68 protein-coding genes and 1 other annotated feature are annotated in these 55,744 nt (G+C 54.3%); of the genes, 67 read left to right on the top strand and 1 reads right to left on the bottom strand.

All coding sequences use genetic code 11. The features are described 5' to 3' along the window. Nucleotides 1-456 precede the first annotated feature (456 nt). The 10 genes from RBI05_RS16155 to RBI05_RS16200 all read left to right on the top strand — a co-directional run bounded on the left by RBI05_RS16155 (nucleotide 457) and on the right by RBI05_RS16200 (nucleotide 12,318). Nucleotides 457-1,629, top strand: a complete 1,173-nt coding sequence (locus RBI05_RS16155; RefSeq protein WP_310551868.1) for a GNAT family N-acetyltransferase — start codon at nucleotides 457-459, stop codon at nucleotides 1,627-1,629. Nucleotides 1,630-1,881: 252 nt separating this feature from the next. Further along, entirely contained in the window at nucleotides 1,882-2,343 is a 462-nt protein-coding gene (locus RBI05_RS16160; protein WP_310551869.1) for a CtsR family transcriptional regulator, read from the top strand. Between the two features lie 30 nt (nucleotides 2,344-2,373). Further along, a complete protein-coding gene (locus tag RBI05_RS16165; RefSeq protein ID WP_150459871.1) occupies nucleotides 2,374-2,895 on the top strand; it encodes a UvrB/UvrC motif-containing protein in 522 nt (173 codons plus the stop codon). 30 nt (nucleotides 2,896-2,925) lie between these two features. Then, complete coding sequence (locus RBI05_RS16170; protein ID WP_310551844.1) at nucleotides 2,926-3,993, top strand: protein arginine kinase; 1,068 nt, start codon at nucleotides 2,926-2,928, stop codon at nucleotides 3,991-3,993. Nucleotides 3,994-4,046: 53 nt separating this feature from the next. Continuing rightward, a complete protein-coding gene (gene clpC, locus RBI05_RS16175) occupies nucleotides 4,047-6,503 on the top strand; it encodes an ATP-dependent protease ATP-binding subunit ClpC (protein WP_310551845.1) in 2,457 nt (818 codons plus the stop codon). A gap of 209 nt (nucleotides 6,504-6,712) precedes the next feature. After that, nucleotides 6,713-8,080: a DNA repair protein RadA gene (gene radA, locus RBI05_RS16180; protein ID WP_150459868.1), complete on the top strand. Its 1,368-nt coding sequence runs from the start codon at nucleotides 6,713-6,715 to the stop codon at nucleotides 8,078-8,080. A 12-nt stretch (nucleotides 8,081-8,092) separates the two neighbouring features. After that, entirely contained in the window at nucleotides 8,093-9,163 is a 1,071-nt protein-coding gene (gene disA / locus RBI05_RS16185) for a DNA integrity scanning diadenylate cyclase DisA (RefSeq protein WP_310551846.1), read from the top strand. Nucleotides 9,164-9,226: 63 nt separating this feature from the next. Continuing rightward, a complete protein-coding gene (gene pssA, locus RBI05_RS16190; RefSeq protein WP_310551847.1) occupies nucleotides 9,227-9,970 on the top strand; it encodes a CDP-diacylglycerol--serine O-phosphatidyltransferase in 744 nt (247 codons plus the stop codon). A 298-nt stretch (nucleotides 9,971-10,268) separates the two neighbouring features. Further along, nucleotides 10,269-10,895 carry a hypothetical protein gene (locus RBI05_RS16195; RefSeq protein ID WP_310551848.1) on the top strand — a complete coding sequence of 209 codons (627 nt, stop codon included), beginning with the start codon at nucleotides 10,269-10,271 and terminating at the stop codon, nucleotides 10,893-10,895. 16 nt (nucleotides 10,896-10,911) lie between these two features. Continuing rightward, on the top strand, nucleotides 10,912-12,318 hold the full coding sequence (locus RBI05_RS16200; protein WP_310551849.1) for a zinc-ribbon domain-containing protein: 1,407 nt from the start codon (nucleotides 10,912-10,914) through the stop codon (nucleotides 12,316-12,318). A 94-nt stretch (nucleotides 12,319-12,412) separates the two neighbouring features. Here the strand turns inward: RBI05_RS16200 and RBI05_RS16205 are convergent, their stop codons facing one another. Continuing rightward, nucleotides 12,413-12,808, bottom strand: a complete 396-nt coding sequence (locus RBI05_RS16205) for a nucleoside triphosphate pyrophosphohydrolase family protein (protein WP_310551850.1) — start codon at nucleotides 12,806-12,808, stop codon at nucleotides 12,413-12,415. Nucleotides 12,809-12,977: 169 nt separating this feature from the next. On the opposite strand from RBI05_RS16205, the gene RBI05_RS16210 reads away from it, so the two are divergent. The 57 genes from RBI05_RS16210 (at nucleotide 12,978) to truA (ending at nucleotide 55,647) form a co-directional block, all read left to right on the top strand. Next, entirely contained in the window at nucleotides 12,978-14,066 is a 1,089-nt protein-coding gene (locus RBI05_RS16210) for a PIN/TRAM domain-containing protein (protein WP_150459862.1), read from the top strand. Between the two features lie 109 nt (nucleotides 14,067-14,175). Then, a complete protein-coding gene (gene ispD, locus RBI05_RS16215) occupies nucleotides 14,176-14,871 on the top strand; it encodes a 2-C-methyl-D-erythritol 4-phosphate cytidylyltransferase (RefSeq protein WP_150459861.1) in 696 nt (231 codons plus the stop codon). Beyond that, entirely contained in the window at nucleotides 14,868-15,356 is a 489-nt protein-coding gene (gene ispF, locus RBI05_RS16220) for a 2-C-methyl-D-erythritol 2,4-cyclodiphosphate synthase (RefSeq protein WP_310551851.1), read from the top strand. The genes ispD and ispF overlap by 4 nt, the downstream gene beginning before the upstream one ends. A gap of 33 nt (nucleotides 15,357-15,389) precedes the next feature. Continuing rightward, nucleotides 15,390-16,853, top strand: a complete 1,464-nt coding sequence (gene gltX / locus RBI05_RS16225; RefSeq protein WP_310551852.1) for a glutamate--tRNA ligase — start codon at nucleotides 15,390-15,392, stop codon at nucleotides 16,851-16,853. A gap of 428 nt (nucleotides 16,854-17,281) precedes the next feature. Next, on the top strand, nucleotides 17,282-17,983 hold the full coding sequence (gene cysE, locus RBI05_RS16230; protein ID WP_310551853.1) for a serine O-acetyltransferase: 702 nt from the start codon (nucleotides 17,282-17,284) through the stop codon (nucleotides 17,981-17,983). A 15-nt stretch (nucleotides 17,984-17,998) separates the two neighbouring features. Next, nucleotides 17,999-19,417 (top strand): cysteine--tRNA ligase, encoded by a 1,419-nt coding sequence (gene cysS / locus RBI05_RS16235; RefSeq protein WP_310551854.1) that lies wholly within the window; start codon nucleotides 17,999-18,001, stop codon nucleotides 19,415-19,417. Next, complete coding sequence (locus tag RBI05_RS16240) at nucleotides 19,414-19,842, top strand: Mini-ribonuclease 3 (RefSeq protein ID WP_150459856.1); 429 nt, start codon at nucleotides 19,414-19,416, stop codon at nucleotides 19,840-19,842. Before cysS ends, RBI05_RS16240 begins: the two co-directional genes overlap by 4 nt. A 4-nt stretch (nucleotides 19,843-19,846) precedes the next feature. Further along, nucleotides 19,847-20,605, top strand: a complete 759-nt coding sequence (gene rlmB / locus RBI05_RS16245) for a 23S rRNA (guanosine(2251)-2'-O)-methyltransferase RlmB (protein ID WP_310551855.1) — start codon at nucleotides 19,847-19,849, stop codon at nucleotides 20,603-20,605. A gap of 4 nt (nucleotides 20,606-20,609) precedes the next feature. After that, entirely contained in the window at nucleotides 20,610-21,131 is a 522-nt protein-coding gene (locus RBI05_RS16250; RefSeq protein WP_150459854.1) for an NYN domain-containing protein, read from the top strand. 155 nt (nucleotides 21,132-21,286) lie between these two features. Continuing rightward, nucleotides 21,287-21,931: an RNA polymerase sporulation sigma factor SigH gene (gene sigH, locus RBI05_RS16255; protein WP_150459853.1), complete on the top strand. Its 645-nt coding sequence runs from the start codon at nucleotides 21,287-21,289 to the stop codon at nucleotides 21,929-21,931. Between the two features lie 379 nt (nucleotides 21,932-22,310). Next, nucleotides 22,311-22,460: a 50S ribosomal protein L33 gene (gene rpmG / locus RBI05_RS16260; protein WP_081755001.1), complete on the top strand. Its 150-nt coding sequence runs from the start codon at nucleotides 22,311-22,313 to the stop codon at nucleotides 22,458-22,460. A 21-nt stretch (nucleotides 22,461-22,481) separates the two neighbouring features. Further along, nucleotides 22,482-22,673: a preprotein translocase subunit SecE gene (gene secE / locus RBI05_RS16265; protein WP_150459852.1), complete on the top strand. Its 192-nt coding sequence runs from the start codon at nucleotides 22,482-22,484 to the stop codon at nucleotides 22,671-22,673. Between the two features lie 21 nt (nucleotides 22,674-22,694). Continuing rightward, entirely contained in the window at nucleotides 22,695-23,228 is a 534-nt protein-coding gene (gene nusG / locus RBI05_RS16270; protein WP_150459851.1) for a transcription termination/antitermination protein NusG, read from the top strand. Between the two features lie 74 nt (nucleotides 23,229-23,302). Further along, nucleotides 23,303-23,728 (top strand): 50S ribosomal protein L11, encoded by a 426-nt coding sequence (gene rplK / locus RBI05_RS16275; RefSeq protein ID WP_025691673.1) that lies wholly within the window; start codon nucleotides 23,303-23,305, stop codon nucleotides 23,726-23,728. 79 nt (nucleotides 23,729-23,807) lie between these two features. After that, the gene (rplA, locus tag RBI05_RS16280; protein WP_150459850.1) at nucleotides 23,808-24,500 is read left to right on the top strand and encodes a 50S ribosomal protein L1; all 693 of its coding nucleotides are present in this window, start codon (nucleotides 23,808-23,810) and stop codon (nucleotides 24,498-24,500) included. 66 nt (nucleotides 24,501-24,566) lie between these two features. Beyond that, nucleotides 24,567-24,719 (top strand) — a sequence feature (ribosomal protein L10 leader region). Between the two features lie 66 nt (nucleotides 24,720-24,785). Continuing rightward, complete coding sequence (rplJ, locus tag RBI05_RS16285) at nucleotides 24,786-25,289, top strand: 50S ribosomal protein L10 (RefSeq protein WP_150459849.1); 504 nt, start codon at nucleotides 24,786-24,788, stop codon at nucleotides 25,287-25,289. Nucleotides 25,290-25,356: 67 nt separating this feature from the next. Beyond that, the gene (gene rplL, locus RBI05_RS16290) at nucleotides 25,357-25,719 is read left to right on the top strand and encodes a 50S ribosomal protein L7/L12 (RefSeq protein ID WP_150459848.1); all 363 of its coding nucleotides are present in this window, start codon (nucleotides 25,357-25,359) and stop codon (nucleotides 25,717-25,719) included. Between the two features lie 93 nt (nucleotides 25,720-25,812). Then, nucleotides 25,813-26,418, top strand: coding sequence for a class I SAM-dependent methyltransferase (locus RBI05_RS16295; protein WP_310551856.1), 606 nt, complete (start codon nucleotides 25,813-25,815; stop codon nucleotides 26,416-26,418). 410 nt (nucleotides 26,419-26,828) lie between these two features. Next, nucleotides 26,829-30,374 carry a DNA-directed RNA polymerase subunit beta gene (rpoB, locus tag RBI05_RS16300; RefSeq protein ID WP_310551857.1) on the top strand — a complete coding sequence of 1,182 codons (3,546 nt, stop codon included), beginning with the start codon at nucleotides 26,829-26,831 and terminating at the stop codon, nucleotides 30,372-30,374. 112 nt (nucleotides 30,375-30,486) lie between these two features. Further along, a complete protein-coding gene (gene rpoC, locus RBI05_RS16305) occupies nucleotides 30,487-34,101 on the top strand; it encodes a DNA-directed RNA polymerase subunit beta' (RefSeq protein WP_150459845.1) in 3,615 nt (1,204 codons plus the stop codon). Between the two features lie 173 nt (nucleotides 34,102-34,274). Then, entirely contained in the window at nucleotides 34,275-34,526 is a 252-nt protein-coding gene (locus tag RBI05_RS16310; protein ID WP_150459873.1) for a ribosomal L7Ae/L30e/S12e/Gadd45 family protein, read from the top strand. Nucleotides 34,527-34,666: 140 nt separating this feature from the next. Beyond that, nucleotides 34,667-35,086, top strand: coding sequence for a 30S ribosomal protein S12 (gene rpsL, locus RBI05_RS16315; protein ID WP_150459844.1), 420 nt, complete (start codon nucleotides 34,667-34,669; stop codon nucleotides 35,084-35,086). A 39-nt stretch (nucleotides 35,087-35,125) separates the two neighbouring features. Then, entirely contained in the window at nucleotides 35,126-35,596 is a 471-nt protein-coding gene (rpsG, locus tag RBI05_RS16320; protein WP_150459843.1) for a 30S ribosomal protein S7, read from the top strand. A 47-nt stretch (nucleotides 35,597-35,643) separates the two neighbouring features. Beyond that, entirely contained in the window at nucleotides 35,644-37,722 is a 2,079-nt protein-coding gene (gene fusA, locus RBI05_RS16325; protein WP_150459842.1) for an elongation factor G, read from the top strand. 104 nt (nucleotides 37,723-37,826) lie between these two features. Then, nucleotides 37,827-39,017, top strand: a complete 1,191-nt coding sequence (gene tuf / locus RBI05_RS16330) for an elongation factor Tu (RefSeq protein WP_310551858.1) — start codon at nucleotides 37,827-37,829, stop codon at nucleotides 39,015-39,017. A 274-nt stretch (nucleotides 39,018-39,291) separates the two neighbouring features. Then, entirely contained in the window at nucleotides 39,292-39,600 is a 309-nt protein-coding gene (gene rpsJ, locus RBI05_RS16335) for a 30S ribosomal protein S10 (RefSeq protein WP_006676490.1), read from the top strand. A gap of 39 nt (nucleotides 39,601-39,639) precedes the next feature. Further along, nucleotides 39,640-40,263: a 50S ribosomal protein L3 gene (gene rplC, locus RBI05_RS16340; RefSeq protein ID WP_150459840.1), complete on the top strand. Its 624-nt coding sequence runs from the start codon at nucleotides 39,640-39,642 to the stop codon at nucleotides 40,261-40,263. Nucleotides 40,264-40,288: 25 nt separating this feature from the next. Continuing rightward, nucleotides 40,289-40,912 carry a 50S ribosomal protein L4 gene (gene rplD / locus RBI05_RS16345; protein ID WP_150459839.1) on the top strand — a complete coding sequence of 208 codons (624 nt, stop codon included), beginning with the start codon at nucleotides 40,289-40,291 and terminating at the stop codon, nucleotides 40,910-40,912. Then, nucleotides 40,912-41,205 carry a 50S ribosomal protein L23 gene (gene rplW, locus RBI05_RS16350; protein ID WP_150459838.1) on the top strand — a complete coding sequence of 98 codons (294 nt, stop codon included), beginning with the start codon at nucleotides 40,912-40,914 and terminating at the stop codon, nucleotides 41,203-41,205. The genes rplD and rplW overlap by 1 nt, the downstream gene beginning before the upstream one ends. Before the next feature lie 29 nt (nucleotides 41,206-41,234). Then, complete coding sequence (rplB, locus tag RBI05_RS16355) at nucleotides 41,235-42,065, top strand: 50S ribosomal protein L2 (RefSeq protein ID WP_150459837.1); 831 nt, start codon at nucleotides 41,235-41,237, stop codon at nucleotides 42,063-42,065. Between the two features lie 74 nt (nucleotides 42,066-42,139). Next, nucleotides 42,140-42,418 (top strand): 30S ribosomal protein S19, encoded by a 279-nt coding sequence (gene rpsS / locus RBI05_RS16360; protein WP_150459836.1) that lies wholly within the window; start codon nucleotides 42,140-42,142, stop codon nucleotides 42,416-42,418. A gap of 33 nt (nucleotides 42,419-42,451) precedes the next feature. Then, complete coding sequence (gene rplV / locus RBI05_RS16365) at nucleotides 42,452-42,784, top strand: 50S ribosomal protein L22 (RefSeq protein WP_150459835.1); 333 nt, start codon at nucleotides 42,452-42,454, stop codon at nucleotides 42,782-42,784. Nucleotides 42,785-42,797: 13 nt separating this feature from the next. Next, a complete protein-coding gene (rpsC, locus tag RBI05_RS16370; RefSeq protein ID WP_150459834.1) occupies nucleotides 42,798-43,469 on the top strand; it encodes a 30S ribosomal protein S3 in 672 nt (223 codons plus the stop codon). A gap of 2 nt (nucleotides 43,470-43,471) precedes the next feature. Beyond that, a complete protein-coding gene (gene rplP / locus RBI05_RS16375) occupies nucleotides 43,472-43,906 on the top strand; it encodes a 50S ribosomal protein L16 (protein ID WP_150459833.1) in 435 nt (144 codons plus the stop codon). Further along, complete coding sequence (rpmC, locus tag RBI05_RS16380; protein WP_025693031.1) at nucleotides 43,896-44,093, top strand: 50S ribosomal protein L29; 198 nt, start codon at nucleotides 43,896-43,898, stop codon at nucleotides 44,091-44,093. Before rplP ends, rpmC begins: the two co-directional genes overlap by 11 nt. A gap of 40 nt (nucleotides 44,094-44,133) precedes the next feature. Further along, nucleotides 44,134-44,400, top strand: coding sequence for a 30S ribosomal protein S17 (gene rpsQ / locus RBI05_RS16385; RefSeq protein WP_025336666.1), 267 nt, complete (start codon nucleotides 44,134-44,136; stop codon nucleotides 44,398-44,400). Between the two features lie 38 nt (nucleotides 44,401-44,438). Beyond that, complete coding sequence (gene rplN, locus RBI05_RS16390) at nucleotides 44,439-44,807, top strand: 50S ribosomal protein L14 (protein WP_038698997.1); 369 nt, start codon at nucleotides 44,439-44,441, stop codon at nucleotides 44,805-44,807. A gap of 38 nt (nucleotides 44,808-44,845) precedes the next feature. After that, the gene (rplX, locus tag RBI05_RS16395) at nucleotides 44,846-45,199 is read left to right on the top strand and encodes a 50S ribosomal protein L24 (RefSeq protein WP_310551859.1); all 354 of its coding nucleotides are present in this window, start codon (nucleotides 44,846-44,848) and stop codon (nucleotides 45,197-45,199) included. A 33-nt stretch (nucleotides 45,200-45,232) separates the two neighbouring features. Further along, nucleotides 45,233-45,775 (top strand): 50S ribosomal protein L5, encoded by a 543-nt coding sequence (gene rplE / locus RBI05_RS16400; protein WP_150459832.1) that lies wholly within the window; start codon nucleotides 45,233-45,235, stop codon nucleotides 45,773-45,775. A 51-nt stretch (nucleotides 45,776-45,826) separates the two neighbouring features. Then, nucleotides 45,827-46,012 carry a type Z 30S ribosomal protein S14 gene (locus RBI05_RS16405; RefSeq protein WP_010348808.1) on the top strand — a complete coding sequence of 62 codons (186 nt, stop codon included), beginning with the start codon at nucleotides 45,827-45,829 and terminating at the stop codon, nucleotides 46,010-46,012. A gap of 32 nt (nucleotides 46,013-46,044) precedes the next feature. Further along, nucleotides 46,045-46,443 (top strand): 30S ribosomal protein S8, encoded by a 399-nt coding sequence (gene rpsH, locus RBI05_RS16410; protein WP_150459831.1) that lies wholly within the window; start codon nucleotides 46,045-46,047, stop codon nucleotides 46,441-46,443. Nucleotides 46,444-46,475: 32 nt separating this feature from the next. Then, entirely contained in the window at nucleotides 46,476-47,018 is a 543-nt protein-coding gene (rplF, locus tag RBI05_RS16415; RefSeq protein ID WP_150459830.1) for a 50S ribosomal protein L6, read from the top strand. Nucleotides 47,019-47,102: 84 nt separating this feature from the next. Then, nucleotides 47,103-47,471 carry a 50S ribosomal protein L18 gene (gene rplR / locus RBI05_RS16420; protein WP_150459829.1) on the top strand — a complete coding sequence of 123 codons (369 nt, stop codon included), beginning with the start codon at nucleotides 47,103-47,105 and terminating at the stop codon, nucleotides 47,469-47,471. Between the two features lie 27 nt (nucleotides 47,472-47,498). Further along, nucleotides 47,499-47,996: a 30S ribosomal protein S5 gene (rpsE, locus tag RBI05_RS16425; protein WP_150459828.1), complete on the top strand. Its 498-nt coding sequence runs from the start codon at nucleotides 47,499-47,501 to the stop codon at nucleotides 47,994-47,996. A gap of 14 nt (nucleotides 47,997-48,010) precedes the next feature. Further along, on the top strand, nucleotides 48,011-48,196 hold the full coding sequence (gene rpmD, locus RBI05_RS16430) for a 50S ribosomal protein L30 (protein ID WP_150459827.1): 186 nt from the start codon (nucleotides 48,011-48,013) through the stop codon (nucleotides 48,194-48,196). Between the two features lie 41 nt (nucleotides 48,197-48,237). Then, on the top strand, nucleotides 48,238-48,678 hold the full coding sequence (rplO, locus tag RBI05_RS16435) for a 50S ribosomal protein L15 (RefSeq protein WP_150459826.1): 441 nt from the start codon (nucleotides 48,238-48,240) through the stop codon (nucleotides 48,676-48,678). Beyond that, nucleotides 48,678-49,979 (top strand): preprotein translocase subunit SecY, encoded by a 1,302-nt coding sequence (gene secY, locus RBI05_RS16440; RefSeq protein ID WP_150459825.1) that lies wholly within the window; start codon nucleotides 48,678-48,680, stop codon nucleotides 49,977-49,979. Before rplO ends, secY begins: the two co-directional genes overlap by 1 nt. Before the next feature lie 101 nt (nucleotides 49,980-50,080). Further along, nucleotides 50,081-50,725, top strand: a complete 645-nt coding sequence (locus RBI05_RS16445) for an adenylate kinase (protein WP_150459824.1) — start codon at nucleotides 50,081-50,083, stop codon at nucleotides 50,723-50,725. A 4-nt stretch (nucleotides 50,726-50,729) separates the two neighbouring features. Beyond that, nucleotides 50,730-51,482, top strand: a complete 753-nt coding sequence (map, locus tag RBI05_RS16450; protein WP_150459823.1) for a type I methionyl aminopeptidase — start codon at nucleotides 50,730-50,732, stop codon at nucleotides 51,480-51,482. A gap of 10 nt (nucleotides 51,483-51,492) precedes the next feature. Next, nucleotides 51,493-51,801, top strand: a complete 309-nt coding sequence (locus RBI05_RS16455) for a KOW domain-containing RNA-binding protein (RefSeq protein ID WP_310551860.1) — start codon at nucleotides 51,493-51,495, stop codon at nucleotides 51,799-51,801. Nucleotides 51,802-51,803: 2 nt separating this feature from the next. After that, a complete protein-coding gene (gene infA / locus RBI05_RS16460; protein ID WP_018753971.1) occupies nucleotides 51,804-52,019 on the top strand; it encodes a translation initiation factor IF-1 in 216 nt (71 codons plus the stop codon). A gap of 104 nt (nucleotides 52,020-52,123) precedes the next feature. Then, entirely contained in the window at nucleotides 52,124-52,237 is a 114-nt protein-coding gene (rpmJ, locus tag RBI05_RS16465) for a 50S ribosomal protein L36 (protein WP_003322638.1), read from the top strand. Nucleotides 52,238-52,256: 19 nt separating this feature from the next. Then, nucleotides 52,257-52,625, top strand: a complete 369-nt coding sequence (gene rpsM, locus RBI05_RS16470) for a 30S ribosomal protein S13 (RefSeq protein ID WP_025693041.1) — start codon at nucleotides 52,257-52,259, stop codon at nucleotides 52,623-52,625. 19 nt (nucleotides 52,626-52,644) lie between these two features. Next, the gene (gene rpsK, locus RBI05_RS16475) at nucleotides 52,645-53,040 is read left to right on the top strand and encodes a 30S ribosomal protein S11 (RefSeq protein ID WP_150459821.1); all 396 of its coding nucleotides are present in this window, start codon (nucleotides 52,645-52,647) and stop codon (nucleotides 53,038-53,040) included. 129 nt (nucleotides 53,041-53,169) lie between these two features. After that, the gene (locus RBI05_RS16480; protein WP_150459820.1) at nucleotides 53,170-54,114 is read left to right on the top strand and encodes a DNA-directed RNA polymerase subunit alpha; all 945 of its coding nucleotides are present in this window, start codon (nucleotides 53,170-53,172) and stop codon (nucleotides 54,112-54,114) included. Nucleotides 54,115-54,150: 36 nt separating this feature from the next. Continuing rightward, nucleotides 54,151-54,516, top strand: coding sequence for a 50S ribosomal protein L17 (gene rplQ, locus RBI05_RS16485; RefSeq protein WP_150459819.1), 366 nt, complete (start codon nucleotides 54,151-54,153; stop codon nucleotides 54,514-54,516). A 303-nt stretch (nucleotides 54,517-54,819) separates the two neighbouring features. Further along, the gene (truA, locus tag RBI05_RS16490) at nucleotides 54,820-55,647 is read left to right on the top strand and encodes a tRNA pseudouridine(38-40) synthase TruA (RefSeq protein ID WP_150459818.1); all 828 of its coding nucleotides are present in this window, start codon (nucleotides 54,820-54,822) and stop codon (nucleotides 55,645-55,647) included. The last annotated feature ends 97 nt before the right edge of the window (nucleotides 55,648-55,744 follow it).

Below are 55,744 nucleotides of genomic sequence, written 5' to 3' on the forward strand. Positions count from 1 at the left end.
CCAGCGCCGATGGTACTTGGACCGAAGGGTCCTGGGAGAGTAGGACGCCGCCAAGCACAGATAACCACTGCCGATCTACCGGCGGTGGTTTTTTGTTGCGTTCATCCCTGCGTTCGAGTTGCGCAGGGATCTATTTTTAGTGTGGAAAGAATCCTTCGATTCGCCAGAGGGGCTGGGGATAATGGAGCAGCTGCGTCCTCGCTTGACGGACAAGCTGTGGAAGAACCCTTTTTAAAAAGAAGATAACCCCAGAATGTGAATAACAAGAAGCGAGTTGGGGACAAAACAAGCTATTTTGTGAATAATTATGAACAACCTGTGGATAGGAAAGACTATTCTGTGGGCAATTCAGAATTTCATCCACAGGCTGTATAGTTTGACATTCTATTAGGACTTTGAGAGACTCGGATGAGATGGAGAATTATTCTATGCGCAGGAGGCCCCTGATTAATGAACATGAAGATTAGACAGCTTACTCATGAAGAGTTCGAAGCGAGCACCAGCCTGGACGAATATGCCTTTCAGTTCACCTTTCCGCAGGAAGAGCGGGTCAAAGCCAAGGAGCGCTTCCGCCCCGAGCAGGTATGGGGTGCTTTTGACGATTCCGGCGCCTTGTTGGCTCATTACACCCGGCTCCCATTCCAGGTCTTTCTCCAAGGAAAGGCTGTACCGATGGGAGGAATTGCAGGAGTGGCAACCTGGCCGGAGAATCGCCGCCAGGGACTTGTTGAGCATTTGCTGAAGCAGGCGCTGGAAGGAATGAGAAAGGAAGGGCAAGTTTTGTCCTTCTTGCATCCTTTTAAAGTTCCGTTCTACCGGCGATTTGGGTGGGAAGTATTCTGCGAGTGCAAAAAATATCGGATTCCGGCAGCTCAATTCCCGTCCTGGCCTGCAGTTAGCGGTGAGGTGAAACGGGGAAAGCCGGAGTTGAAACAGCTTAATGCCCTTTATCATCGGTTCGCTTCCGCCTATAATGGAGCGCTTATACGGAACGAGGAATGGTGGGAACGAACCGTACTGGGCCACGGCAATCAATGCGCCGTCTATTACACGGATAAAGGAGAGGCCGAAGGGTACTTGCTGTACCGGATTGCCGACAGAACGCTGCTTATCGGAGAATTTGTCTATTCGGGGGAAGAAGCACGGCGCGGCTTATGGAGCTTCATATCCAATCATGACTCTATGGTTACTCACGCGGAGATGAACAGGGTTCCTTCCGATGATTATCTGCCTTATCTGTTAGATGATCCTCGTATTTCCCAGGAGATTCATCCCTATTTCATGGCCCGGATTGTAGATATGGAAGCCTTCATGGCGAAGTACCGTTTCGCCCCGGCGGCCGCATGTTCTTTTCATCTATCGCTGACAGATCAGCAGGCTCCCTGGAATCAAGGATTATGGAAGATCACTGTAAATGAGGATGGAACACCTAAGACGGAACGGATTGGCGATGGGCAGAAACGGGCGGATGTGCATACCGATATTGGGACGCTTACGGCCGTATTACTGGGCTATCGCACGGTAGAAGAAATGTCTGCTTGCGGGAAGATGTCGGGGAATCCGGAGATACGAAGATTTTTGGGAGCAGCCGTACCGGGAGCGCAGACCATGCTGTTCGATTTTTTCTGATTGCGAGTTGAGAGACCTTGGCAAATCCAAAAAATATGCTATAATAAAGTCAAAGAAAGTCAAAGTCAACGAGAAGGACGGCCGTTATTCGTGCATGATTCCATTCCCGAGATGGTCACACTAGAGATTAGAAGTACGTCTTCTCGGAATCCCTCTCCGGGATTCTTATCGAAGCCTCCATATTTCGATATTGCGCCGCATTCTGGGCGATTCGGGCCAAGGATGAATGGTTAAGCAGAGGAGGATAAGATGATGCGCAATATTTCGGATGTCATTGAACAATATTTAAAGAGCATGCTGCTGGAGAGTCCCGAAGGGGCGGTCGAGATTCAGCGCAATGATCTGGCGGACCAGTTCTCCTGTGTTCCCTCCCAGATTAATTACGTCATCAGCACCCGCTTCACCCTGGAGAAGGGCTATCTCGTACAGAGCAAACGCGGCGGCGGTGGCTATATCCGGATTCAGCGGATCGAGCTCCCCCAGCATTTAGCGCTGCATGCCCACCTGAACGGCACCATCGGCGACAAAATCGATCAGAACACCGCCGAAGGGCTGATCTATCAATTGGAAGAAGCGCGTTTCTTAAGCAAGCGCGAAGCCTGTCTGATGCGCGCCGCCGTATCGCGGGAGAGTCTGGCGGTTAAGCTGCCTTACCGCGATGAAATCCGGGCCAAGCTGATGAAAGCCATGCTGATTTCCCTGATGAGCAAGTAAGCTGTTCGGTCTCGAAGGAGGAATGCTTCAATGATCTGTCAGGAATGCGGCGTTAAGCCGGCAACTCTTCATTTCACCAAAATTGTCAATGGACAGAAGACGGAGTTCCATATCTGCGAAAGCTGCGCCCGGGAGAAAGGCGAGATGATTCCGGGGACGCCGAGCGGGTTCTCTATCCACAGTCTTCTGTCGGGGCTTCTGGATCTCGGTAGCGCGGGTAAGGATAAGGCCGCTGCTGCGGCGGGCAGCCAGGAGGCCAAATGCGAGGAATGCGGAATGACATACAGCCAGTTCAGCAAGCTTGGGCGTTTTGGCTGCAGCTCTTGTTATAAATATTTTGACCCGAGTCTGGACCCGCTCTTCAAAAGAGTGCACGGCAGTACAAACCATGTCGGCAAAGTGCCCAGACGGGCCGGCGCCCGCATTACGTTCCGCCGCCAAATCGACGAGCTTAAGGGCCAGCTGAAAGTCAGCATTGAACAGGAAGAGTTCGAGCGGGCAGCCGAGCTTCGCGACCAGATCCGCCGACTTGAAAAAGAAATGGCGCAATAGTAAAGTCATAAGAACAAAGGGGGATGCGCGATGCCAGATCTTCGGTTCACCGAACATGCGCTAAGCGACTGGATGCGCAGCGGAGGCGACCACTCCGAAATTGTGGTCAGCAGCCGTGTGCGCATCGCCCGCAATATTCAGCATCATCCTTTTCCGCTGATTGCTTCGGCCGAGCAGGCTGAATCGGTTAGGGAAATTCTGACCCCGGTCCTGGGCGGCACACCGAACGACTACGGTGTTTTTCAGGCGCTGAGACTTGACGAACTGGAAGATCTCGACAAGCGGGTGCTGGTCGAGAAGCATTTGATCAGTCCGAATCTGGCCAAGGAATCCCGCGGCGGGGCGGTTCTGATCAATGAAGACGAATCCGTCAGCATTATGATTAACGAAGAGGATCACCTGCGGATTCAGTGCCTGTTCCCGGGCTTCCAAGTCCGGGATGCCTGGAAACGCGCGACGGCCATCGACGATTTGTTCGAGGCGTCCGTGGACTACGCTTTTGACGACCGGAGGGGATTTCTGACCAGCTGTCCGACGAATGTCGGCACCGGGCTCAGAGCTTCGGTCATGATGCATCTGCCCGCGCTCGTTATGACGCAGCAGATCAACCGCATCCTGCTCGCCGTTAACCAGGTAGGGCTCACAGTTAGAGGAATTTACGGGGAAGGCAGCGAATCTGTAGGGAATCTCTTTCAGATTTCCAACCAGATTACGCTCGGACAGAGCGAAGAAGAGATCATCGACAATCTGCATGAGGTGGCGCTGCAAATCATCGAGCATGAGCGCAATGCCCGTCAGCGGCTGATTCAGGATTCGTCTTCGGCGCTGCGGATTACGGACCGGATTATGCGCTCCTTCGGCATTCTCTCGTACGCCGCCGTCATGGATTTGAAAGAATCCTCGCAGCGCTTGTCGGATGTAAGGCTCGGCGTAGACCTCGGCATTCTGAAGAGTCCTTCCATCGCCGTGCTTAACGAGCTTAACGTCAAGACGCAGCCGGGCTTTCTGCAGAAGACGTTCGGGGATGAGATGCATCCGACCGAGCTGGATATGTACCGGGCGAAGCTGCTCCGGGAAACGTTGGGTACCACACATTGATTATAGATTGGATTCACGGTTCGATTTAATTAATTCATGGAGGTGCAGGAGATATGATGTTTGGGAGATTTACGGAACGAGCGCAAAAAGTGCTTGCGCTGGCACAGGAAGAAGCTGTGCGGCTTGGACACAATAATATTGGAACTGAACATATTCTGCTCGGCCTGATCCGGGAAGGCGACGGCATTGCCGCCAAAGCGCTGATCGGTCTCGGGCTTGGATTGGAGAAGATCCAGGATGAAGTGGAGACGCTGATTGGCCGCGGCCAGGAGCAGCCGACCAATATCGCCTATACGCCGCGTGCGAAGAAGGTGATTGAACTCTCGATGGATGAGGCCCGGAAGCTGGGTCACACCTACGTCGGAACCGAGCACATTCTGCTGGGACTGATCCGTGAGGGCGAAGGCGTAGCCGCCCGCGTTCTCAATAACCTCGGCATCAGCTTGAACAAGGCTCGCCAGCAGGTGCTGCAGCTTCTTGGAAGCAACGAAGCGACTTCGAGCCACAGCGGCTCAACGGCAAATGTCAGCACGCCTACGCTGGACGGATTGGCCCGCGATCTGACGGCCTACGCCAAGGACGGAAATCTGGACCCGGTAATCGGCCGCAGCAAGGAGATTGAGCGCGTCATTCAGGTGCTGAGCCGCCGGACGAAGAACAATCCGGTGCTGATCGGGGAACCCGGCGTCGGCAAGACGGCAATCGCCGAAGGCCTGGCCCAGAAGATCATCAACAACGAAATTCCGGAGACGCTGCGCGACAAGCGGGTCATGACGCTCGACATGGGCTCGGTCGTGGCCGGCACCAAATACCGCGGGGAGTTTGAGGACCGTCTCAAGAAGATCATGGATGAGATCCGCCAGGCGGGCAACATCATCCTGTTCATCGACGAGCTGCATACACTGATTGGCGCAGGCGGGGCGGAAGGCGCAATCGACGCTTCCAACATCCTGAAGCCGGCGCTGGCCCGGGGCGAACTGCAATGCATCGGGGCAACCACGTTGGATGAATACCGCAAGTACATTGAGAAGGACGCCGCGCTGGAACGCCGGTTCCAGCCGATTACCGTAGACCAGCCTTCGCCGGAGGAAGCCATTCAAATTCTGTACGGACTTCGCGACCGTTATGAAGCGCACCACCGCGTGAAGATTACCGACGAAGCGATTGAAGCTGCCGTTAAGCTGTCGGACCGTTACATTACGGACCGCTTCCTGCCGGACAAGGCCATCGACCTGATCGACGAAGCGGGTTCCAAGGTAAGGCTGAACTCGTACACGATTCCGCCGAATCTGAAAGAGCTGGAGACGCGTCTGGATGATATCCGCAAGGAGAAGGACGCCGCCGTCCAGAGCCAGGAATTCGAGAAAGCGGCCGCTCTTCGCGATACGGAGCAGAAAATCCGGGAAGAGCTGGACATTACCAAGAACCAGTGGAAGGAAAAGCAGGGCCGTGCCGATTCCGAGGTCACGCCGGAGGATATCGCCCAGGTGGTGGCCAGCTGGACCGGTGTTCCGGTCAGCAAGCTGAAGGAAGAGGAGACCGAGCGTCTGCTCAATATGGAAGCTCTCCTGCATGACCGGGTTATCGGCCAGGATGAAGCCGTCAAGGCGGTCAGCCGGGCGATCCGCCGGGCCAGAGCCGGTCTGAAGGATCCGAAGCGTCCGATGGGCTCGTTCATCTTCCTCGGCCCGACAGGCGTCGGCAAGACGGAACTCGCCCGCGCCCTGGCGGAAGCCATGTTCGGCGACGAGAATGCCGTTATCCGGATCGACATGTCGGAATACATGGAGAAGCACTCCACATCCCGTCTCGTCGGGGCGCCTCCGGGATATGTCGGCTATGAAGAAGGCGGCCAGCTGACCGAGAAGGTCCGCCGCAAGCCGTACTCTGTAGTGCTGCTGGACGAAATTGAGAAGGCTCACCCGGAAGTATTCAACATTCTTCTTCAGGTGCTGGAAGACGGACGTCTGACCGACTCCAAGGGCCGCGTGGTTGACTTCCGCAACACGCTGATCATTCTGACCTCCAACGTAGGAGCCGAGGCGATCAAGCGCAATTCGACGCTGGGCTTCACGGCGGTTCAGGATGCCGGCGCGGACTATACCAACATGAAGGGCAAGGTTATGGATGAGCTCAAGAAGAGCTTCCGCCCCGAGTTCCTGAACCGGATCGACGAAATCATCGTCTTCCACTCGCTGGAAGAGAAGCATATTGCGGAGATCGTCACGCTGATGTCCGAAGAGCTGCGGAAGCGTCTGCGCGAATACGACGTCGACTTCCATCTGACCGACGAGGCTAAAGCCTTCCTCGCCAAAGAAGGCTATGATCCGCAGTTCGGCGCCCGTCCGCTGCGCCGGGCAATTCAGAAGCACATCGAGGACCGTCTGTCGGAAGAATTGCTGAAGGGCAATATCTCCAAGGGAGATTCGCTGAACATCGACATCGAGAACGGCGAGTTGACTGTCAAGAAGACGGAACCGGCGCTGTCCGGCGAAGGCGATCAGGAATAAGCCGGGTACGCTAAGCACAGATAGTTAACCGTATAGAGAGTATAGAGCAAAGTCCGCTCCCGGCAACGGGATGCGGACTTTGCTCCGTTTCAGAAGCTTTGCGGGTCCGCACGTTCAGGGAATCCGGGATTCGCTCGGTCCTCCCCTTTCGTTTGACAGGCGGAGATGGTAAACTTTTAAATAGGCTGAGCAATTAGAAGGAGAGTATCATGGCCAAACCAAAAACCAAATTCTATTGTACCGAATGCGGAACCGAATCTCCGAAGTGGCTCGGCAAATGCCCGGGCTGCCAAGCGTGGAACACGATGGTGGAAGAAACCGAAAGCGTCGTCAAAACGCAGGGGATGAACACGCCTCTTTTTCATAGTAAAGAAAAGCCGCAGTCGATCATAAGTATAGAGAGCGATCAGGAACCGCGCATTCTGACCGGAATCGGGGAATTAAACCGGGTTCTCGGCGGCGGCATCGTGCCCGGTTCGCTTGTGCTGGTCGGGGGCGACCCCGGTATCGGGAAGTCGACGCTCCTGCTCCAGACTTCTCATGCGCTGACAGCCCAAGGCCTTCGGGTCCTGTATATCTCCGGTGAAGAATCCGTGCGTCAGACCCGGCTTCGCGCCGATCGGCTCGGGGCGTTGTCCGCCGAACTGTTCGTTCTGTGCGAGACCAACATGGAGAGCATCGAGGAAGCGATAGAGGCGATTCAGCCGCAGTTCTTGGTCATTGACTCGATCCAGACGGTCTATCTGCCGGAAGTAACGAGCGCTCCCGGAAGCGTCTCCCAGGTCAGAGAATGTACGACCCGGTTCATGCGGATTGCCAAAGTCCGGGGGATTGCGACTGTGCTGGTCGGACATGTTACCAAGGAAGGCGCTATCGCCGGTCCCCGGATGCTGGAGCATATGGTGGACTGCGTGCTGTATTTTGAAGGCGAACGCCATCACACGTACCGTCTGCTGCGCGCCGTGAAGAACCGGTTCGGCTCTACCAACGAGATTGGCATCTTCGAGATGGGCGAGGACGGACTGCGCGAGGTGGAGAATCCGTCGGAGCTCTTCCTCTCCGAGCGGCCGCTTGGCGTCGCCGGATCAACGGTGGTGGCCAGCATGGAAGGAACGCGGCCGGTGCTGGTAGAGCTGCAGGCGCTTGTGGCGGCTACCCATTTTCCGTCTCCGCGGCGGATGTGCACCGGCATGGACCACCAGCGGATGGCGCTGATTATCGCCGTGCTGGAGAAACGGATGGGCATGTTCCTGCAGACCCAGGACGCTTATCTGAATGTGGCCGGCGGCGTGAAGCTGGATGAACCGGCCATTGATCTGGCGGTCGCCGTCAGCATCGCCTCCAGCTTCCGCGACATTCCGACCAAGGCCTACGACGTGTTCTTCGGCGAAGTCGGACTGACGGGCGAAGTCAGAGGCGTCTCGCGGGCCGAGACGCGGGTGAAGGAGGCGGCGAAGCTCGGATTTCGGCGGGTCATTATGCCGGAGAAGAGCATGAAAGGCTGGAAGCATCCGAAGGATATCCAAATTATCGGAGTCAATACCGTGGCGGAAGCGTTAGCGGTCGCACTGGATTAGGGGGCGGGAGACATGAAGGAACAACTGGACAATATGAACGACCTGCTCAGGCTGGCCGCGCCGGGAACGCCTTTTCGCGAAGGGTTGGAGAACGTACTGCGGGCCAAGACGGGCGCGCTGATTGTGGTCGGCTACAGCCCGGAGGTCATGGAGGTCGTGGACGGGGGATTCTCGATCAATTGCGATTTTTCCCCGAATTATCTGTATGAATTGGCCAAAATGGACGGCGCCATCATTCTGAGCGAGGACCTGAAACGAATATTGTACGCCAATACCCAGCTGATCCCCGATTCCTCGATCTCTTCGATCGAGACCGGCATCCGGCACCGGACAGCCGAGCGGGTAGCGAAGCAGACGGGCAAGCTGGTGGTTTCCATCTCGCAGAGACGGAACATCATCACGCTCTACCAAGGCTCGATCCGCTATGCGCTGAAGGAAATCGGGGTGATTCTCACCAAGGCGAACCAGGCCATTCAGACGCTGGAGAAATACAAGGCGGTGCTGACGCAGTCGCTGACCAATCTGTCGGCTTCTGAGTATGAAGGAATTGTCACGGTGCCCGAGGTGGTTGGCGTGATACAGCGCGTGGAGATGGTGCTTCGGATCAAGACCGAGATCAAGCGCTACATCAACGAGCTCGGGAACGAAGGCCGGCTCATCAGCATGCAGATGGAAGAATTGGTCGGCAATACGGAAGAAGAAGCCTGGCTGCTCTACCGGGACTACGCCCGTGAAGAGGAAGAGGAGAAGATCCGCGAGATTATCAACGGGCTGAAACGGGCAAGCGACGATGAGCTGATGGACGACATCCATATCGCGCGGCTGCTGGGTTATCCGTCCACGTCGATCGCTGCCGAGGAACCGGTCACGCCGCGCGGCTACCGGCTGCTGAACAAGATTCCCCGACTGCCCAATGTCATTATTCATAATCTGGTGGAGCGGTTCGAGATGCTGCCGAACCTGATGACGGCAAGCATTGCGGAGCTGGACGAAGTGGACGGGATCGGTGAGGCGCGGGCACGGGGCATTCAGGAAGGTTTAAAACGTCTGCAAAAACAGGTTCTTATTGACAGACAAATGTAAATCACATACAATCACCTAATGTTGGATATTTCCCTAGGCCCAATGAATACAAGAGGTGAAGAAATGATACAGAAATCGATTCCGAGTATATTTACGCTGATGAATCTGATGCTCGGAATGTTTGGTATTATGCTGGCACTCGACGGGAGAATCGGCCTGGCTTCCATCATGGTCATTATCGCGATGCTGGCCGACGGACTGGATGGACGGGTTGCCCGCGCACTCCATGCGGAGAGCGAGTTCGGCAAAGAGCTGGATTCCCTGTCCGACGTCGTCTCATTCGGCGTGGCCCCCGCACTTATTATGTATGTAACCAGCCTGCAGGACTTGCACTCTGCCCTGGCCTGGTCTGTAACGGCCATGTTCCCGGTGTTCGGCGCTCTGCGTCTGGCCCGGTTCAATGTCCGCCCGGGGGTTCCCGGCTATTTCATCGGTCTGCCGATTCCGGCGGCCGGAGGCGTGCTGGCTACGCTGTCCCTGTTCCATAAGGACGTATCGCCGCCGTTCATGATTGTCTCTTCTCTGCTGCTCTGCTACTTGATGGTGAGCACCGTGAAATATCCGAATTTCAAGAAAATCGGTCTGCCGAAGAAAGCTCTGGCCGGCGCTCCGATCGTGATCATTATCGCCGTTGCGGTTGCGGTGATGTTCCCGGAACAGATCTCGAAGATGATCTTTGTGCTGCTTGCGCTCTATGCGCTCTATGGCATGAAGCAGAATGTGGACCGGGTGGCAGCTTCCGCCCGCCGGCGGCGGCGCCGCAGAGGCCGTTCCGAGGATGAAGTCTATCATTCCAAGAATGGCTAAAGACCTTTACCTAAAGAGAACTCTTCTCCCTTACCAGGGCGGGAAGAGTTCTTTTTTTGTCTCCTTACGCTCCTCCGGGCCTATATGGTTATTTCTTACTTCTTTTGGCCTAAATTATGGGTTATGATGAAATGGGCACGTAGACTCATAAGAATACTGCACCGATTACACAGGGGGGAAAAGAATGGCGTTTTGTACGAAGTGTGGACAGAAGTTGACAGAGGGAGAACCGCATGTCTGTGAGGAGGTCGCGGCGGGGTGGTCAGGAAACGAGGGAGCGTGGAACGGCGGAGCCGCTATGCAGCCTCAGGTGAGACCGCAGCAGGTGAATTTCAATACGATGCTGTACCTGATGAAGAATCCGGAGCGTGCAGCGACCCTGCAGCCGGAGAAAGATTTTGTTAACGGCCTGCTGGGTCTGGTGGCATCGCTGCTTGGCTTCATGATCTGGGCCTGGGCGCTGAACAAGAAGATCTTTGATATCATAGGCAGCGTGTTCGGCGGATTCGGCGGCTATGACGACTATTATGATCTGTTCGAGCCGAGCAGTGCTGTCAGTTCGGCCGTAATGGGAAGAGTGTTTGTACTCGGGCTGGTCTCCATCCTGGTCCTGACGGCTTCCGTCTGGCTGATCGGTCAATGGCGGGGAAGCCGGAAACTGACGGCCAAAGAAGTCGTTACATACATAGGCGGCATGCAGTATACGTTCGGCGCCGGGTTTGTGGTGGCGGCGCTCTGCACCCTGATCAATCTGCGTCTGGCGACGCTGGTGCTGCTGGTGAATCTGATTGCAGCCCTGACCACGACCGTTATATCTTCGTCGGATATCTTCCGGGTATCCCGGGAACGGCGCTTCTCTTTCATCACGCTGAGCATTGCGGTCTATTTCCTGCTGTTTATGCTGGTAACCGCTATTGTCATTTAATCGGGGGTCATTCATTGTGTTTTGTGGAAATTGTGGTGCCAAAATCGAGGAGAATGCCCGGTTCTGCGGAGAATGCGGACAGCCTGTCTCCCAAGCGCCGGTGCAGCAGACCGGCTTCCGGCCGGCTCCGCCCGCCAAAGCCGCACGCCGGCCTTGGAGCCGGAAGACTAAGGTGATTACCGCTGTATCCGTCGGCATCGTAGGGGCGGCGGCAGTAACCTACAGCCTCTTTCATTTTACATATGGACCCTCTTCGCCGGCCAAGCTGGAGGAGAAGCTGCAGGCGGCGGTTACAGCCCGGGACGTGGACCAATTGCTGACCTATCTGGATGACTCCAATACCGCGATGAGAGCGGAGGACCGCGTGGAGGCGTTCCGTAAGGCGTTTAATGACGAAACGGCTTACGGATATGAGTCCTACCTCAAGGATGCGCTCTATGCCGCCGAGCAGGAGGCGGAGGAGGACTCCGATTACGGGACGGACGGAGATGGCGACGGAGCTCCTGTCTATTTTGTCAAAGAAAGCAGCTGGCGGGGGACCCGCTGGGTCTTTAATGTGACTCCGGCCGAGGTAACTATGGAGCAGGGAGAAGACTGGACGGCAGGCGGATCGCTGGAGACGCTGGAGAGCGCGCAGGGGACCTTCAACTCGCTGTGGCCCGCCGTCTATTCCTATCAGGCGAAGGTAACCAATCCTTACGGCGGCAGTGAAACGCTGGAAGGAACCGTGGACCTGCTGAATACATCGTCAGAGGAGATCTACCTGTATGACCGGCTGGAGAGCGGTCTGCGGGTCGAGATTCCAACTTTTGCCGACATCACCTATACGCTGAACGGCAAGGAGCTGCCTCAGGCCGAAGACGGCGACGACCATACCCTCTCCATTGTGCCCAAGCCCGCCGAACTTAAGGTGGAAGCCAAAGGCACTTATCTGGGGATGCCGGTCGAGCAGAGCCGGACCTGGGAAGCGTCGGAGACGGACGACATTGAGCTGGAGACCCTGCTGAAGGATTCGGTAGCGGCGCAGGCGGCGAAGCTGCTGCTGGAAGCCAACGTCTCCTGGACCAAGGCTTACAATGCCGCCGATTCCTCGCTGCTTACGGGACTGGACCCCGACGGAGATGCTTACCAGACCTTCAGCGAGGTGCCGGAGACTCCCGGCCGTCAAGTTCGCCTCGTGCGGGTAGCGGTAGCGCCGGATAACATTGAATTCTATGAGGATGGAGTCCGGATCACGGCAGAGGAAGAGTATGCGTATCCCGGAACCGAGGAGTCCAACAGCACATCGAGCAATACGTACGTCATTACTCCCAAGCCCGGCCAGGAGCAGCAGTGGTGGATCCGCTCTTCCAGCCGGAATTACTGGGTTGATGATTTGTTCGGGAACAGCGAGAGTCTGATTCTGGACAATCCGGAGAATTAATAGAGCAAGATAGAAGAGGAAGAGCCGGTCATGCTGTCAGGGCATGGCCGGCTCTTTCTGGCATTTAGTATAAGGACCCGGACAGAGGGGATGGCTACGACATATTGAACAGTCCAAGCGTGGCGCATTTCTGCGACTCCTTGGCAACCACTTCGTCCATACGAATACCAAGCAGATTGCACAGGGCGGACATATAGAACAGCTCGCGACCCAGCTCGGAGCCAATGACTTCGCGGCAGTTCTCGCATAATTCGCCTTCGACATGTGTACCGGCATGCTCCTTGGCCTGCTCCAGGCTGTCTCCGGGCTCGAACACCTGCTTCGTGGCATGAAGCTGAATGCACCCGCACTCCGTAATGGCCTTGACGACGGCCCGGTTCACCGAAGCGCTGCTCTGCCCGTTCTTGGACAGCACGTCCAAAAGACTGCGATGGCGAAGCAGCAGCTCGGCTACCTGATCCTGAAAATCCTGCAAAGTTGGCGAGCTCATTCCAATTCCTCCCCGGTATTATGTAATTGCATTCATTATATGCCAGTGCCTGCGGCCCTTTCAAGCGGCGGAAGTCCGTAAAAATATAGAGAACCGGAACGATTACCGCAGGATAAATTGGAACATACTGGGGATAGGAAGGTATTTTACAGGAGGTGCGCCTTAAGCAATGTGGAAAAGATGGACAGCAGGCGGAGCCGCGCTGCTGGGAGGCTGGGCCGGTTATTCGCTGTATGCGGCCGCGGCGGAAGACTTCCCGGCTGGCATGCGCGGGTTGAAGGAACATCTGCCGGTCGGCGGCGGATGGTTGTTTACGGTAGTGGGAGCTCTTATTTTTCTGTTGGCGGGAACCGTCTCCGTTCGTTGGGGCGGAGGCAGACTGAAGGAATGGGTGCAGTGGTGCAGCCGGATACCGATGGATGAGCTGGCCGCGGGAGCGGCAGGGCTGACGGGAGGCTTGCTTCTGTCTCTGCTTGCCGTGCCGGGCTTGTCCTGGCTCGGACGGACGGGAGATGTGCTGCAGGCCGTTTCGGCAGTCGCACTCGGGTATACGGGCCTGCGCGTCGGGCTTGCCAAGAAGCAGGAGCTGGCGGCGCTGTGGGCAACCGGGAACTGGGGACGCGCGGAGCAGCCGGAAGGCCGGGGGCCGGAAGAGCACAAGATTCTCGATACCAGTGTAATTATCGACGGGCGGATTGCCGATATCTGCAAGACCGGTTTTATTGAAGGAACAATTGTTATCCCCGAATTTGTGCTGGAGGAGCTGCAGCATATCGCCGATTCTTCGGACCTGCTCAAGCGCAACCGGGGACGCCGCGGACTCGACATTTTGAATAAAATCCAGAAGGAACTCGATGTCAAAGTGTTGATCTACGAAGGAGACTTCGATGAAATTTCCGAGGTAGACAGCAAGCTGGTCAAGCTTGCGAAGGTGCTGCGCGGCAAGGTGGTTACGAATGACTTCAATCTGAACAAGGTGTGCGAGCTGCAGGGAGTCTCCGTGCTGAACATCAATGATCTGGCCAATGCCGTCAAGCCGGTGGTGCTGCCGGGCGAAGAGATTGTCGTGCAGGTTATCAAGGACGGGAAGGAGCACGGTCAGGGCGTCGCCTATCTTGATGACGGGACGATGATTGTGGTGGAAGGCGGCCGGGATTTCATCGGCAGCACGATGGAAGTACTGGTGACAAGTGTGCTGCAGACTTCGGCCGGACGGATGATCTTTGCCAAGCCGAAGCTGCTGGAGAAGGCGCAGTAAAGATACGGAGCGCCGGGAGGGCCGCTGCCTGTCAGCTGCGCCGGGCTTGGAAACGGCAGCCAAACGCGTTATGATGGAGCATATACGTGAAGAACAGGAGCCATCAGGGATGTCAAACGCAGTAGGCGCCGTCATTGTAGCGGCGGGAAGAGGCACGCGCATGGGCACGGCGGAGAGCAAGCAGTATTTGCTGCTTCGGGGGAAGCCGATCGTGGTTCATACGCTGGAGGCCTTTCAGCGGCATGAACGGATCTCCGAGATCATCCTCGTAACCGGAGAAGGAGAGGTCGAACGCTGCAAGGAATGGGTACAGGCCTATGGGCTGACCAAGGTAGCGGCTGTCCTTCCGGGAGGCTCGGAACGCCAGCATTCCGTACACCGGGGCCTGAAGGCGCTTGGCACGGAATGGGTCATGGTGCACGACGGGGTCCGGCCGTTCGTGGAGGCGGCGCAGATCGACGCCTGCTTCCTCGAAGCGCAGCGGACCGGAGCCTCCGTGCTGGCCGTTCCGGTCAAGGACACGATTAAGCAGGTAGACGGCGGGGTTGTCGTATCGACGCCCGACCGGAGCAGTCTGTGGGCGATTCAGACCCCGCAGACTTTTCGTCTGTCCGAGCTGCTGGCGGCGTATGAATCGGCGGAGCGGGAAGGCTTCGTCGGTACGGACGACTCCAGCGTCGCCGAACGGTCCGGCATCCGGGTCGCCGTCGTGGAAGGCAGCTACGCCAATATCAAGATTACCACGCCCGAAGATCTGGATTTCGCAGAATTTACAAGTAAACCGTCAGGGGAGAGAACATCATGATCGCTGTAGGACAAGGATTTGACGTACACCAGCTGGTGGAAGGCCGCCCATGCATCATCGGAGGGGTAACGATTCCCTATGAGAAGGGGCTGCTCGGCCACTCCGACGCCGACGTGCTGCTGCATGCCATCAGCGACGCCATTCTGGGCGCGCTGGGACTCGGGGATATCGGCCGGCACTTCCCGGATACCGACCCCGCCTTCAAGGATGCGGACAGCGTGAAGCTGCTGGAGAGGGTCTGGAGCATGGCCCGGGAGAAGGGTTACCGGCTCGGCAATATCGACTCCACTATTATCGCCCAGCGTCCGAAGATGGCCCCGTACATTCCGGCTATGGCGGAGATGATCGCCAAGACGCTGGAGGCGGACGTCTCCCGGGTGAACGTCAAGGCAACGACGACCGAACAGCTTGGCTTTACCGGACGCGGCGAGGGAATCGCCGCCCAGTCTATTGTCTGCCTGGTTCAGGATATGCTATCATCTTAAGTTAGAGTTCATAAGGGAAGGCGGAGATAATTTATGGGAAGCGAAGTCCGGGTGCGTTATGCGCCGAGCCCGACGGGACATTTACATATTGGCAATGCCAGAACGGCCTTGTTCAATTATCTGTATGCCAGATCGCAGGGCGGCAAGTTCATTATCCGCATTGAAGATACGGATCTGAAGCGCAATATTGCCGGCGGCGAAGAGAGCCAGCTGAAATATTTGAAATGGCTGGGCATGGATTGGGACGAGAGCGTGGATATCGGCGGGGAATACGGTCCGTACCGGCAGACGGAACGGCTCGATATTTACCGTACCTATACCCAGCAGCTGCTGGACCAAGGTCTGGCTTACCGCTGCTACTGTACGGAAGAGGAGCTGGAAGCGGAACGGGAAGAGCAGCTGGCCCGGGGCGAGACGCCCCGCTATTCCGGCAAGCACCGCAATCTGACGGAGGAGCAGCGTGCGGCTTACGAGGCCGAAGGACGCACGGCGAGCATCCGCTTCCGGGTACCGGAGAACCGGACCTATACGTTCAACGATATGGTAAAAGGCACGATTACGTTCCAGACGGACGAAATGGGCGATTTTGTCATCGTCAAGCGCGACGGCATTCCTACGTATAACTATGCGGTAGTAGTCGACGACTACCTGATGAAGATCTCGCATGTGCTTCGGGGCGAGGACCATATCTCCAATACGCCGCGGCAGCTCATGATCTATGAAGCCCTGGGCTGGGAAGCGCCGGTCTTCGGCCATATGACGCTGATTGTCGGCGAAGACCACAAGAAGCTCAGCAAGCGGAATGAATCGATTATCCAGTTCATCGAGCAGTATGACGAGCTCGGCTATCTGCCGGAAGCGCTGTTCAACTACATCGCGCTGCTGGGCTGGTCGCCGGAAGGCGAAGAGGAGATCTTCAGCCGAGAGCAGCTGATCTCGATCTTCAATGCCGACCGCCTGTCCAAGAGTCCGGCGGTGTTCGATACGAATAAGCTGGCTCATCTGAACAACCATTATATCAAGAATGCCGATCCGAAGCGGATTGCGGCACTGGCGATTCCTCATCTCCAGAAAGCCTCGCGCCTTCCGGCCGAGCTGTCTTCCGAGCAGCAGGCGTGGGCGGAGAGCCTGGTAGCGCTCTATCAGGAGCAGATGGTGGCCGCCTCCGATATTGTAGAGCTGTCGGCGCTGTTCTTCCGCCGGCATCTGGAGCTGGACACGGAAGCCGCGCAGATCCTGGCGGAACCGCAGGTTCCGGAAGTGCTGTCCGCCTTCCTGGCGAAGATCGAGGCGGGAAGCGAGTTCACGCCGCAGGGGATTGCCGCCTGGATCAAAGAAGTCCAGAAGGAGACCGGTCACAAGGGCAAAGCGCTGTTCATGCCGATCCGCGTTGCTCTGACCGGCCAGATGCATGGCCGGGATTTGAACGCAACGATTGCGCTGCTCGGCAGAGACGTTACAGTCGACCGCTTGAAGGCGCAGATCAAGGGAGCTTAAGATTTTTGGGCGGCCCGCTCCCCTTGTCAGTGCGGGAGCTTTTGGATAAGATGAAGACATATGAACGGCTGTGATCGGGAGAAGTATGCCGGACGGGGCAGCAACCAGAGAGAGTAACCGCGGGCCCGGAGGGTCCAGGCTGAGAGTTATTCGTCTGCCCGCCGCAGAAATGCACCCGTGAGCCGTCCGGCTGACCGCGCTCCCCGGCCTTCGGGTGAGAACGCTAGGCCGGACCGGAATCCGCCCCCGTTACCGGGCGGCCCAAGAGGGAGACCTCCCGACGCCGCAGGCGATCCGGGTCTCCAAGCAGAGTGGAACCGCGTACCGACGTCTCTGCAGCCGAGGCTGCAGGGGCGTTTTTTGTTAACCAATGGGCCCGGCGGCCGTACCGCCAGATAACCTGAATAGTCATGAAGAGGGGATTCGTGATGTTGAAGGAGATGAAGAGCGATATCCGGGCGGTGCTGGACAATGATCCGGCGGCGCGCAGCCGGTTCGAGGTGATCTTCACCTATGCCGGCCTCCATGCGATCTGGTGTCACCGGATTGCACATGTTCTGTACCGGAAACGGCGCTACACGCTGGCCCGGATGGTCTCCCAGTTCAGCCGGTTCATGACCGGCATCGAGATACATCCCGGCGCCGTCATCGGAAAGCGCCTGTTCATCGACCACGGAATGGGGATTGTCATCGGCGAGACCTGCGAGATTGGCGACGATGTCGTGATCTACCAAGGCGTCACGCTGGGAGGCACGGGCAAGGAGAAGGGCAAGCGCCATCCTACCGTCGGCAATAATGTCGTCATCGGATCGGGCGCGAAGGTGCTCGGTTCGTTCCGGATCGGCGACAACAGCAATGTCGGGTCCAATGCCGTCGTGCTGCGCGAGGTTCCTCCGAACAGCACTGTAGTCGGCAACCCGGGACGGATTGTCAAGCGCAACGGCGAGCGGGTGAGCGACCGGCTGGACCACACGAAGCTGCCCGATCCGTTCATCGACTCGCTGCGTTTTCTGCAGAGAGAGATCGAGGAGCTGCGGGAACAGCTCGGAACGGATGAACGGCAGCGGGAGCAACGGCGGCTGGAGAGCGAGCAGGTTTTTGGCGATCATCAGGGGGATTACGAGATTTAGAAAGGATTGAATAGAATGGTCATGCTAATCTACAACACGATGTCGAGGCACAAGGAACCCTTCATTCCGCAGACGGAAGGCAAGGTCAAAATGTATGTGTGCGGCCCGACGGTATACGGCTATATTCATATCGGCAACGCCAGACCCATGATTGTGTTCGATGTAGTGCGAAGCTATCTGGAACAGATCGGCTATGAAGTGGTGTACATTACGAACTTCACGGATGTGGACGACAAGCTGATTCGCAAGGCCGAGGAGATGGAGCTGACGGTGCCGGAAGTGGCCGAACGGTTCATCCAGGCTTACCTGGAGGATGCGGAGGGTCTCGGCGTTCGCCCGGCGACGCAGAATCCGCGGGTGACCCAGAGTATGCCGCTGATCATTGATTTCATCCGGGAGCTGGAAGAGCGGGGATATGCCTACGAAAAAGGCGGCGATGTCTTCTACCGCACCGCCAAGTTTGCCGATTACGGCAAGCTGTCCGGCCAGCAGCTCGACAAGCTGCAATTCGGCATCCGGATCGAAGTGGACGCGCGCAAGGAGAATCCGGAGGACTTCGTGCTCTGGAAGGCTGCGAAGCCCGGCGAGATTGCCTGGGACAGCCCTTGGGGCAAGGGCCGGCCCGGCTGGCACATCGAATGCTCCGCCATGGCGCGGGAGTTCCTGGGAGACACGATTGATATTCACGGAGGCGGAGTCGATCTCCAGTTCCCGCATCATGAGTGCGAGTGCGCGCAGAGCGAGGCGCTGACCGGCAAGCCTTTGTCGAATTACTGGATGCACAACGCTTTTCTGAACATCGGCGATGAGAAAATGTCGAAGTCGCTCGGCAACGGGCTGCTCGTCAAGGACATCCGGGAGCGGTACAAGGCGGGCGCGATCCGCTACTTCATGCTCTCCTCGCACTACCGCAATCCGCTGAACTTCACCGAAGAGGCGCTGAGCTCGGCCGAGAAGAGCGCCGAACGCATCGCTACGGCTGCCGGCAACCTCCGCCACCGTCTGGAACTGGCCGGAGGACCGGAGGCCGCAGCCGCCGGAACGGCCAGCGATGAGCTGACGGCTTCGCTCACGGCTATTGTCGGCCGATACCATGAGAAGATGCAGGATGACTTCAATACGCCGGACGCCGTTACCGCGATGTTCGATTGGGTAGCGCTCGTCAACCGCATTCTGGCGGAGACGGAAGTGAGCGCCGCCGATCTGAAAGCGCTGGCGGATGCCTTTGATACGATGAACCGCGTACTGCGCATCGTGGCGGAGCCGGCCGCCGAGGAAGGCGCGGACGAGGAGATCGAGCGGTTGATCGAGGAGCGGACGGAAGCCCGGAAGACGAAGAACTGGGCGCGCTCCGATGAGATCCGCGACCAGCTTGCGGCGATGGGCATCGTTCTGGAAGACACGCCGCAGGGCGTGCGGTGGAAGCGCAAATGAGCGGTCCGGGCTGGTTCCCCTATCCTCCATCCAAGCCGGTGAACCTGATCCCGCCTATCGTGCTGGCTTATGTCGGAGATGCGGTGTACGAGGTGGCGATTCGGCAGTATATGGTCTCGCAGCCGAACCTGAAGCCGCATCATCTGCACCGCAGTTCGACCGGATACGTATCCGCCAAGGCGCAGTCCCGAATGCTGACTCTCCTGGAGCCGGAGCTTACTGAGGAAGAGCGCGACAAAGTGCGGCAGGGACGCAATGCCAAATCAGGCACCATTCCGAAGAATGCGGATGTGCTGGAATACCGGCATGCCACGGCTTTTGAGACATTGATTGGCTACTTGTATTACATGGGAAGACAGGAGCGGCTGGAAGAATTAATTCATAGAGGCATTGCGTATATGGAACAACAGAACCGGAGGGAATAACAAGATGACAGAAGAATTCAAGAGCGAAGAGGAGATTCTGGCCGGCAAGCACTCCGTGCTGGAAGCGCTGCGCGCAGGCCGGACCCTCAACAAAATCTGGATCGCGGAGACGGCCCAGAAGCACCTGACCGCGCCGATTCTGGCGGAAGCCCGCCAAGCCGGAGTCATCGTTCAGCATGTCGACAAGCGGAAGCTGGATCAGCTTGCGCCCGGGCTGCAGCATCAGGGCGTAGTCGCGCAGGCGGCTCCGTTCGCCTACTCGACAGTCGAGGATATGCTCGCCGCCGCTGAGGCCAAGGGCGAGCCGCCGTTTCTGCTGCTGCTGGACGAGATCGAAGACCCGCACAACCTGGGTTCGATTCTGCGGACAGCCGACTGCACGGGCGTTCACGGGGTTATCGTACCCAAGCGCCGTTCGGCCCAGATTACGGCGACGGTCTCCCGTACTTCGGCGGGCGCGGTGGAATATGTGCCGGTGGCCCGGGTTACCAACTTGGGACAGACCATTGACCGACTGAAGGAGCTGGGCGTGTGGATTGTCGGCACTGATGTGGATACTGATCAGGACTTGTTCGGTTCGGATATCTTCACCGGACCCGTGGCAGTCGTCATTGGCAATGAGCAGAAGGGAATGGGCCGGCTGATCCGCGAGAAGTGCGACGTTCTGCTGAAACTCCCGATGAGCGGCCGGATCAACTCGCTGAACGCTTCCGTGGCCGCAGGCGTCGTCATGTACGAAGTGCTTCGTCGCCGGCGCGGCTAGCGCGATGGCGGACTGGCGCGATGTGCTGCTGGTGGACGGCTACAATATGATCGGCGGCTGGCCGGAGCTGACGGCCCTGGCCCAGGAAGGCATGCAGGAAGCGCGCGACCGGCTGCTGGATCTGCTGGCCGATTACCAGGCTTACTCCGGCCGGCGGGTGATTGCCGTATTTGACGCTTACCGGGTCCCCGGCCTGGGGCGCTCTTTTGTCCAAGGCAAGGTAGAAGTGTATTTCACCAAGGAGAAGGAGACGGCCGACGAGTGCATTGAGCGGCTGGTGGGGGAACTCAGCCACCGGCGCCGCCAGATCTATGTGGCGACCAGCGATCTTACCGAACAGCATGTAGTCTTCGCCCAAGGGGCGCTGCGCCTGTCGGCGCGCGAGCTTAAAGTGGAGGTCGAGGAGAACCAGCGCGAAATTCAGCAGGCGATCGACCCCGACCGGACAAATTTCTCCCGGCACTCTCTGGAACAAAAGCTGCCGGCCGACATCCGCCGCAAGCTGGAGAAGTGGAGACGGCAGTAGATAAAATTCACCAAAAAGCAACAATTGTCATATTATGCTATTGATGATTGTTTTTGGGCAAAGTCTTGTTGACGGTGTAAGGTAACATAATATATACTGTTCGTATATTTCGCGAAGTGACGATGTGTCTTGCGTTGCAGCCGGGGGGATTCTTGGTGAGTGTCGACCTCAAGGAATTAATGCTGTCCGAGTATGATTTCATAAGCGATGAGGACCTTGTCGATGCCGTCCGGGACGGCGACGGCGGCGCATTGGAACACTTGATCAACAAGTACCGTAATTTCGTGCGTGCCAAAGCCCGTTCTTATTTCCTGATTGGCGCGGACCGCGAAGACATTGTACAGGAAGGCATGATCGGTCTTTATAAGGCCATTCGCGATTTCAAGGGAGACAAGCTTTCTTCCTTCAAGGCTTTTGCGGAGCTGTGCATTACCCGCCAGATTATCACGGCCATCAAGACCGCGACCCGACAGAAGCATATTCCGCTGAACTCCTATGTATCGCTCGACAAACCGATCTATGACGAGGATTCAGACCGGACGCTCATGGACGTGATCTGCGGCTCGCAGGTGCTGGACCCCGAGGAGCTGATTATCAATCAGGAAGAGTTCATCGGGCTCGAAGACAAGATGGCGGAGATTCTCAGCGATCTGGAACGCAAGGTGCTTATGCTGTATCTCGACGGGCGCTCCTATCAGGAAATCGCCGAGGATCTGAAGCGGCATGTGAAGTCGATTGACAACGCGCTTCAGCGGGTGAAGCGGAAATTGGAACGCTATCTGGAAGTTCGGGACAATTAATGATATAATGAACGGGAAGAAGACTCGGTTTACGGGTCTTTTTTTGATGGATTCGGTCCATACTATCACTCGTACACAGCGGATCGAAGAAGGAAGAGACGAAGACTTGGGCGGCGCCGGAGAAAGGTGCGGAATCTCCAGGAAACAGGCAACTCTTGCGTTGACATGGAGCTTCGCACTGTGATAAAGTGTTTTGGGTAGGCCTAAATTTTCGGATGCCATCCACGAAAGACGGCAGAGGCCTTTTTCAGCATTGTACAGAAAGCCGTCTATGACAGCCTTCTAGCGGTGCTGGAGAGAAGCCGAACCGCAGTTTGCAGGCAAGGATCAATATTTGCGTTCTTCGGCATGCCGGAGGAACGAATCGGGAGGTGTAATCATGCGGGTAATTATCACTCTGGCTTGCACAAGCTGCAAGCAAAGAAACTACGCGACGACCAAGAACAAGCGTAATCATCCCGACCGCATGGAGTTGAAGAAGTTTTGCAAGTTTTGCAACGCGCAAACTCCTCATCGTGAAACCAGATAGTCTGTTGGAGGTGTAGTCGGCGTGAAACGCAGTTTTAAGTCTTTGTTTTCCTTTTTCACTGAGAGCTGGACTGAACTTAAGAAGGTTCGATGGCCCAACCGTAAAGAGCTGACCAACTATTCGCTGATCGTACTGGGTACTATCACGGTGGTCGCCATTTACTTCTGGGTTCTGGACATCGGTATTTCCGCTGTGATCGAATGGATTATTTAGAGAGGTCCCAGGTGGCTTGATATGGAAAAAAGATGGTACGTCGTTCATACCTATTCCGGGTATGAGAACAAAGTCAAAGCCAATTTGGAAAAACGCGTTGAGTCCATGGGCATGGAAGACAAAATCTTCCGGGTTCTTGTTCCGATGGAAGAAGAACTGGTGAACAAGGATGGCAAGAAAAAGACGGTCATGCGCAAGGTTTACCCCGGATATGTCCTGGTGGAGATGATCCAGACGGATGATTCCTGGTATGTAGTGCGCAACACGCCGGGCGTTACGGGCTTTGTGGGTTCAACGGGCTCCGGTTCGAAACCGACCGCGCTGCTTCCGGAAGAGGTTGATCAGATCCTGAAGCATATGGGTATGTCGGAACCGAAACCGAAGATCGACTTTGAGATCAAGGAATCCGTACGCATCATGGTTGGTCCTTTCGCGAATTTCGTGGGCTCCGTGGAAGAAATTTTGGCTGACAAGAGCAAGATCAAGGTTCATGTGAATATGTTTGGTCGGGAAACCCCGCTGGAGTTGGATTTCACTCAAGTGGAGAAAATATAGCCCACGCAAGGGTTTCTTGTGGGAGGATGCGTTAAGCGTCCGAATACCACTACTTACGCAAGGAGGTGTCACTCATGGCTAAGAAAGTTATTAAAATGGTGAAACTGCAGATTCCTGCAGGGAAAGCGAATCCTGCGCCTCCAGTAGGTCCGGCGCTTGGACAAGCAGGTGTCAACATCATGGCATTCTGTAAGGAATTCAACGCCCGTACCGCTGACCAGGCTGGCCTGATCATCCCGGTTGAAATTACGGTATTTGAAGACCGTTCGTTCACGTTCATCACCAAAACTCCTCCGGCTGCCGTTCTGCTCCGCATCGCTGCGAAGGTAGAAAAGGGCTCCGGCGAACCGAACAAGAAGAAAGTTGCCAAGCTGAACCGCGCCGCAGTGCGTGAAATCGCTGAGCAAAAAATGCCTGACCTGAACGCTGCTTCCGTTGAAGCTGCTATGCGTATGGTCGAAGGTACTGCCCGCAGCATGGGCATCACGATCGAGGACTAATCCGTCCTTGTTCAACCGGCCATCCGGCCGCAATATGTGGGAGGACATTCCGCTAATACCACAAAGGAGGAACATTATAATGGCTAAACACGGCAAGAAGTACGTTGAAGCCGCCAAGCTGATTGACAGCGAAGCGACTTACGAGCCTTCAGAAGCTGTAGAGCTTGTGAAGAAAGCCGCAACTGCCAAGTTCGACGAGACCGTTGAAGTTGCAGTTCGTCTTGGTGTAGACCCTCGTAAACAAGACCAGGCCGTTCGCGGCGTCGTTGTCCTGCCTCACGGCACAGGCAAAACGCAGCGCGTGCTGGTATTTGCAAAAGGTGATAAGGCGAAGGAAGCGGAAGCTGCCGGCGCTGACTATGTGGGCGATCAGGACATGATCACGAAGATCCAGCAGGGCTGGTTCGAGTTCGATGTCTGCGTAGCGACACCTGATATGATGAGCGAAGTCGGTAAACTGGGCCGTCTGCTCGGCGGTAAAGGCCTCATGCCTAACCCTAAAGCCGGCACGGTTACATTTGATGTTGCCAAGGCCGTTCAAGAAATCAAGGCCGGTAAGATCGAATACCGTCTGGACAAAGCAGGCCAAATTCACGCGCCAATCGGCAAAGTGTCTTTTGAAGCTGCTCAACTGAACGAGAATCTGAAGGCGCTGATTGACGCTCTGAACCGGGCGAAGCCGGCTGCTGCCAAGGGTGTATACCTGAAGGGCATCGCTGTCTCCTCGACTATGGGACCAAGCGCCCGCGTGAACACAGCTTCTTACAGATAATCAGGGGTTGACTCTTCGGAGGAACTCTGCTAATCTATAACAGTTGTGCGAACTACGGATTTTCTTAAAATTCGAATATGCTTACCGTAGACAGTAGGTGCTGCGAAGCTTAATTTCCTACCGAGGTGTTGTGATAGAAATGAGAGGCGCTGCCGCCGTACGGCAGCCTTCGATTTTATCAAGCCTTCGTGATTCTGCGGAGGCTTTTCTAATGCCTGCGTAGGTTCGGCCAGAGATTCCGGCAGCGGAATCGGCCGTCTCAACAATTTTCAGGAGGTGTATACATTGGCAAATGCAAAAGTGATCCAAGCTAAGCAAGAAGCGGTTGATGTCGTTGTTGGCAAGCTGCAAAACAGCCTGACAACAGTGGTTGCTGACTACCGCGGATTGAACGTAGCGCAGGTTACCGAGCTGCGCAAGCAGCTTCGCGAAGCCGGCGTTGAATTCCAAGTGCTGAAGAACACGCTGCTGCGCCGCGCGACGGCTGCGGCGGAACTGAGCGAACTGGACGAAGTCCTGAGCGGTCCGACCGCTGTAGCGTTCAGCACGACGGATGCCGTGGCTCCGGCCAAGATTTTGAATGATTTCGCCAAGAAGAACGACGCGCTCAAGCTGAAAGGCGGCGTTGTAGAAGGACGTGTAGTTGGTCCCGAACAGATCAAGGCACTGGCCGAGCTTCCTTCCCGCGAAGGTCTGCTCTCCATGCTGCTTAGCGTTCTTCAGGCTCCAATGCGCAACTTCGCGCTGGCCGTCAAGGCTGTCGCCGACAAGAACGAGCAAAGCGCTTAATCAGCCGCTTGCCGTTTGATTCCAGCACAACCCACTAAAATTTTATTATAAAATGGAGGTTTAACTCATGAGCAAAGAAACAATTTTGGAAGAAATCAAGGGCATGAGCGTCCTTGAACTGAACGACCTGGTTAAGGCAATCGAAGAAGAATTCGGCGTAACTGCCGCAGCTCCGGTTGTAATGGGCGGAGGCGCTGCTGCCGCTGTTGAAGAAGAACAGACTGAATTCGACGTAATCCTGACTAACGCTGGCGCATCGAAGATCAACGTTATCAAGGTAGTTCGCGAAATCACAGGTCTGGGCCTGAAAGAAGCTAAGGATCTGGTAGACAACGCTCCGAAGCCGATCAAGGAAAAGGTAGGCAAAGAAGACGCCGACGCTACGAAGGCCAAGCTGGAAGAAGCCGGCGCTACTGTAGAAGTGAAGTAATAATTTTCCGGCACCGGGGGAACTCCCCGGACTCCTGCAAACCCCTTGAACCTGTTCAAGGGGTTTGTTTTATAACGGGAAGGGGGATCAGCATTGTCCCAGCATTATTACTCGCAAAAGCCGGATGTCGCCCATAATCGTCGTACCCTTGAAGCGACGCTGAGAGGCAGGCGGTTTCGGTTCACGAGCGATGCCGGCGTATTCTCCAAAGGGGATATCGATTACGGAAGCCGGGCACTTATCGAGGCTATGGAAATTCCGGCGGACGGCGAAATTCTGGATGTCGGATGCGGCTATGGCCCTATTGGATTAACAGCCGCCCATCTGGCTCCGCAAGGCAAAGTAACGATGATTGACATCAACAGCCGGGCTGTGGAACTGGCGCGGGAGAATGCCGCGGCGAATGGGATCCGGAATGTGCAGGTCGAGGAGAGCGATGGACTCGCTGCGGTTATGGACCGTACCTTTGATTGTATTCTGACCAACCCGCCGATTCGGGCAGGCAAAGCGGTGGTGCACCGCATCTTCGAAGAGGCCTATCATCAGCTGCGCCCGAATGGTTCGCTATGGGTAGTCATTCAGAAGAAACAAGGGGCGCCCTCGGCGGCCGCGAAGATCGAGAGTCTGTTCGGAGAAGTGGAAGAGATCGGCAAGGACAAGGGCTACCGGATTCTGAAAGCGGTACGGAAATCGGAATGATGTGTTGACAGCACAAAGAGAGAATGGTATTATTATAAAATGTCAGTATTAAGATAGGCTCTTTGTCTTTAGTTTGCTGAAATGTCAAGTGTCGAAAATCGACCGGCAAAGCGCATGCCGGCGGTGAAATTATGCAGGCGGATCGCGGCTCTCTGGAAAGCATTTGACGAGGGAGGAGGCGTGCGGCAGGTATAAACCGGGGCTTGTGGACGTATAATATGTACGTTTTGGGCAAATCTACTGGTAGGGAGTTCTAGCTACCATGGATAAATGCGCTCTTTTTTCGAAAGTATTCGATAAGGGCTTTTCTTTATTTATGGATGAATCCTGCAGGTATGGTTCCATTATACGGTTCCAAACAAGGGTTCGCAATCAATTTTTAAGTGAGTAGACATGAGGGGTGAGTAAAGTTGGCAGGACATCTTGTTCAGTATGGTCGACGCACTCGGCGAAGCTATGCAAGAATTAACGAGGTGCTCGAAGTCCCGAACCTGATTGAAATCCAACAAAAATCGTACGATTGGTTTTTGGAGGAAGGATTGCGTGAAATGTTCCAGGACATCTCGCCGATCCAGGATTTCACCGGGAATCTGGTGCTGGAGTTCATTGATTACAGCCTGGGTGAACCGAAGTATACGGTTGACGACGCCAAAGAGCGGGATGTTACGTATGCGGCGCCGCTTCGGGTAAAGGTGCGGCTCATCAACAAGGAGACCGGCGAGGTCAAGGAACAGGAAGTGTTCATGGGGGATTTCCCGCTGATGACGGAGACCGGCACGTTCATTATCAACGGTGCGGAACGGGTTATTGTCAGCCAGTTGGTTCGCTCTCCCAGCGTCTATTTCAGCACAAAGGTCGACAAGAATGCCAAGAAGACTTACACCGCTACGGTTATCCCGAACCGCGGAGCCTGGCTCGAGCTGGAGACCGATGCCAAAGACATTATGTATGTCCGCATCGACCGCACGCGCAAAATCCCGGTAACGGTGCTGCTGCGCGCACTCGGATTCGGCAGCGATGCCGAGATTCTGGATCTCCTTGGCAATGATGAATATATCCGCAACACGCTGGACAAAGACAATACGGATTCCACGGAGAAGGCGCTGATCGAGATTTATGAACGTCTTCGCCCGGGCGAGCCGCCGACTCTGGATAACGCCAAGAGCTTGCTCGTGGCCCGTTTCTTTGATCCTAAGCGTTATGATCTGGCCAATGTAGGCCGGTACAAGATCAACAAGAAGCTCCACATCAAGAACCGTCTGTTCAACCAGCGCCTGGCTCAGCCGCTTGTGGACACGGCTACAGGCGAGATTGTCGCCGAGACCGGCCAGATGGTGGACCGCCGTCTGCTGGATGAGCTCATTCCTTATTTCGAGAAGGAATTGGCCGCCAAGACTTACCGCGTTACCGGCGGGGTTCTGGACAGCGAAGACATTCCGCTTCAGACGATTGAAGTCTTCTCTCCAATCGAGGAAGGCCGTGTTGTCAAACTGATAGCCAACGGCAATATCGACAAGGCGGTCAAGCATATTACTCCGGCCGATATCATTTCGTCGATCAGTTATTTCATCAATCTGCTGCACGGCATCGGCAATACGGATGATATTGACCACCTCGGCAACCGGCGTCTGCGTTCGGTGGGCGAACTGCTGCAGAATCAATTCCGCATCGGTCTGTCCCGCATGGAGCGTGTCGTCCGCGAGAGAATGTCGATTCAGGACGCGAATGCCATCACGCCGCAGGCGCTGATCAACATTCGTCCGGTTATCGCTTCGATCAAAGAGTTCTTCGGCAGCTCGCAGCTGTCCCAGTTCATGGACCAGACGAACCCGCTTGCCGAGCTGACCCACAAACGGCGTCTCTCCGCACTGGGTCCGGGCGGTCTGACTCGCGAACGCGCGGGCTTTGAAGTGCGCGACGTCCATCACAGTCATTACGGCCGTATGTGTCCAATTGAAACGCCTGAAGGCCCGAACATCGGTCTGATCAACTCCCTGTCGACGTTTGCCCGGATCAACGAATACGGATTTATTGAAGCTCCGTATCGCTGGGTGGATCCGAAGACGGGCAAAGTAACGGATCAGATTCATTATATGACCGCTGATGAAGAGGATAACTATGTGATCGCCCAGGCAAACGCCGAGCTGACGGAAGAAGGCAACTTTGTGGACGAAATGGTTATCGTTCGTTACAACAAGCTGTCCGACAACATCACGACGATGCCGAGCAACCGGGTGGATTACATGGACGTTTCTCCGAAACAGGTCGTGTCGGTCGCTACGGCGCTGATTCCGTTCCTGGAGAACGATGACTCCAACCGCGCGCTTATGGGTTCCAACATGCAGCGCCAGGCAGTTCCGCTGCTGATTCCGAAGGCGCCGCTTGTCGGCACCGGTATGGAGCATAAATCGGCCAAGGATTCCGGCGTATGTATTGTATCCAAATACGACGGGATTATCGAACGCTCGTCGGCTAATGAAATTTGGCTGCGCCGCGTCGAAACCGTCGACGGTAAAGAAGTTAAAGGCGATATTGTTAAGTATAAATTACACAAATTCATGCGTTCTAACCAAGGTACCTGCATTAACCAGCGTCCGATCGTCAAGCGCGGAGAAGTGGTTAAGAAGGGGGATATCCTGGCGGACGGTCCTTCCACAGAAATGGGCGAATTGGCGCTTGGCCGCAACGTAGTCGTTGCGTTCATGACATGGGAAGGCTACAACTATGAAGATGCGATCCTGCTGAGCGAGAAGCTGGTGAAGGAAGATGTCTACACTTCGATTCACATCGAGGAGTATGAATCCGAAGCCCGTGATACGAAGCTTGGACCGGAAGAAATTACCCGCGATATTCCTAACGTGGGCGAAGAAGCGCTCCGCAATCTCGATGAGCGCGGTATTATCCGCATCGGCGCCGAGATCAGCGCTGGCGACATCCTGGTCGGTAAAGTGACGCCTAAGGGCGTAACTGAGCTGACGGCGGAAGAGCGCCTGCTGCATGCCATCTTCGGCGAGAAGGCTCGCGAAGTGCGCGATACGTCCCTGCGCGTACCGCACGGCAGTGACGGCATCATTGTAGACGTCAAGGTATTCACCCGTGAGAACGGCGATGAGCTGCCTCCGGGCGTTAACCAGCTGGTGCGTGTATACATTGCCCAGAAACGTAAAATTTCCGAAGGCGACAAGATGGCCGGACGACACGGCAACAAGGGTGTCGTTGCCCGTATTCTGCCTGAAGAAGATATGCCGTTCCTTCCGGACGGCACGCCGGTACAGGTTGTGCTCAACCCGCTGGGCGTACCATCGCGTATGAACATCGGACAGGTGCTTGAAGTTCATATCGGTATGGCTGCCCTGCAGCTCGGCATTCATGTCGCAACGCCGGTATTTGACGGCGCGCGCGAGTATGACGTCTTCGATACGATGGAAGAAGCCGGCATGCAGCGCAACGGCAAGACCATCCTGTATGACGGCCGGACCGGAGAGCGTTTTGAACGCGAAGTAACGGTCGGCGTCATGCACATGATCAAGCTGGCGCACATGGTCGACGATAAAATCCATGCCCGTTCTACCGGCCCGTACTCGCTCGTTACCCAGCAGCCGCTGGGCGGTAAGGCGCAGTTCGGCGGACAGCGCTTCGGGGAAATGGAAGTGTGGGCGCTTGAAGCCTACGGCGCCGCCTACACGCTGCAAGAAATCCTCACCGTCAAATCTGACGATGTGGTGGGCCGCGTGAAGACCTATGAGTCGATCGTCAAAGGCGAGAATGTGCCTGAACCGGGCGTTCCGGAATCGTTCAAGGTACTCATCAAGGAACTGCAATCGCTCGGCATGGATGTCAAAATCCTCAGCGGCGACGAGCAGGAGATCGAGATGAAGGAACTTGACGATGAAGATGAAGCAACGAATGACAAGCTGAGTCTCAATCTGGAAGGCGCGGAAGTCGGAATCGAATAAGCATATCTTTTAATATCACATGGTCCGTGAGGCCCCTCGCTGTAGCTGATTCGGCATACGGCGGGGGGCTGTCGCGGCACCAAATCAGGATGAGGTTAAGGAGGGTTGCTCCTTGTTGGACGTCAACAACTTTGAATTCATGAAAATCGGCCTGGCCTCCCCGGAGAAGATTCGTTCTTGGTCCCGCGGAGAAGTGAAGAAACCGGAAACGATCAACTACCGGACGCTTAAGCCGGAGAAGGAAGGCCTGTTCTGCGAACGCATTTTCGGACCCCAAAAGGACTGGGAATGTCATTGCGGCAAGTACAAGCGTGTCCGTTATAAAGGGGTCGTCTGCGACCGCTGCGGCGTTGAAGTTACCCGGGCAAAGGTTCGCCGCGAGCGCATGGGCCACATCGAGCTGGCAGCTCCGGTATCGCATATCTGGTATTTCAAAGGCATCCCGAGCCGCATGGGTCTGGCGCTGGATATGTCTCCGCGTTCCCTGGAAGAGATCATTTACTTCGCTTCCTATGTGGTAACCGATCCGGGTGATACGCCTCTGGAGAAGAAACAGCTGCTCTCCGAGAAGGAATACCGCAGCTACCGCGAGAAATACGGCTATGCCTTCCAGGCAAGCATGGGCGCGGAAGCGGTCAAGAAGCTGCTTCAGGATCTGGATATCGACAAGGAACTGGAGTTCTTGAAGGAAGAGCTGCGCACGGCACAAGGCCAGCGCCGCAACCGTGCGATCAAGCGTCTGGAAGTCATTGAGGCCTTCCGCAATTCCGGCAACAAGCCGGAGTGGATGATCATGGACGTGCTGCCGGTTATTCCGCCGGAACTTCGTCCGATGGTGCAGCTGGACGGCGGACGTTTTGCAACCTCCGACCTGAACGATCTGTACCGCCGCGTTATCAACCGCAACAACCGTCTGAAGAGACTGCTGGATCTCGGCGCTCCGGACATTATCGTTCAGAATGAGAAACGCATGCTTCAGGAAGCTGTCGACGCATTGATCGACAACGGCCGCCGCGGCCGTCCGGTAACAGGTCCGGGCAACCGTCCGCTGAAATCCCTCAGCCATATGCTGAAGGGCAAACAGGGTCGTTTCCGTCAGAACCTGCTCGGCAAGCGCGTCGACTACTCGGGACGTTCCGTTATCGTTGTCGGACCTTATCTGAAGATGTACCAGTGCGGTCTGCCGAAGAAAATGGCGCTTGAGCTGTTCAAGCCGTTCGTCATGAAGGAACTGGTCAACAAGGGTCTGGCCCACAACATCAAGAGCGCCAAGCGCAAAGTGGAACGGGTAAGTCCGGAAGTGTGGGACGTTCTGGAAGAAGTGATCAAGGAACATCCGGTTCTCCTGAACCGTGCCCCCACGCTGCACCGTCTGGGCATCCAGGCGTTTGAGCCGATCCTGGTAGAAGGACACGCCATTCGTCTTCACCCGCTCGTATGTACAGCGTATAACGCTGACTTCGACGGTGACCAGATGGCCGTTCACGTTCCGCTCTCGGCGGAAGCGCAGGCGGAAGCCCGCATTCTGATGCTGGCATCCGGCAACATTTTGAACCCGAAAGACGGCAAGCCGGTCGTTACCCCTTCCCAGGACATGGTGCTTGGTTCATTCTATCTGACCATGGACAACAAGGAAGAAAAGGGCAGCGGCATGATTCTCGGCTCCGTCAATGAAGCCGTCTCCGCTTACCAGCGCGGAACTGCCGGTCTTCATGCACGCGTGGCCATTCCGGTCAAGGCGCTCGGGAAGACGAATTTCACGGAAGCACAGCAGAAAGCTCTGCTCGTTACGACGGTGGGCAAGATTATCTTCAACGAAATCTTCCCGGAATCGTTCCCTTACATCAACGAAGCAACCAAAGAGAACCTGCTGCAGGGTACGCCGGATAAATACTTCATCTATGACAAGGGAGCCAACGTGCTGGAACGCATGAATGAGCTTCCGGTTCCGGGTGCGGTCGGCAAGGAGTACCTGGGCACCATTATCGCCCGTTGCTTCGAGATTTACCATACGACCCAGACGTCGATTATTCTCGACAAAATCAAGCAGCTTGGGTTCACTTACTCCACCCGTGCAGGCGTTACGATCGCGGTATCGGACGTTATTGTACCGGAAGAGAAGAAGGAAATCCTGCATGAATCCGAGAAGAAGGTCGAAGTCGTCGCCAATCAGTACCGCCGTGGTCTGATTACGAACGAAGAACGGTATGACCGCGTTATCGAAATCTGGTCGAAGACCAAGGACGATCTTACGAACGTCCTGATGAAATCCATGGACCGGTTCAACTCCATCATGCTGATGGTCGACTCCAAGGCTCGCGGTAACAAATCGCAGATTACCCAGCTGGGCGGTATGCGCGGACTGATGGCGACGCCGTCGGGCCGAATCTTCGAGCTGCCGATCAAGGCGAACTTCCGTGAAGGCCTTACCGTCTTGGAATACTTCATTTCGACGCACGGTGCCCGTAAAGGTCTGGCGGATACAGCGCTTCGTACAGCGGACTCGGGTTACTTGACCCGCCGTCTCGTTGACGTTGCACAGGACGTTATCGTGCGCGAGGAAGACTGCGGAACCGATAAGGGCTTCACGGTCAGCCGCATTCAAGACGGTAAGGAAGTTATCGAGGATCTGTACGACCGTATCGAAGGGCGTTACTCCTTTGAAACAGTCCGTCATCCGGAGACGGGAGAGATTATTGTTCATCGCAATGATCTCATCGACTCTGACAAGGCGGAAGAAATCGTCAATGCGGGAGTTGCCAAGCTGCAGATCCGTTCGGTTCTGAGCTGCCGCGCCCGTCATGGCGTCTGCAAGAAGTGCTATGGCCGCAATCTGGCGACCGGCAAGCATGTAGAGATCGGGGAAGCGGTCGGCATTATCGCCGCCCAGTCCATCGGGGAACCGGGAACCCAGCTTACCATGCGTACGTTCCATACCGGGGGCGTTGCCGGAGACGACATCACACAAGGTCTGCCGCGTATTCAGGAGCTCTTTGAAGCCCGGAATCCGAAAGGTCAGGCTACCATCAGTGAGATTGACGGCGTAGTCAAGGAAATCCGTGAAGCCAAGGATCGCCGCGAGATCGAGGTTCAGGGCGAAGCGGAGAGCAAGGTCTACTCCATCACGTACGGCTCCCGTCTGCGCGTAAGCGAAGGCCAGGAGATCGAAGCGGGCGACGAACTGACAGACGGTTCGATCGATCCGAAGGAAATGCTGCGCATCAAGGGCATCCGCGGCGTGCAGAACTATATCCTTCAGGAAGTTCAGCGCGTATACCGGAACCAAGGCGTAGAAATCAACGACAAGCACGTCGAGGTTATGATCAAGCAGATGCTGCGCAAGATCCGGATTATCGACGCCGGCGACACCAACCTGCTGCCGGGCGCATTTGCCGATATTCATGAATATGAAGCAGCCAACAAGGAGGCTATTCTCGCCGGCAAAGAGCCGGCAGTGGCCAAACCGGTCCTGCTCGGTATTACCAAGGCTTCGCTGGAGACCGACTCCTTCCTGTCGGCAGCATCGTTCCAGGAGACAACGCGTGTCCTGACCGATGCCGCGATCAAGGGCAAAGTCGACCAGCTGCTTGGCCTGAAAGAAAATGTTATCATCGGCAAGCTGATTCCGGCCGGTACCGGCATGAATCGCTACCGCAACGTCAAGCTTACGACACCGGATGGCGAAGAGAGCGATTCCGAAGCTCTGGAGACCGTACCGGCTGAATAAGCGGATTGTTGACACTATCAGAAGAATCATGCCGGATGCCTGTCACCCGGCATGATGAACTGATAGCCTAAGTTTTTTGGAGAACTTCTTGACATCGGATATGAGGTAATGATAATATATCCAAGGTGCGTGAGTATCCCTTATTATTTATTCATAATGGAGGAACCTTTATGATGACGGATGATAGCGGATTACAGAACGCTCAGATCAAGATTGGCACCAAGCAGACCGTCAAGGCAGTCGAACTGGGCCAGGCCGCAGAAGTATTTGTGGCGGAAGACGGAGATCCACGGATTACATCGCGAATTGTCAGCCTTTGCAGCAAACACGGGGTCAAGTTGACTTACGTGGATACGATGCAGCATCTGGGCAAGGCATGCGGGATTCAAGTGGGCGCTGCCATGGCAGCCGTCTTAAAACCATAGTGTAAGGAACTGTTTTTGTGAGAAGGGTGAACCCTTGGATCAAAGACTTTTCATTTGTTCTTTTATGAACCGCCTGGGTCTGTGGACTTAACAATCTGGTTTGTAATGGATCATCATTCAAGGAAGGGGGTGGCACAACAATGCCAACTATTAACCAACTGGTCCGTAAAGGCCGTCAAGCCAAGGTTTACAAATCGAAGTCGCCAGCACTGCAGAGAGGTTACAATGCCCTGAAGCGTGAGGCTACCGACTTGAGCGCTCCTCAGAAGCGTGGCGTCTGCACTCGTGTAGGCACTATGACTCCTAAGAAGCCAAACTCCGCACTTCGTAAATATGCCCGTGTTCGTCTGACGAACCGCGTAGAGGTGACGGCTTACATTCCTGGTATCGGACACAACCTGCAGGAGCACAGCGTAGTACTGATTCGCGGTGGCCGCGTAAAAGACTTGCCGGGTGTTCGTTATCACATCGTTCGCGGCGCGCTGGATACAGCAGGCGTGAACAACCGTATGCAGGCCCGTTCCAAATACGGCGCCAAGCGTCCTAAAGCTAAGAAATAAGAATCGATATAAGTAAACAATCAAGAAAGGGGGATATCCATGCCACGCAAAGGTCCAGTTACGAAAAGAGACGTGCTGCCTGATCCGGTGTATAACAGCAAGCTGGTTACTCGGTTGATCAACCGTGTTATGCTGGATGGTAAGAGAGGTGTCGCTCAGAGCATTCTGTACAACGCATTCAAGCTTATTGAAGAGCGTACGGGTAAAGATCCTATGGAAGTGTTCGAGGCCGCCATCAAGAACATCATGCCGGTTCTGGAAGTTAAGGCTCGCCGTGTAGGCGGCGCCAACTACCAAGTGCCGATCGAAGTAAAACCGGAAAGACGTACATCCCTGGGATTACGTTGGCTCGTTAACTACTCCCGCAACCGCGGAGAGAAGACGATGGAAGAGCGTCTGGCTGCTGAAATCATCGATGCTTCCAACAATACGGGCGCATCCGTGAAGAAGCGCGAAGACACGCACAAGATGGCTGAAGCGAACAAAGCGTTTGCTCACTATCGCTGGTAGGATTAAGCACGAAACAATCACCTCAATTTTGAAGGGAGATCTATTTCATGGCAAGAGAGTTCTCCTTGAAAAATACACGCAACATCGGTATCATGGCGCATATTGACGCCGGCAAAACCACGACGACCGAACGTATTCTCTTCTACACAGGCCGTACGCACAAGATCGGTGAAGTTCACGAAGGCGCTGCGACAATGGACTGGATGGAACAGGAACAGGAGCGCGGGATCACGATTACTTCCGCTGCTACAACGGCTGCTTGGAAAGGCCACCGCGTCAATATCATTGATACCCCGGGGCACGTTGACTTCACGGTTGAAGTTGAACGTTCCCTGCGTGTATTGGACGGGGCAGTAGGTGTTTTCAGTGCGAAAGAGGGCGTGGAACCTCAGTCTGAAACTGTATGGAGACAGGCTGACCGTTACGGCGTTCCCCGGATCGCATATGTAAACAAGATGGATATTATCGGAGCCGACTTCCTTAACGTTGTTAAGGATATGCGTGAGCGTCTGCAAGCGAACGCGGTTGCGATTCAACTGCCGATCGGCGCTGAGAACGATTTTGTCGGTATCATCGACCTTGTCGAACAAAAAGCGCACATGTACAAAGACGATCTTGGCCGCGACATTGAAGTTGTGGACGTTCCGTCCGAGTTCAAAGATCAAGTGGAAGAACTGCGCAACGAACTGATCGAGAAGGTCGCTGAGCTCGACGAAGACCTGACCATGAAATACCTGGAAGGGGAAGAGATTACGATCGATGAGATCAAAGCTGCTCTGCGCAAAGGCGTAGTTGAAGTTAAGATCTTCCCGGTAATCTGCGGATCTTCCTATCGCAACAAAGGGGTTCAGCTTATGCTGGACGCGGTTGTGGACTACCTGCCATCGCCGGTTGACATTCCGTCGATCAAGGGGCACCTGGAAGACGGTACGGAAACCGAACGCCACTCTTCTGACGAAGAGCCGTTCTCCGCACTCGCCTTCAAGATCATGACCGACCCTTATGTTGGTAAACTGACGTTCTTCCGCGTGTACTCCGGTATCCTGGAATCCGGTTCTTATGTTCTGAATGCCACTAAAGGCAAGCGTGAACGTATCGGCCGTATCCTTCAGATGCACGCCAACAGCCGTCAGGAAATCTCCGTAGTGTATTCCGGCGACATCGCCGCTGCTGTCGGTTTGAAAGACACCGGCACAGGTGATACACTGTGTGATGAGAAGAACCCGGTTATTCTTGAATCGATGAACTTCCCGGATCCGGTTATCGAAATTGCGGTTGAACCGAAGACGAAAGCCGACCAGGACAAGATGGGCGTTGCCCTTGGCAAGCTGACTGAAGAAGACCCGACGCTGCGTGCTCATACAGACGAAGAGACAGGTCAGACCATCCTTGCCGGTATGGGTGAGCTTCACCTTGATATTATCATCGACCGGATGCGCCGTGAGTTTAAGGTAGAGACCAATGTGGGTAAACCGCAGGTTGCTTACCGTGAGACTTTCAGAGCGCCAGCACGTGTCGAAGGTAAGTTTGTTCGCCAGTCCGGCGGACGCGGCCAGTACGGTCACGTATGGGTCGAGTTCGAACCGCTGGAAGCGGGTTCGGGTAACCAGTTCGACAGCAAGATTGTCGGCGGTTCCGTACCGAGAGAATACGTTCAGCCTGCCCTCAATGGTATTGAAGAGCAGATGAAGAACGGTGTTCTCGCCGGCTTCCCGGTTGTTGACGTTAAGGCTACCGTTGTTGACGGTTCCTACCATGACGTTGACTCCAACGAAATGGCGTTCAAGATCGCCGGTTCGATGGCACTGAAGGCTGCCAAGGACAAGTGTAAACCTGTTCTGCTGGAGCCAATCATGAAGGTTGAAGTTACCGTTCCCGAGGAGTACATGGGCGACGTTATGGGTATGCTGAACTCCCGCCGCGGCCGTATCGAAGGTATGGATTCCCGCGCAGGCGCTCAGATTATCCGTGCGAAGGTGCCGCTCTCCGAAATGTTCGGTTACTCGACAACCCTGCGTTCCGGTACGCAAGGCCGTGGTGTATTCTCGATGGAGCTCTCTCACTATGAGGAAGTTCCGAAGTCGATCGCGGACGAAATCGTAACCAAGAACAAGGGAACCGATTAATCAGCGTTGTGACTTGCCGTCCGTACCCTTCCAATCAGTCATCACAGAACCCTCTGTGCGGACGGCTCCAATATAAGAACACATATTAAGGAGGAACTGTTCAAATGGCAAAGGCTAAGTTTGAACGTACTAAACCGCACGTTAACATTGGTACCATCGGTCACGTCGACCATGGCAAAACCACTCTGACTGCTGCAATCACAACTGTACTGTCCAAGAAGTACGGCGGTGCGGCTGTAGCATTCGACCAAATCGATAAGGCTCCAGAAGAGCGCGAGCGCGGTATCACGATCTCCACAGCTCACGTTGAATACGAAACTCCTAACCGTCACTACGCACACGTTGACTGCCCTGGACACGCCGACTATGTTAAGAACATGATCACTGGCGCAGCTCAGATGGACGGCGCTATCCTGGTTGTATCCGCTGCTGACGGCCCTATGCCGCAGACTCGCGAGCACATCCTGCTGTCCCGTCAGGTAGGCGTTCCTTACATCGTTGTATTCCTGAACAAGTGCGACATGGTTGAAGACGAAGAGCTGCTGGAACTGGTTGAAATGGAAGTTCGCGACCTGCTCAACGAATACGAATTCCCGGGCGATGACACTCCGATCACTCGCGGTTCCGCTCGTGAAGCTCTGCAGAACCCAGATGGCGAATGGGCACAGAAGATCGTTGAAATGTTCGAAACGATCGACACTTACATCCCGCTGCCTGAGCGCGACACTGACAAGCCTTTCCTTATGCCGGTCGAAGACGTATTCTCGATCACTGGCCGCGGTACCGTGGCAACTGGCCGTGTAGAACGCGGAACAGTTAAAGTGGGCGACGAAATCGAAATCGTTGGTATCAGCGAAGAGAAGAAGAAATCCGTTGTTACGGGCGTTGAAATGTTCCGTAAACTGCTGGATTCCGCTCAAGCCGGCGACAACATCGGCGCTCTGCTGCGCGGTGTTGACCGTAACCAGATCGAACGCGGTCAAGTACTGTCCAAGCCGAACTCCGTTAACCCGCACACTGAGTTCACGGCTCAGATCTACGTCCTGACTAAAGAAGAAGGTGGCCGTCATAAGCCTTTCTTCACAGGATACCGTCCGCAGTTCTACTTCCGTACAACGGACGTAACAGGCATCATCAACCTGCCGGAAGGCACTGAAATGGTTATGCCTGGCGACAACATCACAGTAACGGTTTCGCTGATCTCTCCGATCGCTATCGAAGAAGGAACAAAGTTCTCCATTCGTGAAGGCGGCCGTACAGTGGGTGCCGGTTCTGTAGCTTCCATCCAGAAATAAGAACGGCTTTCTTCTATATAAGAAGAAACCTGCTATGAAGAACGGTCTCTCCGGAGACCGTTCTTTTTAATTTCTTATGAAAACTGATGATTTCTTTTGATTTTTGCTTGCAATAGAAGGGAGTATTCTATATAATAATGAATGTTGTTCTGCGACGTTGCGATGATGTGAGAGGTTACTGACACACCCGGCTCCTTTGCCATGAAGCCTGTGGTCAGAAAATTTTCACGGAGTATGTCCGATAATAAATTGGGCGATAGAAGGAGGGACTAAAATGGCAAAGCAAAAAATTCGTATCCGTCTGAAGGCATACGACCACAGAATTCTTGATCAATCCGCTGAGAAGATTGTTGAAACAGCAAAACGTTCCGGTGCAGGTGTATCCGGGCCGATTCCGCTGCCAACCGAAAAACAAGTAATTACTATTCTCCGTGCGGTACACAAGTACAAGGATTCCCGTGAGCAGTTCGAAATGCGGACTCACAAGCGTCTGATCGACATTGTGAACCCGACGCCGCAAACGGTGGACGCCTTGATGCGCTTGGACCTGCCGTCCGGTGTAGATATCGAAATCAAGCTGTAATCAATAACCTAGAAACGTACAAAGAAAAGAGGTGTCAACATGAAAGGTATCTTGGGAAAAAAACTCGGTATGACTCAAGTGTTCACTCCGGAAGGTAACGTAATCGCGGTTACGGTTATCGAAGCTGGACCTTGTGTGGTACTGCAAAAGAAAGACCTCGCTACGGATGGCTACGAAGCCGTACAGCTGGGCTTCTCCGATAAGAAGGAGAAACGCTCCAACAAACCGGAAGCAGGTCACGCCAAAAAGGCAAATGCAACACCTAAGCGCTACGTTCGCGAAATTCGCGGTGTTGACCTCGGCAGCGTCGAGGTAGGACAGGAACTGAAAGCTGACGTTTTCAGCGAAGGCGAATTTGTTGACGTAACCGGTATTTCCAAAGGTAAAGGATTCCAGGGCGTAATTAAGCGTTGGGGACAAAGCCGCGGACCAATGGCACACGGCTCCCGTTACCACAGAAGACCGGGTTCGATGGGTTCCATCCAGGCGAACCGCGTGCCGAAGGGCAAACATCTTCCGGGACATATGGGTCATGAAACGGTAACGGTTCAGAAGCTCGAAGTGGTTAAGGTTGATGTGGAACGCAATGTGCTGCTGGTTAAGGGTTCTGTACCTGGCGCCAAGAACAGCTTCGTGAAGGTTAAAGAAACCGTTAAGAAATAATTATTGAAGAAAGGAGGAACATGAAATGCCAAAAGTAACACTGTTCAACATGAGCGGCAATGAAGTCGGCGAAGTGGAACTGAACGATGCGGTGTTCGGCGTAGAGCCTAACAGCCACGTTCTGAACGAAGCTGTTCTTCTGCAGAGAGCTTCCCTGCGCCGTGGAACGCACAAGGTTAAAGGACGTTCGGAAGTTCGCGGCGGTGGCCGCAAACCTTGGAAACAAAAAGGAACCGGCCGTGCCCGTCAGGGTTCGATCCGTGCTCCACAGTGGAAGGGCGGCGGCGTAGTTTTCGGACCGACACCGCGCAGCTATTCCTGGAAACTGCCTAAGAAGGTTCGCCGTCTGGCTATCAAATCGGCTCTGTCTTCCAAAGTGCTCGAGAACGATATCATCGTACTGGATGCTCTGACGCTTAACACGCCGAAGACGAAAGAGTTCGTAGCCATTCTGAACAACCTGAAAGTAGGCTCCAAAGCTCTCGTGGTTGCTCCTAGCTACGATGACAATGTAGCTCTTTCCGCACGCAACATCCCTGGTGTGAAGTTTGTAGCGGCTGAAGGCATCAATGTTCTGGACGTGCTGACGCACGACAAACTGATTATCACCAAGGAAGCTGTTTCCAAGGTAGAGGAGGTGTTCGCGTAATGAAAGATCCTCGTGATATCATTAAACGTCCGGTGATTACGGAACGCACTGCCGACTACATGAACGAGCTGAAATATGCTTTTGAAGTAGACATCCGTGCCAACAAGACCGAAATCAAGAAGGCCGTTGAGGCTATTTTCAAAGTTAAAGTGGTTAATGTGAACACTATGCGCGTGCCTGGGAAGCTGAAACGCTATGGCAGATACTCCGGTTACACTCCGGAGTGGAAGAAAGCCATTGTGAAGCTGAGCCCGGACAGCAAGCCGCTCGAATTCTTTGAAGCGGTAGAATAATCAATCTCTGAAGCGAGGAGGGAAATCAAGTGCCAATCAAAAAGTACAAACCGACTTCGCCGGCAAGACGTGCTATGTCCGTCTCCACGTTCGAGGAGATCACCACTGACAAGCCGGAGAAATCGCTGCTGGCCCCGCTGAGCAAAACGGCAGGCCGCAATAACCAAGGTAAAATCACAGTTCGCCATCATGGCGGCGGACACAAACGCAAATACCGCATCATCGACTTTAAGCGGACGAAAGATGGCATTCCAGGCAGCGTTGCTACGATCGAATACGATCCGAACCGTACCTCGAATATCGCTCTTATCCACTATGCCGACGGCGAGAAGCGTTACATCATCGCTCCTAAAGGACTCAAGGTTGGGGATAAGATTGAATCCGGACCTGCTGCCGACATCAAAATCGGTAACGCGCTTCCGCTTGCCAACATTCCTGTTGGTACAGTTATCCACAACATCGAACTGAAGCCTGGCAAGGGCGGACAATTGGTTCGCGCTGCCGGTACCGAAGCTCAGCTGCTGGGTAAAGAAGAAAAGTACGTATCCGTACGTCTTTCTTCCGGTGAAGTTCGCCGTATCCTGAGCGTATGCCGCGCTACAATCGGTTCCGTGGGCAATGAAGACCACGAACTGATCAAGATCGGTAAAGCCGGACGCAGCCGCTGGCTGGGACAACGTCCTGAAGTACGCGGTGTTGTAATGAACCCGAACGATCACCCGCACGGTGGTGGTGAAGGCCGCGCTCCGATCGGACGTAAATCCCCGCTGTCTCCTTGGGGCAAACCGACCCTGGGCTACAAGACACGCAAGAAGAACAAGGCATCTGATAAATATATCGTTCGTCGCCGCACGAAATAAGACGCTTCTCCCGAGCTTAGCTTGGGAAGGCGCCTTGCCCGCGGTTTGAACTACGCATGAAGGGAGGATTCACTATGAGTCGCAGTTTGAAGAAGGGGCCTTTTATCGACGGCTACCTGCTGAAAAAGGTTGAAGAGCTGAACGCCGCCAACAAAAAGGTTGTCGTAAAAACCTGGTCGCGCCGCTCGACGATTTTCCCTCAATTTATCGGACATACGTTTGGTGTGTATGACGGCCGCAAGCACGTGCCGGTATACGTAACGGAAGACATGGTAGGTCACAAGTTGGGCGAGTTCGCACCAACCCGTACTTACAAAGGCCACGCGGGTGACGATAAGAAGACGAGAAGATAATAATCACGCTCTTGTTTGAGAGGAGGGAAAGACATGCAAGCAAAAGCACATGCCAGATCCGTGCGGATTTCCGCCCGTAAAGCGAAACTGGTTGTTGACTTGATCCGCGGCAAGCAGGTTGGCGAAGCTATCGCAATCCTGCGTCACACGCCGAAGTCCGCTTCCCCTGTCGTGGAGAAGCTGCTGAACTCGGCCATTGCCAACGCCGAGCACAACTATTCGATGGACGTGAACAAACTGGTTGTTAGCGAAGTATTCGTTAACCAGGGTCCTACGATGAAACGGTTCCGTCCGCGCGCCATGGGTCGCGCCAGCCGGATCAACAAACGCACCAGCCACATCACTTTGGTGGTATCCGAGAAATAAGGAGGGAAAACGTGTGGGTCAAAAGGTAAATCCAGTCGGTCTCCGAATCGGGATCATCCGTGACTGGGAATCCAAATGGTATGCAGGCAAAGATTTCGGAACGCTTCTGTTGGAAGACGTGAAAATTCGGGAATACCTGAAGGGTAAATTGAAAGATTCATCTGTTTCCCGCATCGAAATCGAAAGAGCGGCTAGCCGCGTCAATGTTACAATTCACACTGCCAAACCGGGTATGGTTATCGGTAAGGGCGGCGCTGAAGTGGAAGTTCTTCGCAGCGCGGTAACCAAAATTGCCGGCGGCAAGAAAGTGCACATCAACATCAACGAAATCAAGCACCCTGAACTGGACGCTATCCTGGTAGCCGAAAGCATCGCACAGCAGCTGGAACGTCGCGTATCGTTCCGCCGCGCGCTGAAGCAATCGATCCAGAGAACCATGCGTTCGGGAGCCAAGGGCATCAAAACTTCCGTCAGCGGTCGTCTCGGCGGCGCCGAAATCGCTCGTACGGAAGGATATAGCGAAGGAACAGTTCCGCTTCATACACTTCGTGCCGACATCGATTACGGAACGGCTGAAGCTCATACCACATACGGCCGCATCGGCGTAAAAGTATGGATCTATCGTGGAGAGGTTCTTCCCACAGCTAAGAAGCAACAAGCAGCTGCTCAGGAAGGAGGCAACTAATCATGTTGGTACCAAAGCGCGTTAAGCACCGCAAGCAACAGCGCGGACACATGAAGGGTATGGCAAAAGGCGGCACCGAGCTGAACTTCGGCGAATTCGGTCTGCAGGCTCTGGAACCATCCTGGATCACGAACCGTCAGATCGAAGCGGCTCGTATCGCGATGACCCGTTACATCAAACGTGGCGGTAAAGTATGGATTAAGATTTTCCCTGACAAGCCGATTACACAGAAGCCTCTCGAAGTGCGTATGGGTAGCGGTAAAGGTAACGTTGAGAAATGGGTAGCTGTAGTTAAGCCAGGCAAGATTATGTTCGAACTCGGAGGCGTTTCGGAAGAAATCGCCCGCGAAGCGATGCGCCTTGCTGCTCACAAGCTGCCAATCAAGACTAAGTTTGTGAAACGTGAAGAAGTGGGTGGTGAAGCAAATGAAAGCTAATGAACTTCGCAACTTAACCACTGCCGAGATTGAACAAAAGATTGCCGGATTCAAAGAAGAGCTTTTTAATCTCCGTTTTCAGCTGGCTACCGGTCAGTTGGATAACCCGACTCGGATTCGTGATGTGCGCAGGGAAATAGCTCGTGCTAAAACCGTAATCCATGAAAGAGTACTTGGGATCAGCTAATTGAAGCGGTTCAGGACCGTATTCAGGAAGGAGGCTAATTATGAGCGAAGAACGGAATGCGCGCAAAGTTCAAATCGGTAAAGTGGTCAGCGATAAAATGGACAAAACCATCGTAGTTGCCGTTGAAACGTACAAGAAGCACGATCTGTACCACAAGCGCATCAAATACACGAAGAAATTCAAGGCACATGATGAGAACAATACCGCACAGATCGGCGATACCGTCAAAATCATGGAAACTCGTCCGCTCTCCAAGGACAAACGCTGGAGACTGGTAGAAGTCGTGGAAAAAGCGGTTATCATCTAATGGCGACAAGATAGTATGACCGAAAGGAGGATATTTCAATGATTCAACCCTTTACACGTTTGGCTGTAGCCGACAACTCTGGTGCGAAGGAACTGATGTGCATCCGCGTACTGGGTGGCACTGGCCGCCGTACCGCTGCTATCGGCGATCTGATCGTCTGCTCCGTTAAACAAGCAACACCAGGCGGCGTTGTCAAAAAAGGTGATGTAGTCAAGGCGGTTGTAGTACGGACAAAGCGTTCGGTACGCCGTAAGGACGGTTCCTACATCGCATTCGACGAGAATGCTGCGGTAGTCGTCAAGGAAGACAGAAGCCCGCGCGGAACTCGTATCTTCGGGCCGGTAGCTCGTGAACTTCGCGACAAGGACTACATGAAGATCGTTTCCTTGGCACCGGAAGTTATCTAATAGGCTCCACTAAAGGCCAGTCATAGGAGGTGTAACAAATGCCTAGAGTGAAAAAAGTTCTGGAATCCCATAACAACAAGCTGCACGTCAAGAAAGACGACGTGGTTATAGTCATCAGCGGCAAGGACAAAGGTAAGAAGGGGCGCGTCATCGCCGCTTATCCGCGTCAGAACCGCGTGCTGGTCGAAGGCGTGAACATGGTGAAGAAGCACCAGAAGCCGAACCAGCTGAACCCGCAGGGCGGCATTATCGAGAAGGAAGCGGCGATCCACGTTTCCAACGTAATGCATCTTGATCCGAAGAGCGGACAGGTAACCCGTATCGGTTACAAAGTGCTGGACAACGGCAAGAAAGTTCGCGTAGCGAAGAGATCGGGAGAGATCATCGACTAATAGAAGCTTAGAAAGAAAGGAGGAACACTTTTCATGGCAGCAAGAATGAAAGAACGTTTTCTGAATGAAATCACACCTGCTTTGATTCAGAAATTCAACTATTCGACAGTAATGCAAGTGCCGAAGATCGAGAAAGTAGTCATCAACATGGGCGTTGGCGACGCTGTTCAGAACTCGAAGGTACTGGATTCCGCAGTCAATGACATGCAGCTGATCTCCGGTCAGAAGCCGGTTATCACTCGTGCCAAGAAGTCGATCGCCGGTTTCAAACTGCGCGAGAACATGCCGATCGGGGTTAAGGTAACCCTGCGCGGAGATCGCATGTACCACTTCCTGGACAAATTGTTCAACGTAACGCTCCCACGCGTTCGTGACTTCCACGGTGTATCCACCAAGGCTTTTGACGGCCGCGGCAACTACACGCTTGGACTGAAAGAACAACTCATTTTCCCCGAAATCGAGTACGATAAAGTGGACAAAGTCCGCGGTATGGATATCGTAATCGTAACGACAGCAAAGACGGACGAGGAATCCCGCGAGCTGCTGGCTCAGCTGGGCATGCCTTTCGCGAAATAAATAACCAAGTCGCTTCTTTCTCCGAAACTATTTAGGAGGTGTCAGGCTAAAGTGGCTAAAACTTCGATGAAAGTTAAACAACAACGTGCGCCGAAATTCAAAGTGCGTGCTTACACACGCTGCGAGCGTTGCGGTCGTCCACATTCGGTCCTGCAAAAGTTCAAAATTTGCAGAATTTGTTTCCGTGAATTAGCTTATAAAGGCCAGATTCCTGGCGTGAAAAAAGCAAGCTGGTAAGAAGTTCATAACCGGGAAGGAGGTTACACCAAATGACTATGTCTGATCCAATTGCAGATATGCTGACACGGATCCGTAACGCCAACATCGTGCGTCATGAAACTGTGGAAATGCCTGCATCGACATTGAAAAAACAAATCGCCGACATCCTGAAGCGCGAAGGCTTCATCCGCGATGCGGAGTTTGTGGAAGACAGCAAACAAGGGATTATCCGTATTTTCCTGAAATACGGCCCGAACCAGGAACGCGTTATCTCCGGTCTGAAGAGAATCAGCAAACCGGGTCTTCGCGTGTACACGAAGAGCACTGAAATTCCGCGCGTACTCGGCGGACTGGGCATCGCGATCATCTCGACTTCCAAGGGAGTCATGACTGACAAGGAAGCCCGTCAAGCAAAATCCGGCGGCGAAGTTATCGCCTACGTTTGGTAATATAAACGTCACAAGACAAGGAGGTGCAACACATGTCCCGTATTGGTCGCAAACCAATTACAGTACCTAGCGGTGTGGACGTTAAGATCGAGAACTCGGTCATCACCGTGAAAGGTCCTAAAGGTACATTGACCCGTGAACTTCATAAAGACATGAAGGTATCGGTTGAAAATAACGAAATCACCGTTGTCCGCCCGTCGGATAACAAACTGCATCGTTCTCTTCACGGCACAACCCGCTCCGTTGTCAACAACATGGTCAGCGGTGTAACAGAAGGCTTCTCGAAATCCCTGGAACTCGTAGGCGTCGGCTACCGCGCCAACAAGTCCGGAGACAAGATCGTTCTGAACGTGGGCTACTCCCACCCGGTTGAAATCACACCGGAAGCAGGCATCGAATTCGAAGTCCCTGCCAACACGAAGATCATCGTCAGAGGCATCGACAAAGAACGCGTAGGCGCTTATGCCGCCAAGATTCGTTCCGTGCGTGAACCTGAACCGTACAAAGGCAAAGGTATCAAGTACGAAGGCGAGCGGATCATCCGCAAGGAAGGTAAAGCCGGCAAGAAGAAATAAGCCGACGCTTCTTCTCGTTAAGAGATCTCGGGTATTGGGCAGACTTGCTGCCTAAGGTACAATGAAGGGAGTGAACAAGAAGTCATGATTACCAAAGAGGACAAGAACAAAGCACGTCTGAAAAGACATCTGCGTGTTCGTAAAAAAATCCAAGGTACTCCGGCTCGTCCGCGTCTGAACGTATTCCGTTCTTCCAAGCACATCTACGCTCAACTGATCGACGATGTGAACGGAGTGACGCTCGTGTCGGCTTCGACACTGGATAAAGAACTGAGCGCCAACATCGGTAACGGCGGTAGCGTTGAAGCAGCAGCTAAGGTTGGCCAGCTGGTTGCAGAGCGCGCCAAAGCTCAAGGCCATTCCGTAATCGTATTCGACCGCGGGGGCTACCTGTACCATGGCAGAATTCAGGCTCTGGCTGATGCAGCTCGTGAAGCCGGTCTGGAATTCTAGAACTATTCTCAAAAGGAGGTAAACGACTTGCGTGTAGATCCAAACACTTTAGAGCTGACAGAAAGAGTTGTTCACATCAACCGCGTAGCTAAAGTTGTAAAAGGCGGACGCCGTTTCAGCTTCAGCGCACTGGTTGTCGTCGGCGACGGCAAAGGCTGGGTCGGAGCGGGTATCGGTAAAGCCGGCGAAGTGCCGGATGCCATCCGCAAAGGCATTGAAGACGCCAAGAAAAACCTGATCCACATTCCTCTCGTAGGAACTACCATTCCTCACCTGGTTACCGGACACTTCGGCGCTGGACGCGTGCTGCTGAAGCCGGCATCCGAAGGTACAGGCGTTATCGCCGGCGGCCCGGTTCGTGCCGTACTGGAACTGGCAGGCGTAGGCGATATTTTGACAAAATCTCTGGGTTCTTCGAACTCCATGAATATGGTCAATGCTACTCTGGAGGGCTTGTCCCGCCTGAAGCGCATTGAAGAAGTCGCGAAACTTCGCGGCAAATCTGTCGAAGAGCTTCGCGGTTAAGGAGGGGAACGTCAATGGCTAAATTGCAAATCACCCTCGTGCGCAGTCTGATCGGACGTCCGGAGACACAGCGTGTCACCGTCAAGACGCTGGGTCTTCGCAAAATCAACTCGACTGTGGTGCACAACGATGGTCCCGCAATTCGCGGTATGATCAACAAAGTGAGCCATCTCGTATCCGTAACAGAAATTGAAGGCTAAACAGCCTTTCATCCATTCATAGACATAAGGAGGTGCAAACGATGAAGTTACATGAACTTGCTCCGGCCCCAGGCTCCCGCAAGGAACGCAACCGTGTAGGCCGCGGTCCTTCCAGCGGTAACGGTAAGACATCCGGCCGTGGTAACAAAGGTCAAAACGCCCGTTCCGGCGGCGGTGTCCGTCCTGGATTCGAAGGCGGCCAGAACCCGCTCTATCGTCGTCTGCCTAAGCGTGGTTTTGTCAATCCTACCCGTAAAGAGTACGCGATTGTGAACCTTGACGATCTGAACAGCTTTGCAGAAGGCACGGAAGTAACTCCGGCTCTGCTGGTTGAAACTGGCGTTGTGAAGAACACGAAGAGCGGCATTAAGATCCTCGGCAACGGTGAACTTACCGTGAAGCTGACTGTTCAAGCAAATAAGTTCTCTCAATCTGCGGTAGAGAAAATCGAGGCTGCCGGCGGTAAAACCGAGGTGATCTAATGTTCAAGACGCTTAAGAATATATGGCATGTCGAGGATTTGCGCAAAAAGATACTGTTCACCCTCTTCGTCTTTATTATCTACCGGATCGGCTCTTTCGTGCCGGTTCCGGGGGTTGATAAAGAGGTGCTGACCAACACGAGCAACGAAGCAGGTAATGCTTTGATGAGCTTGTTCAATACGTTCTCGGGAGGAGCTCTCAAGAACTTCTCTATCTTCGCCATCAGCATCTACCCGTACATTACGGCATCGATTATTGTGCAGCTTTTGTCGATGGACGTCATCCCTAAGTTCGCCGAATGGGCGAAGCAAGGGGAGCACGGCAAGAAGCAGTTGGCGCAGATTACCCGGTATGGAACGGTTGTACTGGCGCTGATTCAGGGCTTTGCGACTTCGATCGGATTCAACCGCATCTATTCGCAGGATATGATGCCGAATGCGACAATCGCAGATTACCTGTTGGTTGCCATCATTTTGACAGCCGGTACTTCTTTCCTGATGTGGCTCGGTGAGCAGATCACGGAAAGAGGAGTAGGGAACGGGATTTCGATCCTGATTTTTGCGGGAATCGTCGCAGGCATTCCAGGAATGATTACACAGACGTCCCAGTCGTCGTTTGTCGAACCGGGTCAGACCTTCCTGAATATTCTTAAAGTCGCGGTCGTTGTAATCGTGATTATCGCGGTTATTGTCGGGGTTATCTTCGTACAGCAAGGCATTCGGAAAATCCCGGTCCAATACGCCAAACGCGTAGTGGGAAACAAGATGTACGGTGGACAGAATACGCATATTCCGCTTAAAATTAATGCGGCTGGCGTTATTCCGGTCATTTTCGCCGTGTCGCTGCTCCAGTTCCCGATTGTTATCGCCAACTTCTGGTCGACTCATCAGTGGGCCAAGTGGGTCTCCACCCACCTGTGGTACGACAAACCGCTCGGCATGGTCCTCTATGTGATCATGATCATCGGTTTCACCTTCTTCTACACCTTCGTGCAGATGAATCCGCAGCAGATGGCTGATAACATGAAGAAGAACGGGGGCTACATCCCAGGTATCCGCCCGGGTAAGGCGACTGAAAAATATCTGACTCGGGTTATGTCCCGCCTGACGATGTCGGGTGCGATTTTCCTGGCTCTAATTTCCATTCTCCCGGTATTCTTCGGTAACGTAACCGGCCTCCCTCGTTCGGTGAAGATTGGCGGCACTTCGCTGCTTATCGTGATCGGCGTCGCGCTGGATACGATGAAGCAGATCGAGAGCCAGTTGATTAAACGCCATTACAAAGGGTTCATTAATAAATAGGCGATAGGTTCCGGCGAAGCGATTGCATGCAGTAACACTTCCCGGCACCTATTGTGCTGTTTCTTGCTTGGTGGCGAACTGCTAAAGGGGAGAGACGTATCGTGAACATTCTATTCATGGGCCCTCCTGGGGCAGGCAAAGGAACGCAGGCGGCTGTGATTGTGAAGGAATTCGGCATTCCGCATATTTCGACAGGAGATGCTTTCCGTTTGGCGATCAAGCAGGGAACTCCTATCGGGCTGCAGGCGAAATCTTATATGGATCAAGGCCTGCTGGTGCCGGATGATGTGACGATCGGGATCGTGGAAGAGCGGCTGCAACAGCCGGATTGCCAGCAGGGATTTCTTTTGGACGGTTTTCCAAGAACCTTGTCGCAGGCTGAAGCGCTGGAAGGCATTCTGGCTCGCCACAACACATCTCTTCATCATGTGATTAACCTGAATGTGGACCGCAGTCTTCTGATGGCCCGTCTGACAGGTCGGCGTATCTGCACGGTGTGCGGCGCCTCTTATCACTTGATCTTCAACCCGCCTGCGCAACCTGGGATCTGCGATCTGGATGGCGGCGCATTGTATCAGCGTCCGGATGACAACGAAGAAAGCGTCGGCAAGCGTCTCGATGAATATGACAACAAGACCGCGCCTCTGCTGCATTTCTACGAAAATAAAGGGCTGCTGCGTCAGGTGAACGGAGAAGACGAGATCGAATCCGTCTCCGCCGAAATTGTGTCCTTACTGCGAGGTTAGTGTAATGATCATCTGTAAGTCCGAACAGGAACTTGCGTTAATGAGAGAAGCGGGAAGAATTGTTGCCGAGACTCACCGTCTCATGGCACAGGCCATCGAGCCTGGGATTACGACCGGGGAGCTCGACAGAATCGCCGATCAATACATTCGCAGTCAAGGGGCTGTGCCGTCTTTTAAAGGCTACAACGGTTTTCCTGCCAGCATTTGCGCTTCAGTCAACGAACAATTGGTGCACGGGTTCCCGAACAAGCGGAAGCTGGTGGAAGGCGATATCGTATCGTTGGACATCGGAGCCCAGTACAAGGGATATCATGGCGATTCCGCCTGGACCTACGGGGTAGGCAGCATTTCCGAAGAAGCCCAGCGTCTGCTGGATGTCACGGAAGGCTCCCTGTACGCAGGTCTGGAGCTGATAAAGCCGGATGTGCGCCTGTTTACAATCTCCCACGCGATTCAGAAATACATTGAGGCTGCCGGGTTCTCGGTGGTACGAGAGTATGTCGGTCATGGCGTCGGGGCAGAACTGCATGAAGATCCGCAAATTCCGAACTACGGGGTTGCTGATCGTGGACCGCGGCTGAAGCCGGGCATGGTGCTCGCGATTGAACCGATGGTGAACGTAGGCAAACGTTATGTCCGTACGCTGGAAGACAACTGGACGGTAGTAACGGTGGACGGTTCGCTGTGCGCTCACTTCGAGCATACGGTTGCGGTTACGCCGGAAGGCATGGAAATTTTCACGAAACTGGATGCGTAGGTGATCTTTGTTGAATGCTGAGAGCAGCCCGCAGGTCGGTCAATTGGTGAAAATCCTCAAAGGCAAGGATGCCGGAGAGTATGCCGTGGTTATCGCGGTTGTGGACGGCAAGTTCGTGCAAATCGCAGATGGCGCCAAACGGAAGTTCCACGCTCCGAAGAAGAAGAATATTCTTCATCTGGAGCTTTGTCCGAGCGTCAGCAGCGAGGTTGTGAACAGTTTGAAGGAGAACGGACGGGTGACGAACGGCAAGCTGCGATTCGCAGTGATCGACTTCGTCAGAACGGCCGGAACAAGCGCCGAGAAGAAAGGAGAATAACTGTGGCTAAAGAAGACGTCATTGAGGTGGAAGGTACCGTCATTGAACCGTTGCCAAACGCAACATTCAAGGTCGAACTTGAGAATGGCCATCAAATTCTTGCCCATGTTTCCGGCAAGCTGCGGATGCACTTCATCCGGATTTTGACTGGAGACAAAGTAGTTGTACAGTTATCGCCTTACGATTTGTCGAAAGGCCGCATAACGTACCGCAAATAACAGGCTAATCCGTCCGGCAATGAGCATTCATATGCGGACGTTTAACCGCGCGTAGACGTTTGAAGTCAAGTTTTGCCCTGCAAAACGATTAGGAGGTAATCAACATGAAGGTAAGACCTTCTGTAAAGCCCATTTGCGAAAAATGCAAAGTCATTCGCCGCAAGGGTACGGTTATGGTAATTTGCGAAAATCCGAAGCACAAACAAAAACAAGGTTAATAGAAGGGGGTGTAGCGTAATGGCTCGTATAGCTGGTGTGGATTTGCCACGTGACAAACGCGTTGAGATCGCCTTGACTTACATTTTCGGAATCGGTAGAACAACTTCTCAGAAAATTCTGAAGGAAACAGGCATTGACGTTAACACACGTGTCCGTGATTTGACGGAAGATGAAGTCAGCAAACTGCGTGAAACGATCGACAAATCGGTCAAGGTAGAAGGCGACCTGCGTCGTGAAATTTCCTTGAATATTAAGCGTCTTACCGAAATCGGATGCTATCGCGGTGTTCGCCACCGTCGTGGTCTGCCGGTTCGCGGTCAGCGTACTAAGACGAATGCCCGTACCCGGAAAGGCCCGCGTCGTACGGTAGCAAACAAGAAGAAATAACAAGGGGGGATAAGAGACAATGGCTAAACCGAAAAAAGTCGTGCGCACAAAGCGTCGCGATCGCAAGAATATCGAATCCGGCGTGGCACATATCCGTTCCACGTTCAATAACACCATCGTTACGATTACGGATCCTCACGGCAACGCGATTTCCTGGGCCAGCTCCGGCGGTCAGGGATTCAGAGGTTCCCGTAAGTCCACTCCGTTCGCCGCTCAGATGGCAGCAGAAGTTGCTGCAAGAGCTGCAATGGAACACGGCATGAAATCCGTAGAAGTTATGGTTAAAGGACCGGGCGCGGGCCGCGAAGCAGCCATCCGTTCCCTTCAGGCTGCAGGCCTCGAAGTCAACCTCATCAAAGACGTCACTCCGGTTCCGCACAACGGATGCCGTCCGCCGAAACGTCGCCGCGTATAGTGCATCAGCGTTGGGGATGTGGTATAAAACTGGCGCCATCTGCTAATAATGGTTGTTTAGGCATACTACATGATCCACCTGATGGGGTGAAAGTTTCATTTAGGAGCGACGTTGAAGGAGGGTACACTCGTGATAGAAATCGAAAAGCCGAAGATTGAGACCGTGGAAGCCAATGAAGAAGGAACCTATGGAAAATTCGTAGTAGAACCGCTGGAACGTGGATACGGCACGACTCTGGGGAACTCGCTTCGCCGGATTCTGCTGTCCTCCCTCCCGGGAGCCGCAGTGACCTCGGTCCAAATTGACGGCGTTCTGCATGAGTTCTCCACCGTTCCCGGCGTTATGGAAGACGTGACCGAGATCATCCTGAACCTGAAAGCTCTCTCACTGAAGATCCATTCGGATGAAGAGAAAGTGTTCGAGATTGATGCGGAAGGGGAAGGCGTGGTTACCGCCGGAGATATCCGCGCGGACAGCGACGTTGAGATCCTGAACCCGGACCTTCATATTGCAACGCTGGGACCTGGCGCGAGATTGCACATGCGTATCTTTGCCGGCCGGGGCCGCGGTTACGTCCAAGCGGACCGTAACAAGCGCGAAGACCAGCCGATTGGTGTGATCCCGGTGGATTCCATCTACACGCCAATTTCCCGCGTTAATTATTCCATCGACAATACTCGTGTAGGTCAAGTGACCAACTACGACAAACTGACGATGGAGATCTGGACGGATGGCAGCATCCGGCCGGAAGAAGCTGTTAGCCTTGGAGCCAAGATTTTGAACGAGCACCTCCTTCTGTTCGTGGGTCTCACGGACGAAGCGAAGGACGCCGAAATCATGGTCGAAAAGGAAGAAGACAAGAAAGAAAAAGTTCTCGAAATGACAATCGAAGAGCTGGATCTTTCCGTACGTTCCTACAACTGCCTCAAGCGTGCCGGTATTAACACGGTACAAGAGCTGACCACGAAGACCGAAGAAGATATGATGAAGGTCCGCAACCTGGGCCGCAAATCTTTGGAGGAAGTTCAAGAGAAGCTGGAAGAGCTGGGTCTGGGACTCCGTACGGAAGAATAACAGTCACCGATTGATTGCGAAGAAGGAGGGACAAACATGGCATACCAAAAGTTGGGCCGTGATTCCAGTGCGCGTAAAGCATTGTTCCGCGATCTGGTAACGGACCTGTTCTTATACGAGCGTATCCAAACGACGGAAGCCAAAGCGAAAGAAGTTCGTTCGATCGCTGAAAGACTGATTACGAAGGCGAAAAAGGGCGATCTGCATGCCCGCCGCCAGGTAGCTGCTTTCGTACGTCGCGAAACGGTGGATGGCGAGCAGGATGCAATCCAGAAGCTGTTCGCAGACATCGCTCCGCGTTACAGCGAGCGTCCAGGCGGATACACACGTATCCTGAAGCTGGGACCACGCCGCGGCGACTCTGCGCCTATGGTGTATCTGGAACTGGTAGACCGCGCGTAAGCATCAAGCAAGCTTACGATTTCTTGTGAATTGGTTCATTGGAATGTGCCCGATCCTCGGCTCGGCTTGTCCTACAAGGCATGACGCCCGCTCACGGCCCCGCCGGGGCACGGCGTCACAAGCTGAGAGAGGCGGCGGCATTCCGGCTCCTTCGGGCGGCTTGATCTATCGGATATCTGCATAGGTATCCGCCTGTCGTGCAGGAAACCGCGGAAATCCGCTTGTTCAATAGAAGGAGCTCCGGAGTGGGGCTTCTTTTTTTGTGGCGTCGGCGTCATTGTATTGGGGAGAGGAAGAACAACCATGCGCAACCTGCTGATGAAGGTCGACTATGACGGTACCCACTACGAAGGCTTCCAGACACAGCCGAGCGGCCGGACCGTTCAGGATCATCTGGAACAGGCCATCTGTCAGTTGACCGGCGAGAAGCTGAAGATCACCGGCTCGGGAAGGACGGATGCCGGGGTTCATGCCTACGGGCAGCCTTTTAATTTCATTACCGAATCCCGCATACCGCTGGAACGATGGTGCCTGGCACTGAATACCCGGCTGCCGCTGGACATAGTCGTTACGGAGGCAAAAGAGGTTCCGCTGTCTTTCCATTCCCGCCGGTCAGCCAAGCGGAAGACTTACCGTTATGCGATTAACGGCAACCGTTTCCCGGACGCTTTTCAGCGCCGTCTGCAATATCATCACCCGACACCGCTGGATGCAGAGGGGATGCAGCAGGCCCTTGCCCACGTCGTGGGAACCCATGACTTCACCTCGTTTGCTTCGCGTAAATCGACCAAGGAGTCTCATGTGCGCACGATCTATGAGGCTAGGCTGGAGATTGACCGGAGCAGCTGCAGACCCGGGTCCAAGGATCAGGGCATCCTGTATACCTATATAACCGGTAATGGATTTCTGCAATATATGGTCCGGATCATTATGGGGACGCTGATCGAAGTAGGCGAGGGCAAGCGCCGGCCCGATGACATGAGAGCAATCTTGGAGGCCTGCAATCGGATGAAGGCAGGACCGACGGCGGTAGCTCATGGGCTTACCCTCTGGAGCGTAGAGTATGATCCATGCATGCTGACGGAGAGCAGGGAATCCAACGAAAATTTAATTCAGCAGAACGGGAATTAAGTGTTGCTTTGCCTTTGAACATACTGTAAAATAAAAGTTGTGTTTTCTTGATGGCTATCCCACAGCCCCGATCAAGAAGATGCCGCTAAACAGCATT

The sequence above is a fragment of the Paenibacillus glufosinatiresistens genome, from assembly GCF_031470375.1.
Lineage (GTDB): Bacteria > Bacillota > Bacilli > Paenibacillales > Paenibacillaceae > Paenibacillus_AQ > Paenibacillus_AQ glufosinatiresistens.

Bases quoted from the DNA above. Each gene is read 5' to 3' on its own strand.
- RBI05_RS16155 (WP_310551868.1), top strand. From the start codon at position 457: ATGAAGATTAGACAGCTTACTCATGAAGAGTTCGAAGCGAGCACCAGC.
- RBI05_RS16160 (WP_310551869.1), top strand. From the start codon at position 1,882: ATGCGCAATATTTCGGATGTCATTGAACAATATTTAAAGAGCATGCTG.
- RBI05_RS16165 (WP_150459871.1), top strand. From the start codon at position 2,374: ATGATCTGTCAGGAATGCGGCGTTAAGCCGGCAACTCTTCATTTCACC.
- RBI05_RS16170 (WP_310551844.1), top strand. From the start codon at position 2,926: ATGCCAGATCTTCGGTTCACCGAACATGCGCTAAGCGACTGGATGCGC.
- clpC (WP_310551845.1), top strand. From the start codon at position 4,047: ATGATGTTTGGGAGATTTACGGAACGAGCGCAAAAAGTGCTTGCGCTG.
- radA (WP_150459868.1), top strand. From the start codon at position 6,713: ATGGCCAAACCAAAAACCAAATTCTATTGTACCGAATGCGGAACCGAA.
- disA (WP_310551846.1), top strand. From the start codon at position 8,093: ATGAAGGAACAACTGGACAATATGAACGACCTGCTCAGGCTGGCCGCG.
- pssA (WP_310551847.1), top strand. From the start codon at position 9,227: ATGATACAGAAATCGATTCCGAGTATATTTACGCTGATGAATCTGATG.
- RBI05_RS16195 (WP_310551848.1), top strand. From the start codon at position 10,269: ATGCAGCCTCAGGTGAGACCGCAGCAGGTGAATTTCAATACGATGCTG.
- RBI05_RS16205 (WP_310551850.1), bottom strand. From the start codon at position 12,808: ATGAGCTCGCCAACTTTGCAGGATTTTCAGGATCAGGTAGCCGAGCTG.
- RBI05_RS16210 (WP_150459862.1), top strand. From the start codon at position 12,978: ATGTGGAAAAGATGGACAGCAGGCGGAGCCGCGCTGCTGGGAGGCTGG.
- ispD (WP_150459861.1), top strand. From the start codon at position 14,176: ATGTCAAACGCAGTAGGCGCCGTCATTGTAGCGGCGGGAAGAGGCACG.
- ispF (WP_310551851.1), top strand. From the start codon at position 14,868: ATGATCGCTGTAGGACAAGGATTTGACGTACACCAGCTGGTGGAAGGC.
- gltX (WP_310551852.1), top strand. From the start codon at position 15,390: ATGGGAAGCGAAGTCCGGGTGCGTTATGCGCCGAGCCCGACGGGACAT.
- cysE (WP_310551853.1), top strand. From the start codon at position 17,282: ATGTTGAAGGAGATGAAGAGCGATATCCGGGCGGTGCTGGACAATGAT.
- cysS (WP_310551854.1), top strand. From the start codon at position 17,999: ATGGTCATGCTAATCTACAACACGATGTCGAGGCACAAGGAACCCTTC.
- RBI05_RS16240 (WP_150459856.1), top strand. From the start codon at position 19,414: ATGAGCGGTCCGGGCTGGTTCCCCTATCCTCCATCCAAGCCGGTGAAC.
- rlmB (WP_310551855.1), top strand. From the start codon at position 19,847: ATGACAGAAGAATTCAAGAGCGAAGAGGAGATTCTGGCCGGCAAGCAC.
- RBI05_RS16250 (WP_150459854.1), top strand. From the start codon at position 20,610: ATGGCGGACTGGCGCGATGTGCTGCTGGTGGACGGCTACAATATGATC.
- rpmG (WP_081755001.1), top strand. From the start codon at position 22,311: ATGCGGGTAATTATCACTCTGGCTTGCACAAGCTGCAAGCAAAGAAAC.
- nusG (WP_150459851.1), top strand. From the start codon at position 22,695: ATGGAAAAAAGATGGTACGTCGTTCATACCTATTCCGGGTATGAGAAC.
- rplK (WP_025691673.1), top strand. From the start codon at position 23,303: ATGGCTAAGAAAGTTATTAAAATGGTGAAACTGCAGATTCCTGCAGGG.
- rplA (WP_150459850.1), top strand. From the start codon at position 23,808: ATGGCTAAACACGGCAAGAAGTACGTTGAAGCCGCCAAGCTGATTGAC.
- rplL (WP_150459848.1), top strand. From the start codon at position 25,357: ATGAGCAAAGAAACAATTTTGGAAGAAATCAAGGGCATGAGCGTCCTT.
- RBI05_RS16310 (WP_150459873.1), top strand. From the start codon at position 34,275: ATGACGGATGATAGCGGATTACAGAACGCTCAGATCAAGATTGGCACC.
- rpsL (WP_150459844.1), top strand. From the start codon at position 34,667: ATGCCAACTATTAACCAACTGGTCCGTAAAGGCCGTCAAGCCAAGGTT.
- rpsG (WP_150459843.1), top strand. From the start codon at position 35,126: ATGCCACGCAAAGGTCCAGTTACGAAAAGAGACGTGCTGCCTGATCCG.
- fusA (WP_150459842.1), top strand. From the start codon at position 35,644: ATGGCAAGAGAGTTCTCCTTGAAAAATACACGCAACATCGGTATCATG.
- tuf (WP_310551858.1), top strand. From the start codon at position 37,827: ATGGCAAAGGCTAAGTTTGAACGTACTAAACCGCACGTTAACATTGGT.
- rpsJ (WP_006676490.1), top strand. From the start codon at position 39,292: ATGGCAAAGCAAAAAATTCGTATCCGTCTGAAGGCATACGACCACAGA.
- rplC (WP_150459840.1), top strand. From the start codon at position 39,640: ATGAAAGGTATCTTGGGAAAAAAACTCGGTATGACTCAAGTGTTCACT.
- rplD (WP_150459839.1), top strand. From the start codon at position 40,289: ATGCCAAAAGTAACACTGTTCAACATGAGCGGCAATGAAGTCGGCGAA.
- rplW (WP_150459838.1), top strand. From the start codon at position 40,912: ATGAAAGATCCTCGTGATATCATTAAACGTCCGGTGATTACGGAACGC.
- rpsS (WP_150459836.1), top strand. From the start codon at position 42,140: ATGAGTCGCAGTTTGAAGAAGGGGCCTTTTATCGACGGCTACCTGCTG.
- rplV (WP_150459835.1), top strand. From the start codon at position 42,452: ATGCAAGCAAAAGCACATGCCAGATCCGTGCGGATTTCCGCCCGTAAA.
- rplP (WP_150459833.1), top strand. From the start codon at position 43,472: ATGTTGGTACCAAAGCGCGTTAAGCACCGCAAGCAACAGCGCGGACAC.
- rpmC (WP_025693031.1), top strand. From the start codon at position 43,896: ATGAAAGCTAATGAACTTCGCAACTTAACCACTGCCGAGATTGAACAA.
- rpsQ (WP_025336666.1), top strand. From the start codon at position 44,134: ATGAGCGAAGAACGGAATGCGCGCAAAGTTCAAATCGGTAAAGTGGTC.
- rplN (WP_038698997.1), top strand. From the start codon at position 44,439: ATGATTCAACCCTTTACACGTTTGGCTGTAGCCGACAACTCTGGTGCG.
- rplX (WP_310551859.1), top strand. From the start codon at position 44,846: ATGCCTAGAGTGAAAAAAGTTCTGGAATCCCATAACAACAAGCTGCAC.
- rplE (WP_150459832.1), top strand. From the start codon at position 45,233: ATGGCAGCAAGAATGAAAGAACGTTTTCTGAATGAAATCACACCTGCT.
- rpsH (WP_150459831.1), top strand. From the start codon at position 46,045: ATGACTATGTCTGATCCAATTGCAGATATGCTGACACGGATCCGTAAC.
- rplF (WP_150459830.1), top strand. From the start codon at position 46,476: ATGTCCCGTATTGGTCGCAAACCAATTACAGTACCTAGCGGTGTGGAC.
- rplR (WP_150459829.1), top strand. From the start codon at position 47,103: ATGATTACCAAAGAGGACAAGAACAAAGCACGTCTGAAAAGACATCTG.
- rpmD (WP_150459827.1), top strand. From the start codon at position 48,011: ATGGCTAAATTGCAAATCACCCTCGTGCGCAGTCTGATCGGACGTCCG.
- rplO (WP_150459826.1), top strand. From the start codon at position 48,238: ATGAAGTTACATGAACTTGCTCCGGCCCCAGGCTCCCGCAAGGAACGC.
- secY (WP_150459825.1), top strand. From the start codon at position 48,678: ATGTTCAAGACGCTTAAGAATATATGGCATGTCGAGGATTTGCGCAAA.
- map (WP_150459823.1), top strand. From the start codon at position 50,730: ATGATCATCTGTAAGTCCGAACAGGAACTTGCGTTAATGAGAGAAGCG.
- rpmJ (WP_003322638.1), top strand. From the start codon at position 52,124: ATGAAGGTAAGACCTTCTGTAAAGCCCATTTGCGAAAAATGCAAAGTC.
- rpsM (WP_025693041.1), top strand. From the start codon at position 52,257: ATGGCTCGTATAGCTGGTGTGGATTTGCCACGTGACAAACGCGTTGAG.
- rpsK (WP_150459821.1), top strand. From the start codon at position 52,645: ATGGCTAAACCGAAAAAAGTCGTGCGCACAAAGCGTCGCGATCGCAAG.
- rplQ (WP_150459819.1), top strand. From the start codon at position 54,151: ATGGCATACCAAAAGTTGGGCCGTGATTCCAGTGCGCGTAAAGCATTG.
- truA (WP_150459818.1), top strand. From the start codon at position 54,820: ATGCGCAACCTGCTGATGAAGGTCGACTATGACGGTACCCACTACGAA.